This is a genomic window from Zoogloea sp., assembly GCF_028689785.1.
Lineage (GTDB): Bacteria > Pseudomonadota > Gammaproteobacteria > Burkholderiales > Rhodocyclaceae > Zoogloea.
In genome coordinates, this window is the sequence record NZ_JAQVCN010000016.1 from 1 (window position 1) to 57,671 (window position 57,671).

At 60.1% G+C, this 57,671-nt stretch carries 48 protein-coding genes and 7 tRNA genes (1 of these 55 running past the window's edge); 12 read left to right on the top strand and 43 right to left on the bottom strand.

Annotated elements, in window-relative coordinates:
* The first annotated feature begins 8 nt into the window (after positions 1-8).
* Positions 9-1,838, top strand: a complete 1,830-nt coding sequence (gene glmS / locus PHI64_RS09310; RefSeq protein ID WP_299882041.1) for a glutamine--fructose-6-phosphate transaminase (isomerizing) — start codon at positions 9-11, stop codon at positions 1,836-1,838.
* Between the two features lie 256 nt (positions 1,839-2,094).
* Complete coding sequence (gene glmM / locus PHI64_RS09315; protein ID WP_299881930.1) at positions 2,095-3,450, top strand: phosphoglucosamine mutase; 1,356 nt, start codon at positions 2,095-2,097, stop codon at positions 3,448-3,450.
* A 178-nt stretch (positions 3,451-3,628) separates the two neighbouring features.
* Here glmM and PHI64_RS09320 read toward each other — a convergent pair whose 3' ends face one another.
* From PHI64_RS09320 to PHI64_RS09505, 39 genes are all read right to left on the bottom strand, one after another.
* Positions 3,629-4,732 carry an NDP-sugar synthase gene (locus PHI64_RS09320; RefSeq protein WP_299881932.1) on the bottom strand — a complete coding sequence of 368 codons (1,104 nt, stop codon included), beginning with the start codon at positions 4,730-4,732 and terminating at the stop codon, positions 3,629-3,631.
* Between the two features lie 128 nt (positions 4,733-4,860).
* Entirely contained in the window at positions 4,861-6,141 is a 1,281-nt protein-coding gene (locus tag PHI64_RS09325; protein ID WP_299881934.1) for a nucleotide sugar dehydrogenase, read from the bottom strand.
* Positions 6,142-6,168: 27 nt separating this feature from the next.
* The gene (gene rfbC, locus PHI64_RS09330; RefSeq protein WP_299881936.1) at positions 6,169-6,714 is read right to left on the bottom strand and encodes a dTDP-4-dehydrorhamnose 3,5-epimerase; all 546 of its coding nucleotides are present in this window, start codon (positions 6,712-6,714) and stop codon (positions 6,169-6,171) included.
* Positions 6,714-7,598, bottom strand: a complete 885-nt coding sequence (gene rfbA / locus PHI64_RS09335; protein WP_299881938.1) for a glucose-1-phosphate thymidylyltransferase RfbA — start codon at positions 7,596-7,598, stop codon at positions 6,714-6,716. The genes rfbC and rfbA overlap by 1 nt, the downstream gene beginning before the upstream one ends.
* Before the next feature lie 53 nt (positions 7,599-7,651).
* Positions 7,652-8,545, bottom strand: coding sequence for a dTDP-4-dehydrorhamnose reductase (gene rfbD, locus PHI64_RS09340; protein WP_299881940.1), 894 nt, complete (start codon positions 8,543-8,545; stop codon positions 7,652-7,654).
* A 3-nt stretch (positions 8,546-8,548) separates the two neighbouring features.
* Complete coding sequence (gene rfbB / locus PHI64_RS09345) at positions 8,549-9,607, bottom strand: dTDP-glucose 4,6-dehydratase (protein WP_299881942.1); 1,059 nt, start codon at positions 9,605-9,607, stop codon at positions 8,549-8,551.
* A gap of 39 nt (positions 9,608-9,646) precedes the next feature.
* Positions 9,647-10,777, bottom strand: coding sequence for a glycosyltransferase family 4 protein (locus tag PHI64_RS09350; RefSeq protein WP_299881944.1), 1,131 nt, complete (start codon positions 10,775-10,777; stop codon positions 9,647-9,649).
* Positions 10,774-11,850 (bottom strand): EpsG family protein, encoded by a 1,077-nt coding sequence (locus PHI64_RS09355; RefSeq protein ID WP_366945166.1) that lies wholly within the window; start codon positions 11,848-11,850, stop codon positions 10,774-10,776. The genes PHI64_RS09350 and PHI64_RS09355 overlap by 4 nt, the downstream gene beginning before the upstream one ends.
* A gap of 1 nt (position 11,851) precedes the next feature.
* Entirely contained in the window at positions 11,852-13,789 is a 1,938-nt protein-coding gene (gene asnB, locus PHI64_RS09360; RefSeq protein ID WP_299881946.1) for an asparagine synthase (glutamine-hydrolyzing), read from the bottom strand.
* A gap of 24 nt (positions 13,790-13,813) precedes the next feature.
* Positions 13,814-14,890: a glycosyltransferase family 4 protein gene (locus PHI64_RS09365; RefSeq protein WP_299881948.1), complete on the bottom strand. Its 1,077-nt coding sequence runs from the start codon at positions 14,888-14,890 to the stop codon at positions 13,814-13,816.
* Positions 14,887-16,086 carry a glycosyltransferase gene (locus tag PHI64_RS09370; protein ID WP_299881950.1) on the bottom strand — a complete coding sequence of 400 codons (1,200 nt, stop codon included), beginning with the start codon at positions 16,084-16,086 and terminating at the stop codon, positions 14,887-14,889. The genes PHI64_RS09365 and PHI64_RS09370 overlap by 4 nt, the downstream gene beginning before the upstream one ends.
* A complete protein-coding gene (locus PHI64_RS09375; protein ID WP_299881952.1) occupies positions 16,083-17,174 on the bottom strand; it encodes a glycosyltransferase in 1,092 nt (363 codons plus the stop codon). Before PHI64_RS09375 ends, PHI64_RS09370 begins: the two co-directional genes overlap by 4 nt.
* A gap of 45 nt (positions 17,175-17,219) precedes the next feature.
* Complete coding sequence (locus PHI64_RS09380; RefSeq protein ID WP_299881954.1) at positions 17,220-18,293, bottom strand: glycosyltransferase family 4 protein; 1,074 nt, start codon at positions 18,291-18,293, stop codon at positions 17,220-17,222.
* Complete coding sequence (locus PHI64_RS09385) at positions 18,290-19,183, bottom strand: glycosyltransferase family A protein (RefSeq protein WP_299881956.1); 894 nt, start codon at positions 19,181-19,183, stop codon at positions 18,290-18,292. The genes PHI64_RS09380 and PHI64_RS09385 overlap by 4 nt, the downstream gene beginning before the upstream one ends.
* Before the next feature lie 2 nt (positions 19,184-19,185).
* On the bottom strand, positions 19,186-19,494 hold the full coding sequence (locus PHI64_RS23585; RefSeq protein ID WP_366945167.1) for a hypothetical protein: 309 nt from the start codon (positions 19,492-19,494) through the stop codon (positions 19,186-19,188).
* 290 nt (positions 19,495-19,784) lie between these two features.
* Positions 19,785-21,539: an ABC transporter ATP-binding protein gene (locus PHI64_RS09390; protein WP_299881958.1), complete on the bottom strand. Its 1,755-nt coding sequence runs from the start codon at positions 21,537-21,539 to the stop codon at positions 19,785-19,787.
* A 221-nt stretch (positions 21,540-21,760) separates the two neighbouring features.
* Positions 21,761-22,792, bottom strand: a complete 1,032-nt coding sequence (locus PHI64_RS09395) for an NAD-dependent epimerase/dehydratase family protein (RefSeq protein ID WP_299881959.1) — start codon at positions 22,790-22,792, stop codon at positions 21,761-21,763.
* A gap of 78 nt (positions 22,793-22,870) precedes the next feature.
* Positions 22,871-25,102, bottom strand: coding sequence for a polysaccharide biosynthesis tyrosine autokinase (locus PHI64_RS09400; RefSeq protein ID WP_299881960.1), 2,232 nt, complete (start codon positions 25,100-25,102; stop codon positions 22,871-22,873).
* 71 nt (positions 25,103-25,173) lie between these two features.
* The gene (locus PHI64_RS09405; RefSeq protein WP_366945169.1) at positions 25,174-26,448 is read right to left on the bottom strand and encodes a polysaccharide export protein; all 1,275 of its coding nucleotides are present in this window, start codon (positions 26,446-26,448) and stop codon (positions 25,174-25,176) included.
* A 302-nt stretch (positions 26,449-26,750) separates the two neighbouring features.
* Positions 26,751-27,188, bottom strand: coding sequence for a low molecular weight protein-tyrosine-phosphatase (locus PHI64_RS23590; RefSeq protein ID WP_366945170.1), 438 nt, complete (start codon positions 27,186-27,188; stop codon positions 26,751-26,753).
* Positions 27,189-27,203: 15 nt separating this feature from the next.
* Positions 27,204-28,709, bottom strand: coding sequence for an MraY family glycosyltransferase (locus PHI64_RS09410; protein WP_299881961.1), 1,506 nt, complete (start codon positions 28,707-28,709; stop codon positions 27,204-27,206).
* A 314-nt stretch (positions 28,710-29,023) separates the two neighbouring features.
* Positions 29,024-29,842 (bottom strand): NF038130 family PEP-CTERM protein, encoded by an 819-nt coding sequence (locus PHI64_RS09415; protein WP_299881963.1) that lies wholly within the window; start codon positions 29,840-29,842, stop codon positions 29,024-29,026.
* A gap of 333 nt (positions 29,843-30,175) precedes the next feature.
* A tRNA-Asp gene (locus PHI64_RS09420) sits at positions 30,176-30,252 on the bottom strand.
* Positions 30,253-30,322: 70 nt separating this feature from the next.
* Positions 30,323-30,398, bottom strand: a tRNA-Glu gene (locus tag PHI64_RS09425).
* Positions 30,399-30,415: 17 nt separating this feature from the next.
* Positions 30,416-30,491: transfer RNA gene (locus tag PHI64_RS09430), tRNA-Ala, on the bottom strand.
* 43 nt (positions 30,492-30,534) lie between these two features.
* Positions 30,535-30,610, bottom strand: a tRNA-Glu gene (locus PHI64_RS09435).
* 43 nt (positions 30,611-30,653) lie between these two features.
* Positions 30,654-30,730, bottom strand: a tRNA-Asp gene (locus PHI64_RS09440).
* A 71-nt stretch (positions 30,731-30,801) separates the two neighbouring features.
* Positions 30,802-30,877, bottom strand: a tRNA-Glu gene (locus PHI64_RS09445).
* A gap of 17 nt (positions 30,878-30,894) precedes the next feature.
* Positions 30,895-30,970: transfer RNA gene (locus tag PHI64_RS09450), tRNA-Ala, on the bottom strand.
* 264 nt (positions 30,971-31,234) lie between these two features.
* Positions 31,235-32,641 carry an FAD-binding oxidoreductase gene (locus PHI64_RS09455; protein WP_299881965.1) on the bottom strand — a complete coding sequence of 469 codons (1,407 nt, stop codon included), beginning with the start codon at positions 32,639-32,641 and terminating at the stop codon, positions 31,235-31,237.
* A 208-nt stretch (positions 32,642-32,849) separates the two neighbouring features.
* A complete protein-coding gene (gene rssA, locus PHI64_RS09460) occupies positions 32,850-33,767 on the bottom strand; it encodes a patatin-like phospholipase RssA (protein ID WP_299881967.1) in 918 nt (305 codons plus the stop codon).
* A gap of 59 nt (positions 33,768-33,826) precedes the next feature.
* Complete coding sequence (gene rimO, locus PHI64_RS09465) at positions 33,827-35,155, bottom strand: 30S ribosomal protein S12 methylthiotransferase RimO (RefSeq protein ID WP_299881969.1); 1,329 nt, start codon at positions 35,153-35,155, stop codon at positions 33,827-33,829.
* Positions 35,156-35,220: 65 nt separating this feature from the next.
* The gene (gene phaR / locus PHI64_RS09470) at positions 35,221-35,826 is read right to left on the bottom strand and encodes a polyhydroxyalkanoate synthesis repressor PhaR (protein WP_296573464.1); all 606 of its coding nucleotides are present in this window, start codon (positions 35,824-35,826) and stop codon (positions 35,221-35,223) included.
* Between the two features lie 282 nt (positions 35,827-36,108).
* Positions 36,109-36,849: an acetoacetyl-CoA reductase gene (gene phbB / locus PHI64_RS09475; RefSeq protein WP_299881971.1), complete on the bottom strand. Its 741-nt coding sequence runs from the start codon at positions 36,847-36,849 to the stop codon at positions 36,109-36,111.
* Positions 36,850-36,890: 41 nt separating this feature from the next.
* On the bottom strand, positions 36,891-37,631 hold the full coding sequence (phbB, locus tag PHI64_RS09480; protein ID WP_299881973.1) for an acetoacetyl-CoA reductase: 741 nt from the start codon (positions 37,629-37,631) through the stop codon (positions 36,891-36,893).
* A 140-nt stretch (positions 37,632-37,771) separates the two neighbouring features.
* A complete protein-coding gene (phaC, locus tag PHI64_RS09485) occupies positions 37,772-39,511 on the bottom strand; it encodes a class I poly(R)-hydroxyalkanoic acid synthase (protein WP_299881975.1) in 1,740 nt (579 codons plus the stop codon).
* A gap of 256 nt (positions 39,512-39,767) precedes the next feature.
* Positions 39,768-40,586 (bottom strand): ZIP family metal transporter, encoded by an 819-nt coding sequence (locus PHI64_RS09495; protein WP_299881979.1) that lies wholly within the window; start codon positions 40,584-40,586, stop codon positions 39,768-39,770.
* Between the two features lie 58 nt (positions 40,587-40,644).
* A complete protein-coding gene (pgeF, locus tag PHI64_RS09500; protein WP_299881981.1) occupies positions 40,645-41,376 on the bottom strand; it encodes a peptidoglycan editing factor PgeF in 732 nt (243 codons plus the stop codon).
* The gene (locus tag PHI64_RS09505; RefSeq protein ID WP_299881983.1) at positions 41,373-42,362 is read right to left on the bottom strand and encodes an RluA family pseudouridine synthase; all 990 of its coding nucleotides are present in this window, start codon (positions 42,360-42,362) and stop codon (positions 41,373-41,375) included. Before PHI64_RS09505 ends, pgeF begins: the two co-directional genes overlap by 4 nt.
* Between PHI64_RS09505 and PHI64_RS09510 the strand changes: the two genes are divergently transcribed.
* Positions 42,349-43,152 (top strand): outer membrane protein assembly factor BamD, encoded by an 804-nt coding sequence (locus PHI64_RS09510; RefSeq protein WP_299881985.1) that lies wholly within the window; start codon positions 42,349-42,351, stop codon positions 43,150-43,152. The two genes, PHI64_RS09505 and PHI64_RS09510, sit on opposite strands and share 14 nt — an antisense overlap.
* Before the next feature lie 15 nt (positions 43,153-43,167).
* The gene (locus PHI64_RS09515) at positions 43,168-43,689 is read left to right on the top strand and encodes a DUF2946 family protein (RefSeq protein WP_299881987.1); all 522 of its coding nucleotides are present in this window, start codon (positions 43,168-43,170) and stop codon (positions 43,687-43,689) included.
* A 114-nt stretch (positions 43,690-43,803) separates the two neighbouring features.
* Here PHI64_RS09515 and PHI64_RS09520 read toward each other — a convergent pair whose 3' ends face one another.
* Both PHI64_RS09520 and yihA read right to left on the bottom strand, forming a co-directional pair.
* Positions 43,804-45,243, bottom strand: a complete 1,440-nt coding sequence (locus PHI64_RS09520; RefSeq protein ID WP_299881989.1) for a mannose-1-phosphate guanylyltransferase/mannose-6-phosphate isomerase — start codon at positions 45,241-45,243, stop codon at positions 43,804-43,806.
* 100 nt (positions 45,244-45,343) lie between these two features.
* Positions 45,344-45,964, bottom strand: coding sequence for a ribosome biogenesis GTP-binding protein YihA/YsxC (gene yihA / locus PHI64_RS09525; RefSeq protein WP_299881991.1), 621 nt, complete (start codon positions 45,962-45,964; stop codon positions 45,344-45,346).
* Between the two features lie 109 nt (positions 45,965-46,073).
* Here yihA and PHI64_RS09530 point away from each other — a divergent pair, with 109 nt between their 5' ends.
* The 3 genes from PHI64_RS09530 to ccsB all read left to right on the top strand — a co-directional run bounded on the left by PHI64_RS09530 (position 46,074) and on the right by ccsB (position 50,022).
* Complete coding sequence (locus PHI64_RS09530) at positions 46,074-46,709, top strand: c-type cytochrome (RefSeq protein WP_299881992.1); 636 nt, start codon at positions 46,074-46,076, stop codon at positions 46,707-46,709.
* Positions 46,710-46,825: 116 nt separating this feature from the next.
* A complete protein-coding gene (locus PHI64_RS09535; RefSeq protein WP_299881994.1) occupies positions 46,826-48,868 on the top strand; it encodes a cytochrome c biogenesis protein ResB in 2,043 nt (680 codons plus the stop codon).
* Positions 48,869-48,882: 14 nt separating this feature from the next.
* Entirely contained in the window at positions 48,883-50,022 is a 1,140-nt protein-coding gene (gene ccsB, locus PHI64_RS09540; RefSeq protein WP_299881996.1) for a c-type cytochrome biogenesis protein CcsB, read from the top strand.
* Between the two features lie 10 nt (positions 50,023-50,032).
* Here ccsB and PHI64_RS09545 read toward each other — a convergent pair whose 3' ends face one another.
* Together PHI64_RS09545 and ffh are read right to left on the bottom strand one after the other, a co-directional pair.
* Positions 50,033-50,866: a ferritin-like domain-containing protein gene (locus tag PHI64_RS09545; protein WP_299881998.1), complete on the bottom strand. Its 834-nt coding sequence runs from the start codon at positions 50,864-50,866 to the stop codon at positions 50,033-50,035.
* A gap of 46 nt (positions 50,867-50,912) precedes the next feature.
* Complete coding sequence (ffh, locus tag PHI64_RS09550) at positions 50,913-52,274, bottom strand: signal recognition particle protein (RefSeq protein ID WP_299882000.1); 1,362 nt, start codon at positions 52,272-52,274, stop codon at positions 50,913-50,915.
* A gap of 38 nt (positions 52,275-52,312) precedes the next feature.
* Here ffh and ccsA point away from each other — a divergent pair, with 38 nt between their 5' ends.
* The 5 genes from ccsA to PHI64_RS09575 all read left to right on the top strand — a co-directional run.
* Positions 52,313-53,140, top strand: coding sequence for a cytochrome c biogenesis protein CcsA (ccsA, locus tag PHI64_RS09555; protein WP_299882002.1), 828 nt, complete (start codon positions 52,313-52,315; stop codon positions 53,138-53,140).
* 52 nt (positions 53,141-53,192) lie between these two features.
* Complete coding sequence (locus PHI64_RS09560; protein WP_299882004.1) at positions 53,193-54,464, top strand: HlyC/CorC family transporter; 1,272 nt, start codon at positions 53,193-53,195, stop codon at positions 54,462-54,464.
* 92 nt (positions 54,465-54,556) lie between these two features.
* Positions 54,557-56,275 carry a type IV-A pilus assembly ATPase PilB gene (pilB, locus tag PHI64_RS09565; RefSeq protein ID WP_299882006.1) on the top strand — a complete coding sequence of 573 codons (1,719 nt, stop codon included), beginning with the start codon at positions 54,557-54,559 and terminating at the stop codon, positions 56,273-56,275.
* A gap of 22 nt (positions 56,276-56,297) precedes the next feature.
* The gene (locus tag PHI64_RS09570; RefSeq protein ID WP_299882008.1) at positions 56,298-57,542 is read left to right on the top strand and encodes a type II secretion system F family protein; all 1,245 of its coding nucleotides are present in this window, start codon (positions 56,298-56,300) and stop codon (positions 57,540-57,542) included.
* A gap of 21 nt (positions 57,543-57,563) precedes the next feature.
* Positions 57,564-57,671, top strand: partial view of an A24 family peptidase gene (locus PHI64_RS09575; RefSeq protein WP_299882010.1) — the start only. The gene runs 744 nt beyond the window's last position; the window shows 108 of its 852 coding nt (coding positions 1-108); it begins with the start codon at positions 57,564-57,566; its stop codon lies off the right edge, out of view.

Consider the following 57,671-nt stretch of genomic DNA (forward strand, 5'->3'; position numbering starts at 1 on the left):
CCCCCACCATGTGTGGCATCGTTACCGCTATTGCCCGTCGCAACATCGTCCCCGTACTGCTCGAAGGCCTGCGCAAGCTGGAATACCGGGGCTATGACTCCGCCGGGCTGGCCGTGCTCAAGGACGGTCAGCTCCAGCGCCTGCGTGCCGTCGGCCGCGTCGCCGAGCTCACCGCCCAGGCCGACGCCACCCAGCTTGCCGCCGAGATCGGCATCGCCCACACCCGCTGGGCCACCCACGGCGTGCCCTGCGAGCGCAACGCCCACCCCCACATCTCCGACGGCCTCGCCGTGGTGCATAACGGCATCATCGAAAACTTCGAGGCCCTGCGCAGCGCCCTGCAGGCCAAGGGCTACGCCTTCACCTCCGACACCGACACCGAAGCCATCGCCCACCTGCTCCACGACACCCTCAAGACCACCCCCGACCTCTTCGAGGCCGTGCGCGTCACCATCGGTCAGCTGATCGGCGCCTACGCCATCGGCGTCGTGAGCGAAGCCGAACCCCACCGCGCCATCGTCGCCCGCAAGGGCTCGCCCCTGCTCCTGGGCATCGGCGAAGACGGCCACTACGCCGCTTCCGACACCGCCGCCCTGCTGCAGGTCACCCGCAAGGTGGTGTACCTGGAAGACGGCGACGTGGCCGAGCTGACCCTCGAAGGCTTCCGCGTCACCCTCTCCGACGGCACCCCCGTCGAGCGCCCGGTCAACATCTCCAGCCTGTCGGCTGACGCCGTCGAGCTGGGCAAGTACCGCCACTACATGCAGAAAGAGATCTTCGAGCAGCCCCAGGCCCTGGGCAACACCCTCGAAATGATCGCCGGCGGTGGCGGCATCTCCCCGCAGCTCTTCGGCTCCGACGCCGTAGGCATCTTCGGCGCCACCCGCCGCGTCCTCATCCTCGCCTGCGGCACCAGCTACCACGCCGGCCTCGTCGCCCGCTACTGGATCGAATCCGTCGCCAAGCTCCAGTGCACCGTCGAGATCGCCAGCGAATACCGCTACCGCGAATCCGTGCCCGACCCCGACACCCTGGTCGTCGTCATCTCCCAGTCCGGCGAAACCGCCGACACCCTGGCCGCCCTCAAGTTTGCCAAGGGCCTGGGCATGACCAAGACCCTGGCCATCTGCAACGTGCCCGAGTCCGCCATCGTCCGCGAAACCGCCCTGCGCTTCGTCACCCGCGCCGGCCCCGAGATCGGTGTCGCCTCCACCAAGGCCTTCACCACCCAGCTCGCCGCCCTGGCCCTGCTTACCCTGGCCCTGGCCAAGGTCAACGGCCACCTCAGCGAAACCGCCGAAGCCGAACACCTCACCCAGCTGCGCCACCTCCCCGTGGCCGTCGCCAAGGTCGTCGAGCTCGAACCCGAGATCGAACGCTGGGCCCAGCGTTTCGCCGACAAGCAACACGCCCTCTTCCTGGGCCGCGGCGAGCACTACCCCATCGCCCTCGAAGGCGCCCTCAAGCTCAAGGAAATCTCCTACATCCACGCCGAGGCCTACCCCGCCGGCGAGCTCAAGCACGGCCCCCTGGCCCTGGTGGACAAGGACATGCCCGTCATCTCCGTGGCCCCCAACGACAGCCTGCTCGAGAAGCTCAAGAGCAACCTGCAGGAAGTGAAAGCCCGCGGCGGCGAGCTCTATGTGTTTGCCGACGCCGGCAGCGAGATCCCCGAGAGCGAAGGCGTGCACATCCTGCACCTGCCCGAACACTACGGCATGCTCTCCCCCATCCTCCACGTCATCCCCCTGCAACTGCTCAGCTACCACGCCGCGCTGGTGAAGGGCACGGATGTGGACAAGCCGCGGAATTTGGCGAAGAGCGTGACGGTGGAGTGAACTTGCCTGTTTATATAAGAGTTTGTATGGTCGTAAATGACTAACGCTGTCGAGTTCCGGGGGGGCGCTCCCTTGCTTGGCCACGAAACGTTTCCACGACTTATTGGAGGAATTGGTTCGGTCTCGATGCGCTTGTGAACAGGGTGACCGCTGCCGGACTTCACATCGAGAAGCGGGTGCTCCAAACGGTCTGACGCTCTTGAGGCCCGCTGTTCTGCAACCGATTCAAGCTCGTTTTATTTTCTAAGAGGTAAGAATGTCCCGACGGTATTTTGGTACGGATGGCGTAAGAGGGTGCGTTGGTCAGGCGCCCATCAAGCCCGACTTCTGCATGCAGCTGGGTTACGCCGCGGGCAAGACGCTGGTGGCCCATGAGCATCTGCGCCCAGGTGAGCACCCGGCGGTGATCATTGGCAAGGACACGCGGATTTCCGGCTACATGCTGGAGTCCGTGCTGGAGGCCGGGTTTTCGGCGGCGGGGGTGGATGTGTATCTGGCCGGCCCGCTGCCCACGCCCGCCATTGCCTACCTGACCCGCGCCCTGCGCCTGCAGGTGGGCGTGGTGATTTCGGCCTCCCATAACCCGTTTGAAGACAACGGCATCAAGTTCTTCTCGGCGGCGGGCACCAAGCTCCCCGACGCGGTGGAGCTGGAGATCGAGTCCCGCCTCGACGAGCCCATGGGCTGCGAATCGTCCGCCAAACTCGGCAAGGCGCGGCGGATCGACGACGCCCGGGGGCGCTACGTGGAGTTCTGCAAGAGCACCTTCCCCAACGAGCTCGATCTGCGGAGCCTGAAGATTGCGCTCGACTGCGCCCACGGCGCCGCCTACATGGTGGCCCCCAAGGTCTTCCACGAGCTGGGGGCCGAACTCGTCGTGGTGGGCGCCGAACCCAACGGCATGAACATCAACGACAAGGTCGGGGCCACGTCACCCCAGAGCATCCGCGACGCCGTGCTGAAGAGCAGCGCCGACCTGGGCATTGCCCTCGACGGCGACGGAGACCGCATCGTTATGGTCGATGCCGACGGCGAGGTGTACGACGGCGACAAGATCCTCTACGTGATCGCCAAGGCCGCGCAACTCAGCGGACGCCCCGTACCGGGCGTAGTCGGAACGCTGATGAGCAATCTCGGCTTCGAGCATGCCCTGGCACGCCTCGGCATCCCCTTTGCACGGGCCAAGGTGGGCGACCGCTATGTGCTGGAAGTGCTGCACGAAAAGGGCTGGACACTGGGTGGCGAAAACTCCGGCCACATCATCTGCCTGGATCATCACACCACCGGGGACGGCATCATCGCCGGCCTGCAGGTGCTGGCGGCACTACAGAGCCACGGCCTGACCCTGAAGGAGATCTGCGCGGATCTGGTTTTCTACCCGCAGAAACTGGTCAATGTGCGGATCAAGCCCGGCTTCAACTGGGCCGCCAACGAAGCCATCAAGGCAGCCGTGGCCGCAGCAGAAGCCGAACTGGCCGACACCGGCCGCATCCTGCTCCGCCCCTCCGGCACCGAGCCTCTGCTGCGGGTGATGGTGGAAGGGCGCGATGGCGACCAGGTCTCCCGGCTTGCACACACCCTGGCGGAGATAGTCAAAGCCGCTGCGGCGTGAGCCAGCCCCACACCACGCCAAGCAGCGGCCACCACCCCTACGACCGCTGCCGCGCGTTGTAGGGGTGCGTTGTAGGGGCGACTTCAGTCGCCCGCGCACTTCGATCAACGGCCTACCTGTGATTGGCGCTCGGAGGGCGACTGAAGTCGCCCCTACGGGCTGACGACGGGCCGGTGCTTTACGCCCGGGCATCTCCCCAGCGCAGGGTGCAGGTGTCATCCCCCACATACACTGCGTCGCCGCTCCTATCCACGCAATACTGGGGCGACAGGATCTTCTCGGAAAAGCGCATCCCCTCGCCTATCCGTGTGTATTCAAACAGGATGCTCTTCTCTACCCGCGAGCCGGCGCGGAGGTGGCTGCCGTGGCCGATCCAGGTGGGGCCGATCACGGATGAACCAGGCTCGATGCGTACGTTTGAGCCGATATACACCGGCCCTACAATCTGCACGCTGTCCCAGGCCACCGAGGTATTGAGCCCCACCCACACCCCCGGCCGCACCTCGGTGCCCGGCATGTGCATCTGGGCCACCTCACCGCGCAGCACCCGCTGCAGCACGTCCCAATAGTCGGTCAGCCGGCCGATGTCGATCCAGTTGAACTCGTGCCGCTGGGCATAAAACGGCACGCCCAACTCGACCAACCTGGGAAACAACTGCCCACCAATATCAAACTCCACCCCCTCGGGAATGTAGTCGAGGATCTCGGGCTCGAAAATGTAGATCCCCGTACTCGCCAGCCGCGACTTCGCCTCCTCGGGCGCAGGCTTTTCCTGGAAGGACTGGATGCGTCCCTCCACATCGGCCACCACCACCCCGTAGTTCTTCACCTGCTCCAGGGGCACTTCCACGGTGACCACCGTGGCCAGAGCACCTTTGGCCTTGTGCTCGGCAATGGCTGCGGAAATGTCCAGATCGACAATGGCATCCCCGCACAGCACCAGCGTCGTCTCGTCGAAGAAACCACCAAAATCCTGGATCCGGCGCATCCCGCCCGCCGAGCCGAGGGGCTTGGGCACGATGTCGCCGTGGTCCCGCTTGCCCTCGTAGGAATAGCCCATCTCCACGCCCCAGCGCCGGCCGTCGCCGAAGAAATCCTCGATCTTGTAATGGTTGAACGCCACATTCACCATGATCTGCCGCACCTCATGCCGGGCCAGATGCTCGATCAGATACTCCATCAGCGGCTTGCCGAGAATGGGCACCATGGGCTTGGGCACGTTCTTAGTAAGCGGGCGCACCCGGGTTCCCTGGCCTGCGGCCAGGATCATTCCTTTTGCCATCACAAGATCCTTAAACGCCATGGGCGAGCAAGCCCTGGCACAAATTGAAACGGGCACGCGTTGCTACACCAGCGCTCCCGCGCATTACACAAAAGCGTGGGCCCTGCCACCGCCCACAGGTCAGCCCATCAAAGCCGCCACACTTTCGCGCCAGCCGCTTCAAGGGCCACCGGGTCGTAAAAGCTCTTCACATCGGTGAACACGCCTTTGGGCACCAGCTTCTCGCACAGCCGCGCCACACCCAGCTCCGCGTACACGGAATGGGCCACTGCAGCCACAATGGCAGCCGCACGGGGCAGATCGTCCCAGGCCGTCAGGCTCACACCGTACTCGTGTTCAGCCTCGGCGGACTCAGCCACCGGATCGTGCACCAGCACGTTGCAGCCGAAGCTCTGCAGCTCGCGGATCACGTCAATGACCTTGCTGTTGCGCAGGTCGGGACAGTTTTCCTTGAAGGTCAGGCCCAGCACGATGACGTTGGCGCCCTTGATGTTGTGCCCGGCGCTGATCATCTCCTTGACGGTCTGCTCGGCCACGTACTTGCCCATGCTGTCGTTGATGCGACGGCCGGCCAGGATGACCTGCGGGTGGTAGCCCAGCATGTCGGCCTTGTGGGTCAGATAGTAGGGATCGACGCCGATGCAGTGACCGCCCACCAGACCCGGACGGAAGGGCAGGAAGTTCCACTTGGTGCCGGCGGCCTTCAGGACTTCGATGGTGTCGATGCCGATCTTGTGGAAGATCACCGACAGCTCGTTCATCAGGGCGATGTTGAGGTCGCGCTGGGTGTTTTCGATCACCTTGGCGGCCTCGGCCACCTTGATGGAACTGGCCGGATACACGCCGGCGGTGATCACCGCACCGTACACTTCCTCGACCTTCTTGAGGGTCTCGGGCGTGTCGCCGGAGACCACCTTCATGATCTTGGTGACGGTGCGTTCCTTGTCGCCCGGGTTGATCCGCTCGGGGGAGTAGCCGACGTTGAAGTCCTGCTTCCACTTGAGGCCGGAGAACTTCTCGAGGATGGGGATGCACACTTCCTCGGTGGCGCCCGGATAGACGGTGGATTCGTACACCACGATGGCACCCTTCTTGAGGTGCTTGCCGACGCTCTCGGAGGACTTCACCAAGGGAGTGAAATCCGGCTGGTGGGCGTCGTCCACCGGGGTGGGCACGGCCACGATGATGAAGTCGGCTTCGCCGATGATCTTCGGGTCGGTGCTGCAGGTGAGCTGGGTGGCGGCCTTCAGGTCTTCGGTGCTCACCTCGCCGGTCGGGTCGATGAAGCGGCCGTAGGACTCCACCTTCTCCACGGACAGGTCAAAACCGACGGTCTTCATCTTCTTGCCGAATTCGACGGCGAGGGGCAGGCCGACGTAGCCGAGGCCGATTATTGCGATTGTGGTCATTTTTTTCCGAAAGAAATTAAAGAATATTCAGGCGAACGTTTCGCACTCGGCCAGCGCCTTGCCGGCCACATCCTTGGCTGACAATTGCGGCTCGCCGGTCAGCGGCCACACCACACCCACCGTCGGGTCGTTCCAGGCCAGGCTGCGCTCGAACTGCGGGGCGTAGTAATCGGTGGTCTTGTAAAGGAAGTCGGCCCACTCGCTGGTCACCAGGAAGCCGTGGGCGAAGCCCGGCGGAATCCACAACTGACGGCTGTTCTCCTCGCTGAGCTCGACCCCCTCCCACTTACCGAAGGTCGGCGAGGCCTTGCGCAGGTCGACGGCCACGTCGAGCACCGAGCCACGCACGACGCGCACCAGCTTTCCCTGGGCTTGCTCGATCTGGTAGTGCAGACCGCGCAGCACACCTTTGCCGGAGCGGGAATGGTTGTCCTGCACGAAGTTCACCTCGAGCCCGGTGGCCTCCTGGAAAGCCCTGGCGTTGAAGCTTTCCATGAAGAAGCCGCGACTATCCCCAAAGACCTTGGGCTCAAGGATCAGCAGGCCGGGGATGGCGGTCTGGACGACGTTCATCAGAAGACCTTTTCGTCGAGGATGCGCAGCAGGTACTGGCCGTAGCCGTTCTTGGCCAGCGGGGCGGCGAGCTTTTGCAGGTGTTCGGCATCGATCCAGCCGGCGCGCCAGGCAATTTCTTCGGGGCAGGCGATCTTGAGGCCCTGGCGCTTTTCGATGGTCTGAATGAACAGGCTGGCTTCGAGCAGGCTTTCGTGAGTGCCGGTGTCGAGCCAGGCGTGGCCGCGGCCCATTACCTGCACATCCAGCGCATCCCATTCGAGGTACTGACGGTTCACGTCGGTGATTTCCAGTTCGCCGCGCACGCCGGGCTTCAGGTTCTTGGCCACGTCGACGACACGGTTGTCGTAGAAGTAGAGGCCAGTGACGGCGTAGCGGCTCTTCGGCACGGCAGGCTTCTCTTCGAGGCTTATGGCGCGACCATCCTTGTCGAACTCGACGACGCCGTAACGCTCGGGATCGTGCACCGGGTAGGCGAAGACGGTGGCGCCCCCGGTTTGCTGGCTGGAGGTGCGCAGGCTGGTGCCGAAGTCATGGCCGTAGAAAAGGTTGTCGCCGAGGATCAGCGCGCTGGGGCCGTTATTGACGAAGTCCTCGCCAATGATGAAGGCTTGGGCGAGGCCGTCCGGGCTGGGCTGGACGGCATATTGCAGGTTGAGGCCCCACTGGCTGCCGTCCCCCAGCAATTGCTGGAAGCGCGGGGTGTCCTGCGGGGTGGAGATGATCAGGATGTCGCGGATCCCCGCCAGCATCAGGGTGCTGAGGGGGTAGTAGATCATCGGCTTGTCGTACACCGGGATGAGCTGCTTGGAGACGGCCAGCGTGGCCGGATGCAGCCGGGTGCCGGAGCCGCCGGCGAGGATGATGCCTTTGCGTTGGGTCATGGTGTTGTCCGTTTCAGATCGTGTCGTGGTGTGGTGGGCGGCTAAAGCCGCCCCTACAGGATTTCCTCGAGCATGCGGTCAATGCCCTGCTGCCAGGGCGGCGGGATGAGGCCGAAAGCGCGCTGCAGCTTGCCGGTATCGAGCCGGGAGTTGAGCGGGCGGGCGGCCGGGGTCGGGAAGGCACTGGTCGGCACGGGCCGAATGGCGTCCGCGGCAACCTGGACGGGCACACCCCGGGCACGGGCAAATTCGATGACATGGCGGGCATAACCGTGCCAGGTGGTTTCGCCGGCGGCGGCCAGGTGATAGGTGCCTGCCAGCGCCGGATTCGCGAGGGCCATGCGGGCGGCGTGAGCGCTGACGTCGGCAAGCAGCTCGGCCCCAGTGGGCGCGCCGTGCTGGTCGTCGATGATGGTCAGCTTGTCACGCTCGGCGGCGAGCTTGAGCATGGTCTTGGCGAAGTTGCCGCCGCGGGCCGCATACACCCAGCTAGTGCGGAAGATCAGGTGGCAGCAGCCGCTGGCGCGGATTCGTTCTTCGCCTTCGCACTTGGTGCGGCCATAGACGGACAGTGGCCCGGTGGTGGCGTCCTCGGTCCACGGGGTGCTGCCGCTGCCGTCGAAGACGTAGTCGGTGGAGTAATGGACCAGCAGCGCGCCGAGGGCGGCGACTTCGCGAGCCAGCACGCCGGGGGCCAGTGCGTTGAGGGCGCGGGCCAGCCCGGGTTCGCTCTCGGCCTTGTCCACTGCAGTGTGGGCAGCAGCATTGACGATGAGCCCGGGGGCGACGGCACGCACGGTGGCGGCAAGGCTTTCGGGATCGGCGAAGTCGCCCGACAGGCCGGGGGCGCCGTCGTGGTCGAGGGCGATGAGCTCACCGAGGGGCGCCAGACTGCGCTGCAACTCCCAGCCGACCTGGCCGTTCTTGCCGAGGAGGAGAATCTTCATGTTTCAGCGGCCCGCGTAGTTGGTGTCGACCCACTCGCGGTAAGCGCCGCTGAGGATGTGACCGACCCACGCCTGGTTGACCAGATACCACGCAACGGTCTTGCGGATGCCGGTCTCGAAGGTTTCGGCCGGGCGCCAGCCAAGCTCGCGCTCGATCTTGCGGGCGTCGATGGCGTAGCGGCGGTCGTGGCCGGGGCGGTCGGTGACGTAGGTGATCAGGCGGCTGTAGCTGCCAGCCGGGTCCGGCTTGAGCTCGTCGAGCAGCGCACACAGGGTGTGCACGATCTCGATGTTCGGCTTTTCGTTCCAGCCACCCACGTTGTACACCTCGCCGGGGGTGCCCTTGGCGAGCACCGCGCGGATGGCGCTGCAGTGGTCGGTCACGTACAGCCAGTCGCGGATTTGCTGGCCGTCGCCATAGACGGGCAGCGGTTTGCCGGCCAACGCATTGGCGATCATCAGCGGGATGAGCTTCTCGGGGAAATGATACGGGCCGTAGTTGTTGGAGCAGTTGCTGGTGGTCACCGGCAGGCCGTAGGTGTGGTGCCAGGCGCGCACCAGGTGGTCGGAGGCAGCCTTGCTGGCCGAATACGGGCTGTTGGGCTCGTAGGTCTTGGTCTCTGAAAAGGCCGGGGCATTGGGACCGAGGGAGCCGTACACCTCGTCGGTGCTCACGTGATGGAAGCGGAACGCGGCCTTGCCGGCTTCTTCAAGGCTCATCCAGTGGCCACGGGCGGCTTCGAGCAGGGTGAAGGTGCCATTCACGTTGGTACGCACGAAGTCGCCAGGGCCGTGGATGGAGCGATCGACGTGGCTTTCGGCGGCAAAGTGGACGATGGCACGGGGCTGGTGCTCGGCGAACAGGCGGTCGACCAGCTCACGGTCGCAGATGTCGCCCTGCACGAAGATGTGCCGCGGGTCGCCCTTCAGGGAGGCGAGGTTCTCGAGGTTGCCCGCGTAGGTCAGGGCGTCCAGGTTCACTACCGGTTCGTCGCTCACCGAGAGCCAGTCCAGTACGAAGTTTGCGCCGATGAAGCCGGCGCCGCCGGTTACGAGAATCATGGATTATTACCAATACAAGAAAATAGAAGAGATTTCGGATCAAGAACCAACAACAAACTCCCGATATACCGAAATCGTCCGTTCAATCACAATCTGCTCATCAAACTCATTTAGAGCCTTCTCACGTGCTGCAGCTCCCAACCTTGAACAGAGCAATGGGTCATCATGCAATCGGGCAATTGCACGAGCCAAAGCTTCACCGTTCTTCACAGGAACCAGCAGGCCATCTACCCCGTCTGTAACCACCTCACGGCAGCCAGGCACATCCGTCGTCACCAGCGGCAAACCAGAGGCCGCCGCTTCGATCAGGCCTTTGGGCAAACCCTCGCGGTAACTGGGCAACACAACTGCATCAACGGTTTCAAACAGCGCGGCCATGTCATCCACGTGGCCCAGCCACTGCAACAAGCCCTCGTCCACCCAAGCCCGCACAGAGCCTTCAGGCACAGCGGCCGGGTTTCCAGGGTCAGGATCGCCGGCAAGCAAAAACTCGATGTCGCGCCCGTCCAAACGGAGCTTTCGCGCAGCATCGACGTATTCGGCCAGCCCTTTGTCCCACAGCAAGCGGGCAGCAAGCAGCACGCGAAACCGCCCCCCCCGGGTTCTCCCAGCCTTGGGCACAAAACGGCGGCAATCCACCCCGGAACCAGGAATGAGCCGCACGAGACTGGCATCCACCAGGCCCGCCCGTTCGAACAAAGCCACATCGTCCGGGTTCTGCAAAATGAGCCGCGCGCCCTGCCCGTCGAGGGCCAGTCGCATCAGGCTACGCACAATGGGCCGGAGCAAGCGCGCCTTCAGGTCTTCACTGGTAAAAACGTAGCCCATTCCAGCTACAGCATTAACCCGTGCCGGAATTCCGGCAAGCCGCGCTGCCAGTGAGCCATAGACAGCGCACTTGATCGTAAAACCATGAACAAGATCCACCTGCTCCTGTGCAAACAAGCGCTTCAGCCAAAGCACCAGTGCAAGCTCCCGCAGCGGGTTCAGGCTACGCCGCTCCATTGGCGCCGGAATCCAGCGAAAGCCCAGTTGCCTGAGCTTCTCCCCGTAGGGGCCTGGAGGCGAAACAAGCAGGACTTCATAACCGGCGTCGCGTAAAGCCAGCGCCAAGGATCGGCGAAAGTTGTAGAGATACCACTCGGTATTAGCGAACAGGACAACCTTCACAGAAGCTCCAGCGGATAAAAGCGATAGGGCAGCCAGTATTGGGAGTGATTGGCAAAATTCAGCCACACAAACAAAACGGTGGCGTAATACAGCAATACACCAAATACAAATTCCTGATTTCGGCTACGCGGCTTACCAAATACTTCCGACAAATGAGAGGACACCACCATCTGCAGCGGGAGCATATACAGCGCAATCCGATCTACGGCAGTAGAGGACGGCGATATAAACAAAATCACAAGCAAGACCATCGAAATGATGGAACACCAGCGCCATAAGGAGGCCTCGCCAGCACCAAAGCGGAAACGCTTCCACCACAGCAGCAAAATCCCGGCCGGCACCGCATTCATCAACAGTCGAATCAATGCGCCTTCTGACTGGTACCCTGCGTCAATGTAACCTGAGTACAGGGTGTCGATGGAATCCTGCAACAAGAGGCCGTATGCAGCCACGGAAACCATGCCGACCCATGCCACGGTCAACAACCTGTTCCGCGAAGCCGCAAGTGCCGCAATAGGCAGCAAAAGCACTGCTGTCTTATGAAAGGTTGCACCTAGCACAACCCACACGACAAACCTCAAGGTCGAGCGGTGCATCAACGCCACAAGTCCAAGCATCGCCAAGCCCAACGCAACGCCCTGGCGGCTGTACCCCATGGCCACACCGATCACCAAGTAAGGTACAGATACGGCCATCGCCAACCATGGACGCGGTAGAGCCCGGCAAAACCTCACAAGCCCTCCCGCAAAAATTCCGCCGCATATCAGATTGACGCCAAAAATCCCCCCCCCCAATTCAAGACTCAACCAGTTAACAAAATGATAACCAGGGTCGGACATCGCCAATACCTCGGGCACCGAGAGACCCTTTACGTCATCAAGGAAATGAAAGTAGTTGAACCAGTCTCCACCGACCTCAACACGATAGCCGATCATCAAGCTGTATAGAAACCCAACGCACCACCACGTCGGATCGGCTCTGCTCCTGCCTGCAGGATGGGCCAAGACAAAACGTGCCCTCCCGCTAACGGCAGCAAGTGCAGGTACAAGAAACATCAACCAGTACGGCCACATATCAGGAGCTACTCTCCAACCATGCCTGAAACATCAGCACACACCACAAACGGGGCGTCCAGTCGTGACGGCCACTCAGATGCTGGGACCACGCCAGACGAATCGGCGCGGGATTCAGGTATCCCTCGCGGGACAGACGTTCCTCGTCCAGCAAGGCTTCTGCCCACTCACGCAGAGGGCCACGCAGCCACTCTCCAACCGGAATTCCGAAACCGGCTTTGGGACGCTCGATCAGTTCCTGCGGAACATATTTATAAAGCACCTGACGCAATGCCCACTTGCCCTGCCCATTGCGAATCTTCAAATTCAGGGGCAAACGCCAAGCGAATTCAACAACCCGGTGATCGAGGAAAGGCACACGAGTTTCAAGGGAAATGCCCATGGCAGCCCGATCAACCTTTGTCAAAATGTCATCGGGCAGGTACGTCAAGGTATCCCAGAGCATCATCCGATGCTCTGAATCATTAATCCCGGCAACCAGTGTTGCGTCATCGAGTCGGGTCGGCAAGGGTCCTGCTCCGATGACGAGCTTGGACGTCGACGGCCATTCAGTAACAAGGCTTCGATACAGATCATCCAGGCCCCGCACTGTCTTGAGGCCATGTGCAAGCTTATGGACCTTGTCACCCATCCGGACCACCCCCCGCGCTCCTGACAACAAGCCTCCAATCCTGTCCCAGGAGTCCGGAGAAAAGCCTGCCATCGCCGACCCGAGCTTTTGCCGCAGCGGAAGAGGAATCCAGCCCATCCGACTCCAAATCCGCCGGCCCCAGAAATAGCGGTTATAACCACCAAACAACTCGTCTCCAGCGTCCCCCGAAAGTGCCACTGTCAGCTTGGTACGCGCGGCCCGACACACGATATGGGTAGGAATCTGGGAACTGTCCGCAAAGGGCTCATCGTAAAGAGATGACAGAGTAGGAATCACAGCAAGCGCATCAGAAGCACGCACCCGCAACTCATTATGTTCAGTCCCCAAGTGCCCTGCAACCGCCATGGCATAGGGTGACTCGTCAAAGCCAGCCTCATCGAAACCAATTGTGAAAGTCTGCACCGGCCTCGAAGACTGGGACTGCATCAGCGCGACAATAGCGGATGAGTCCACCCCGCCGGAAAGAAATGCCCCCAATGGCACATCCGCCACCGATTGCGCCGCTATAGCCTGCTTGAGCACCGACTCCAGCGCCTCCAATGCCGTATGCTCATCATCTATCGGAGCAGCCATACCCTTCCGCACCACATCGACAAAAGACCAATAGGGCTCAATCGCCGGATTGCGGGCGACCATACACTCGGCCTGCAGGCTCAGAATGCAACCAGGTTCCAGCTTGAACACATCCTTGTAAATTGAATACGGCGCAGGTACCGCGCAGAACTGAAAATAGAGTGCGAGCACATCCCGATCGATAGGATTGTCAAAGCCCGGATAAGCGCGCAGCGCCTTCAACTCCGAACCAAACACGAAGGCGCCCTGAACCCAGCCGTAATAAAGCGGCTTCTCGCCGATACGGTCGCGGGCAAGCTGCAACGTACGCGTTTGGTGGTCCCATACTGCCATCGCAAACATGCCAACAGCCCGCTTCAGGGTTGCCGCCAGCCCCCAGGCAGCGATGCCTGCAAGCAACGTTTCAGTATCTGAATGCCCCCGCCAGGAGGGTGCGTCGCCTGCCGACTCAAGTTCGGTGCGCAAGTCCAGATGGTTATAGACCTCGCCATTGAATGCGATCACGAAACGTCCGCAAGCAGAATGCATCGGCTGATGCCCGGCGGGGGATAAATCCAGAATCGACAACCGCCGATGTCCTAAACCGATCTCGCCAGCTGCATTCAACCACACGCCACCGTCATCTGGCCCACGCAAAAACAGGGTATCGGTCATGCGTCGAATGGATTGCTCCACAAGGCCATCCAAGCTCAACGCACCTGTGATTCCACACATATATTTATTTAATCCTTTTGACTGTCAGGCGCAGGCTCTGGCCACGGCCTTCAGCAATCCGGCAAGCCGCGGGCCGGTTACCTGGATGCAATACTGCTTTTCAACCTTCTGCCGGCCGGCCTGCCCCATTTGTGTTCGCAGGGCTGGATCGGCAAGCAGTACGCGCATAGCATGTTCCCATTGCTCGGGTGTTTCAGCGAGGAATCCGTTCACACCATGCTCAACGATTTGACAGTTAACGCCCACTGGTGAGGCCACAACGGGCAGGCCGCAGGCCATATACTGGATCAGCTTGTAGCCGCACTTACCCCTCTCGAACGGTTCGTCCACCAGCGGCATGATCCCAATATCAAAGCTGGCGATTGACGCCACCTCTGTCTGCTCACTCCAGGCAATCGACTCCATCGGCAGGCCCAGCGCGCGAGTGTCGATACCGATAGCGGCAAAGTACCCCAGGCCCTCCTGCAAGAGACGTTCAAACAGCGGCTTGTAAGGCTCGAGAAACGAAGCTGTCGCACGCTGGCCGATCCAGCCCACACAAGGTCGGCTCTCGCGGGCAAGGATGTTCTCAGGGGGCGGGGACGGGTAACGTTCCAGATCGATTACCGTCGGCACGATCTCGACATGTTTGGCCCCGGAGTCCCGTGCAAAATCTGCGAGATATTGATTGCCTGCCACTACCGCCGCCGCGCCGCGCATCAATGCGGGATGTTTGCCCCCAAGAATGCGCCGGACCAAGGGGCTGCGATGCCAGTCGTAATAGTGAAAAACAGCATCATCATAATCCAGCGCATACGGAATATGACGGGACGCCATCATCTGCTCCAGCCAAGCGGGCAGCCACGGCAAGGTTTCCTTCTCGATCCATACCAGATCAAAGGAGCCGCTAGCCACCAAGGCCTGCACGCGCCGGAAATAGGCCGCCACTACCTCAACGATACTGCGCTTCTGGAGTTGAAGCCCCTGCACATAGGCATCGGAAAAAAGCGGCAATACCGTCACGTCAATGCCCGCCGCTTCCAGCCAGGGTAAATACTGGAGAAAGCGGACGCGACTGCTCGCTCCCAATCTGCCATAACGGGGCAGTACAAGAAGCTTCATTCCACCGCCGCCAGTTGTCGGTAAACATTTCCATACCGGACAACCCCCTCATCCAGCGAAAAATGCCGTCGTGCCGTGGATACGCAACGCGCACTCACATCAGGATCAGCTACCAGCTCAAGCAGTCGCTCAAGGCCATTGACCAACGAAGCCTGGTCGAATGCCTCCAGCGCCACGCCAACACGCTCACCCTCCAACACCTCAGCCATATCGCCTACTCCCGCATTACCAAGGCAAGGAATTCCGCATCCAAGAAACTCGGCGAGCTTGGTCGGGGCAGAGGCCTGTTTGGAAAAAACAGGCTTGATGAAGAAAATCCCCGCATCCATCCGCGCCATCTGAAGCGGCACCTCCGAGTGCGTTGCCGTAGTCAACTCGACGGACCCATTCGGTACCCCGACTGCAGCAAGACGATCACGGATATAGGCGTGTTCGCCACGATTTACGATTAAAAACCGTGCCTCGGGTCTACTACGCAGCAATTGAGCAAAGCAGGCCACAACCTCATCAAACAGATACCATGTTCCCGCCGAACCAACATAACCGAGCACGAAGCCGCCGCTCCCGCGTTGAGTCGAGGTGGGCTTGAATCGGCCCAGATCCGCACAAGTGGGAATAACCGTCATTGGCGGCATTCGTGTCGCCAGATAGGGAAAGCGTTTCATTTCATGAACAGCGGCGTGGGTCAGCGACACCACATGATCGGCAGCAAGCAAGAAACGCTTCTCGAATCCCTTTGCCACACGAAACATCCGCCCTTCCCGCGGCCACAAGCCACCATCGACCCGTTCATCCGCCCAAAAACCGCGCATGTCGAACACAAAGGCCGCACCGGTCATGCGCTTGATCGCAAGTGCCATTACGGACGCAACATAGCTCCGAGCGTGCACGATCCGCAGGCGATGACGAAGCACCAGCGACAATCCCGAGGCAATGCCGACAGCGATATCCCAGGAAGTGGCGAGCGCCGACGGCCGTTTGTGGTAACGCAGAGGATGCCAAATAATCCCGGCGTCGGCGATATCTCGGGCAACACGCTCCCGCGCAACGGAATCCGACCAATCCTCGAGCTTCTCAAAACTAATGAGATGAATACTCCGTCCTGCAGCCAAATGCTTCAAATAGGCAAGCACCTGCGACTGCCCCAGGGGTTCGAGCATGCCATCGTAGGAAATATAGAGGACGTCTGATTTCATGAGATGCTCTTGGTTGAGCGTGGGAAAAGCAGTTCCTCATACTGATCCACGGCCTTGTCGATCGAAAAATCCTGCGCACGCGTCTTGAGGGCAGCAGTGTCATGGGAACTGGTCAAAGATAAATACATCGCCTCGGCCAGAGCCGTCGCGTCACCCACCGGCACCAGACGACCGAATTGCCCATCACACAGAATTTCGCGCGGCCCGGATGGGCAATTAGTACTGACCACCGGCGTCCCTGCAGCCAAGGCCTCAATGATTACTGTCGGCAGGCCTTCTCCGGTCGACGACAAAACATGCAGGTCGGCCTGGCGGTAATAGGGCACGGGATCTGCTACAAAACCCGGCATGAACACGCTGGACTCAATACCTAATTCCCGGGCCTGCTTCTCCAATGTCGAACGGCACTCGCCCTCACCAAGAATCAACAGCCGAGTATCAATTCGACCACACAATTGCGCAAACGCGGCCAATAGGGTCTTGTAGTCCTTGATCGCCTTGAGCGTCCCTACAGCCAACAACTTGTGATGAGTTCCATCCCACCAGTCTTTCGGCGAATACATTGCACCGGACAATGGCGCCGACTCACCCACTACTGGGTTGTAGATAACACTGATGGAAGCGCGATCCAAACGTGCGAACGCCGACAAATCATCTGCAGCCCCCTGCGACACTGTGACTATGCCGTGAGCCCTCGGGAAGAAACGATGCATGCTCGTGCGAATCTGCCAGCCAAGCGACCGCTGAGAAAGGAGCTCTGAACGTGACCACGTCGTATGCTCCGCCACAACCACTCGAGTGGGCACACGTGCCAACCAACGGGCCCAGAGTGCAATCACCGTCAATGGCCACATGCAAGCCAGCATCGCTTCCGGCCTCACCTGACGCAAATAACGAATAAGCGGGAAAAGGAGCTGGCGGATACGCTTAACTTTCAGATCCACTACGCGAACTTCAGGTAAAAGATCTGCTAGAAACTCTCCATGTTCTGACAGCAAAACAACCTCTACCGCGTAGCCACGCTTTGCGAAAAAATTCGCCAAATTGACGACAACACGCTCTGCTCCACCACCGCGAAGATCGGGCATGAGAATCGCCAAATTAATCACGAGAAATCCCTTCTAAGATCCGAGTCACAATATCTCACGCCAATGCATTGCAACCTTTTCGACTTCATAATTTCTGGAAAACTCTATCGCGGATCTTGAGTACTTGTAACGCAACTTTTCTGATCCCAGCAGCCCATCTAGACCCAAACAAAACGCATCGATGTCACGATGTGGAATCAAAACACCGTGAAGCCCATTCTCAAGTAAATCTGCAGGCCCCGCTGGGCAATCAAAACTGATACATGCACAGCCCTTTGACATGGCTTCAAGCAGGACCATCGAGAACCCCTCATGGCGGGAGGTTAGACAGAACACCTCACTTTCAGCCATCTCCTGATCCAGAATCGAACTAAAGCCCGGCAATTCAACCTTTTTCTCTAGGCCTTTCTCCTGAACAAGCTTTATCAAGTGCATTCTGCCCTTATCCCCAGGGCCAACAATTCGGAGTTTCCAATCCGGATGGTTGCTTGACAGCCGGGAAAAAACATCAATTAGCGTATCAAACCCTTTGATATACCAACGATCAAGACTTCCTGCGGCTAAAATAATTTTTCTTCGAGCAGAATTTCCTCCCGTCACAGGGAAGCTCGCAGGATTCGGAATCAGCCGGACCTGATTGAGATAAGTTGCATAATGTCTTCTATCAAATTCGGTCAAGACTGTTAGAGCACTCGCAAACGGATATACCCAGCGTCTTTCGACCCAAGTCCAAAATCCTCGCTCAGCAAGATGATTCGTATGCTCCGCAGCCACGACACGAATACCGAGGATTCTGCAAATTATAATCAACCGCCAATTCATCCCTCGGAGAAATACAACCACTGTATCTGGCCGATTCCTCAGAACGGCCCTAACCAGCCTCGGCCAATAAACGATACGCCGCCAAATCTTGTTCCACAAAGACGACCGCAGCTCATCCTTTGAATAGAGCGCCTGCAATAAAACTCGGGAATCGAAGTCATAGCCACTGCCGTGAATGTGCGTCAAAACTGATACTTGAAAATCCTTCTCGTTAGAAAAATAATTCCCAAGCACGCTCAACACTCGTGCTGCGCCGCCCGATGAAAGAATAGAAACAACAAAAAGAACTCTCTTCACCTAAACGATCGCCCTAAAGTCAAATTAATCCTCAATCGCAAAGGCAGGTATTTTCTCAGGGAATTAACTATTGCAATCGCATCTAATCGCGCATGCCCTGTAGACTGGACAGCCAACTCATACGCCTTAAAGGCTATAAACCTTCGTAAATTAACCAGAACATCGCCCCCCTGAGGAGCCTCACTCTGCAAGACAAGTAGTTTTTCCAAGAAAGCCAGTCTTTTTCCATGCAGACCGCTCTGATCAATCGACCTACCTTCAGCATCTCGACGATAAACAGCGGAAGGTCGAGCACTATATAAAGCGTGGCCCAAAAAACAGACCCTGATCCACGCATGAATATCAGCACCGATCTTGAGACTCTCATCAAAAGCGCCGACGGCTTGCATAGCCCGTTTTTTTACGCAAACTGAACTAGAGGAAATCGCGAATTGACTTTCCGCCAAGCACCCTAAATAGTTCAGAACTCCATTATTCGCTAGATTCCTACCAATTCCATCTTGATAATATTGCCGCAAAGAGCCATCTTGCTCTTTTACAGAAAACGCAGTGGCGTACAAAACAGCATTGGGACTTCTTGAAACCAAAGAGTGAATTTCCTCAAGAAACCATGGCGCCCACTCATCATCCGCATCCAAAAAACAAATTAATTCATTTTTTGCGGCATCTATTCCGGCATTTCTTGCTGACCCCTCACCACCATTTGATTTTTTAACAAGGCGAATTCGAGAGTCTGAATACTGTTCTACTATATGAACAGAATCATCCGTTGAACCATCATCGACAACTACCAGTTCGAAATCAGAATGCGTTTGACAGAGAACACTATCAATCGTCCGACCAACGTATGCCGCCTTATTGAACAGGGGAATAACAACCGAAAAACTCACTCCTATCTCTCCCTCTCTAACGGGCTCACCCAGTGATTTCCAACACACCCAGGTTGCCTATTTGGACCTACCGCTCTTGCAGGAAAACCTACAACTGTGGAGTTTTCCATCACATCACCTTCAACGACGGCACCGGCGCCTACTATGCAATTAGTACCAATAGTTACATCTTCGACAATACACACGCCAGGCCCGATGTAAACGTTGTCATCAATCGACGCAGCTTTGCCATGATTGCTGCCCACCGTTAAAAACTGAGAAAAATTGCAATTATTCCCTATTTGTGCAGCAGGGCTAATAATTAGTGGCATTCCATGCCCAAGATGCAACCCATAGCCAACTTAACCTCTAGAGGAATATGAACCCCATAGGCATTGCTTTTCCAACGGTGCATCCACTTCCCAATCATTTTAGGACCAGGAACATTTGACTTCGCTGCGCAAAACCAAAATGAATAATTAAATTCTCTATTCAAGAAGTACGCACCAACAAAGGTTTTAAACCGAATACTTCCGTAATATCTATAAAGGTCACTTGAAAAAAATCAACCAACCCCGAAACTCTAAAACTGTCTTCTCCCAAAGCGTACATTTATCCACCATTACTGCTTCACACTTAAAAATGAAATATCTCTTCTCTGACACATACCATCAGCAACCTCATATATTGAATCACAAGGAGCCAGTGTCGAAAGTCGGTGAGCAATGACAACAACCGTTAATTTATCGTCCAGTTTAAATATGGCATCCATTACAAGACTCTCTGTCTTGGAATCCAGGGCGCTCGTAGCCTCATCCAAAACGAGCAGATCAGGTTTTCGGTAAAGAGCTCGCGCAATCCCAAGTCGTTGTCGTTGCCCTCCAGATAGTTTGACTCCACGCTCTCCGACCATCGTACTGAACCCCTCTGGCATTTGCTCTATCGCATCAAGGACCTGAGCCTTTTCTGCAGCCCAGCGGACTCTATCCATATTAATTTTTAATCGGGGGACTCCAAAAGCTATATTTTCCGCCAAAGAGGCATCCGAAAGAAATATCTGCTGAGGAACATGTGCAATTCTCTTCCGCCATTCAAGCCTGCCCCCTGCATCCAGCTTTACTCCGTCGATCATAAGTCCCCCTGACGTAGGGGCAAGCAAGCCCATCAGGATATCGATAAGCGTGCTCTTACCACTCCCTGTCTTCCCAACAAAACCAACACGCTCGCCTCTCTTAATATGGAGATCAATACTATCCAAAACAGCTCGACTAGCCCCTGGGTATCGGAATGCGGTTTTGTCAAAATCGATTGAGTGTTCAAAGCACAAATTATTACTGTGCCCATCTATCTGAAAATACTCAGAAGGGATTGTTCTATCCAAAAATGAAGCTACGTTTTCAAGTGAGCGGTAATTACTTCGCACACTTGTCCAACCGTAAAATATTTGCTGCAACTGCGGAAACAAGCGCATCGCCCCCAACCCCATCGCAGATAACATTGGAATGGCATTGTTAACGTTTCCCTCTGATGAGCTTGAAAAGACAGCTACGAGAGCAATAAGAATCAAAATTACGGATTCAATCATGAACCTAGGAGCCGCACTTAGAAAAGCACTAGAGATCTGAGCCTTCCTCAATTCAACATCCACCACTGAAAAACTTCCCACGAAAATTTTCTGGGCGTTCTCCAGGAGAACGTCCCGAATCCCTCCGAGCCCCTCTTGGATGGCTTTGATCCTTGATGTTTGAACCTCGGCAATAACCACACTATTTTGATGAAGGCGCACACGCGTCAGCAAAATAACAAATAAATAAGAAAATGCAATAGCACTGCCTGCCACAACCGCCACAAAATGATCAATCGCGATCAAAGAACCCACAATTGCAATTGAAATAACCAATGAAACTGCGCAATTAAGAACGGGCAATAAGACGTTAAAAATTGAGCTATTACACTTATCAATGCACGCTAGAAACTCACTACTATTGCTATTAACGTGATACACATATGGTTGATAAAGATGGTTCTCATAAGCTTTAACACTTATTTCGTGCCCAACACCAAAAGCAAACCGCAATACCAAATAACTCAACCCCGCCCTAAACCCCCCAGAAATAACGACAATTGCACAGAACAATACTGCCCATGCAAGAGTTGAGCGAGGAAGAAAGTCTAAAAATCCGAATTGCTCAAGAAATCCTCCGTCATGAACGACACTAGAATCAATTGAAGATCCGGAGTTCACAACAAGAGACATAAATGGAACAATGGAACCTAATGTGAGCATTTCCAGCACAGCTCCAATAACCATCAAAAAAAACAACACCACCAACTGTTTTTTTCGCCGATTCGGAATGTTTTTCCAGAAATCTATCATTATCTTTACCAAAAAAACCGTACCATTACATTACACAATAAAGAAAGGCAGAACCCGCAGTCGCGTTTAAAGCTCAAGTACTTGACATGCACTCACAATGACAGCAAAAAACTCCTCAGAGCGTTTTCCCCGTTAATCTCACATATGCGAAAAAACCCTCTTAATCTTTAGTTACCTCCCCCACCAAAAAATAGGAAATGGAGGATACGCCGCCAATAATGCTACTCAGAAATCAGCGATTGGACGTACCATGGCATAGCGACGTTTATACCCACCTGAATATCAAATTGCGGCTCATAACCTAGCAGCCCGGTAGCTTTGCCAATGTCAGCCTGCGAATGACGTACATCGCCATTACGAAAGTCTCGCTTAACAGCCAGCTTTCTATAATCAATACCGTTATCGACCAAAGCCTGCTGTAACGCACTGAAGAGCTGGTTCAAGGTGGTTCGATCCCCCACCGCAACGTTGTAAACCTGATTACGTGCAGCCGGATCAAGAGTCGTTGCCGCCAACAGATTGGCCTGGACGGTGTTCTCGATAAAGCAGAAATCGCGGCTGGTTTCACCATCCCCATTGATGAAGACATCGTCGCCCTGAATCATTGCGGCAGTCCATTTGGGGATCACGGCGGCGTAGGCTCCATTTGGATCCTGACGCTTTCCAAACACGTTGAAATAGCGCAGGCCAATGGTCGCGAAGCCGTAGCTGCGCGCAAACACGTCGGCGTAGAGTTCGTTCACGTATTTTGTGACCGCATAGGGCGACAGCGGCTTGCCGATCACCTCTTCTACTTTGGGTAGGCCGGGATGATCACCATAGGTGGAACTACTGGCCGCGTAGGTAAAGCTCTGTACACCCGCATCGCGCGCAGCAACAAGCATGTTGAGAAAGCCGTCGATGTTCGTCGCGTTGCTGGTGATCGGATCATCCAGCGAGCGCGGCACCGAACCAAGGGCCGCCTGATGCAAAACGTAATCCACGCCCTCGCAGGCCCTGCGGCAGTCGTCCAGCTTGCGGATGTCGCCTTCAATGAATTGAAAACGTGCCCACTGATCGGCCGAAACCAGCGAACGCACTTCATCAAGGTTGTATTGATGGCCCGTGGCAAAGTTGTCGAGACCGACGACTCGCTGGTCCAGCATGAGCAGGGTTTCGAGCAGGTTGCTGCCAATGAAACCCGCCACGCCAGTGACAAGCCAGGTTCTGGGATTTGTGCGAAGGGTCGATTGAAGCGTCTCGTAGGGGGTCATGCCTTGGTACCGTTGTTATTACCGTTGCAGCGTTACAAACGTATTTACTTGTGTTGAGGCGAACAAGCGCGGGAGGCGTTATTTGTATTTGTAGCTGTACACGTAGCCCTGATAGCCGTATCGATAGCGCTGGCGGCTCATATCCATATCGTTGAACACCACCCCCTTTACATGCACGCCAGACTGGGCGAGACGCTTGACAGCCTGCTCCATCTCACGCATTGGGTGCGTCTCGGATCGAACAACCATCAAGGTGGCGCCCACGTGACGGCCGATGATCGCCGCGTCGGAAACTGCCAGCACAGGCGGAGCATCGACAATCACTACGTCAAAGCTCTCTTCAAGCGCATGTAGCAAGAGTGCGAAACGCGGATGCATCAGCAACTCGGATGGATTGGGTGGGATGTGACCGGTGGTGACAATGGATAGACCACTCAGCACCGTCGTGCGAAGGACGTCGACAACGGCTATCGACCCTGCGACAAACTCGGAAACCCCCCCCTCTCTCGCCATTCCGAACTCCTTATGGATATGGCCCTTACGCAAATCTGCATCAACTACTACAACTCGCTTACCGGAATGGGCCAGTACCGCGCCAAGATTTCGGGAAAGAAAACTCTTGCCGACCCCCGGCGTTGGTCCGGTAATCAGGATTGATCGATGATTGGAATCAAGCAACGCAAAGTGCAAAGTAGTGCGTAGACCGCGTAAACTTTCAACCGCTTCGTCATCCGGATCAACGACTGCAAGCAGCTTACCGCCCCCATCCCCTGTTGAAGCGCTCTTGGCAAGGTTGAGCTCAACCTTGCTGCGCGGGACGGTAGCAAAAACAGGAAGACCAAGCTCCTTCTCTATCCTGTCAGGATCATCAACCGTTACACGTAGGCTGCGTGCAATCCAAACGGTAAGAAGACCCACCACAAGGCCAAGGACTCCGCTGACGAGCATGATCAACGCTTTGCGCGGTGCTACAGGCCCAGCGGCGGTGATAGCATTATCGATCACGCGCACATCACCCACCGTTCCTGCCCGAGCTACACGAAGCTGCTGCGCATTGTTCAGCAGATCTGTATAGAGAACAGTAGCGACTTCAACATCACGCTTCAGACGCAATGCCGTCTGCTGAGTGTCGGGCAGTTTGGATACATCCCCGTCTAATGATGAGCGCCGGCCGCGAAGCCGTGAAATCTGCGAGTCAATGGCCTGAACCTGCGGGTGCTCAGGAGTGAAAAGTTGGCGCAGCTCATCACGCCTGTTCTGGAGTTTGAGGAGTTCATCCTCAAGCGAGACAACGGAGTCGAGTACAGTCTTAGTCTCATGCTCCAGATCCACAGATCCGCGCCCCTGGCGATAGCGGTTATAGGCCGCCTCCGCGGAGTCCATTTGCGCCTTGAGCTTGGGGAGCTGGGAATCCAGAAAGGCGAGCGTTTTCTCTGCCTCTGCAGAACGATATTCAACGTTCTGCCCCACATAAGCATTCAAGATTTCACCAAGAACAGTAGATGCACGAACAGGATCGGAGTCACGGAGAGCCAACTCAACGACTCCCGACCCCCGCGCACGCTCCTTAACTTCAAGTTGGCCATTCAGTGCATTGATTGCCGCTTCCCGGGTGCTCGCGTAAAGCACGAACTCGGTACCGGGGCGGGCTTTGAGCTCATTAACAAACATGGTCATACTGCCCCCCTTCGAGAGCTCCCCAACTTGACCAGTCACCAGCACGTCGCCCGCCGCATTTGTAACTTTATAGGCACCGGACTGACCAGCAACCAGGGTAAGTTCACCGCCACTCCGTTCTTTGCCGAACTCGAGGCTGCCGACAACAATACGCTCACCACCCCAAGCAAATTGCCCAAGACCAAGTATCGGATCGGCGAGTTCCTGCGCGCTATGCCCCCGAGCCAACGCACGTCCGAGCATCGGCGCGTAGCGAGGCTCTGCTCTGACAGTGAGGTTGAGGCGATCAACCACTCTCCCAAGAATCATTCGCGAACGTAGAATCTCAAGCTCGGCAACGATGGATGAGATGTCTGGCATCACCGACTGAACCCCCTCCAACGCGGCAATGCCCTTCTTGTTCGTCTTGGCTTCGATCTGCAGCAGACCATCTGCACGATAAATTGGCGTTGAGACCTGAATGAGCACCACTCCGACCAATAGCGCCACCAGTGTTAGCGCCAGGACCAGCCACTTGAACTCAAGCAGGATTGCAACGAGTTCGCCTAGATTAATTCCACCCTCTTCCTTTTCGCCGGCGGCACTCGCGGCCGGGCCGTGTGGATTGAGGTAGTTAGACTGATTCTGAGTCATGGGATACCGTTGGAACTCTTTTTCGCAATTCAAATGGACTTTTGAAGCCGCGTGTACGAGGCGGGCTGCTCTTATTGGGCGGGCGTGCTAGGCACTGAGATCACCGACGTTCCGTTACGGCTGTTGCTAAGCAGCGGGAACTGGATGGCATTGATGCTGTTCAACAATGTCGTAGTCGGAAGGATGTTTGCGACCACGCGGTTCCACCGGGCCAGATCAGAAACATCCACATAGACGACATCACGTGGCAACAAGGGGAAGCGCTCTGCCAGCAGCAAGGCGTCAGGAGACCCTGCATTGAGATGGAAGAGCTCCGGCTTCCCCTCTCCACTTCTCATCACGTAAATCCAGTTGGCCGCCGATGTGTACGCGTTGAGAAATCCAGCGTCGCTCAACGCCTCCGCCAGCGTCGAACGACGCTTGTTCATAATGTATGAGCCCGGCTTTGTGACCTCTCCCAAGACGAATATCTTGTTGAGTTGTCGATCAGGTACATTGACGATGTCCCCAGGCTGAAGGAGAACGTTCTGAGATACGTCTCCGTCTTCATAAAGAGCTTGGACATCGACGCGATACGTTTTTCCGGAACGAGTCAACAACACATTTCCGTGGTCCGCTTCATCAGAGAAGCCACCAGCTCGGCTGACGGCCTCAAGGACAGTCATCGGAATATCGTTGATTGCTTGAAGCCCCGGGTTCTTAACTTCACCGACGATATACACACGCTTACTGCGAAAGACGACAACACGGACATCCAGTTGAACCCTTTCGATTACCTTGGAAAGCCGCTTTGCTAGTACATCACGCAACTCCCGCACACTCAACCCAGCGACCTTCATGGTTCCAACGTAGGGGTAAAAGATTGACCCGTCGTCCGAGATTAGTGTCCCCGATGATTCCGCTGAACGATACGACCCGGCAGGAATGGTGAGCTCTGGGTGATCCCAGACGGTGACATTGATGACATCGCCCGGCCCGAGCTTGTAGTCGGCGTTCTGAAGTCCAAAGTCTGGAGGGGCTGAGCGCACTGCCGCAGTTTGCCCGCCAAGCGCCCCCGTCCGAAATTGAACTTGCCCGGACTTCAACTGTTCGATAACGAGCTCTGCTGTAATCTGCTTGACTGCTACGTTCTCAGGTACAGCCTCCTGATTTCGTACAACCGGCAGTTTTACAGCCGACTCCTCTGTGACACGCATGCTCATCGCGGACGTGCCCGGAATGATCGAACACGCACTTAGCCCAACGACTGCAGATATCAGCATCGCTGTCTTGGTTGCACGGCGGCACCCACTCCGCGCCAACACCAATGCTTTGAAAACGGACGAGGTATTACTCACACTCTTCACCTGATCTTTCGTTCCACCATCAGATCCAAAAATCCGTCTGACCCGGGCATTCGCTAAACAATCGACTCAAAATCACACATCATGGCAGCTAAATACTGTCGCCATTCTCTGCGCAACTCATCACAGCAATTAACAATTAATTGCTTCTATAAATCCATAAAAATGGCATCAACAGGCAACTCAACACATCAGCACCTAGGCCGGGCTTTTGGATGATATACAACTTGCACTATGGCGCCCTGGACACATAACACGGAGAACCCTAAACGTCTTTGTACGCTGCGTGTATCGATCAGATTGGCTTATAGCCGCTTAACCCACTCGTCAACTCCACCATCTATTAGATCCACCACGGTACTCCAGACGGTCCGGCTTCGTTGAAAAGGGTCTGGAACCTCTTGCTTCTGCCAATACCCCAGCAGGAAAGTCTTACCTCTGACTGCGGGGTCAATTGCAGCAACTGCATCCCGATGATGCGTCTCCATGACCAGCACAAGGTCTGCCCAACGGCAGAGCTCTCGGGTCGCCTGTTGAGCCACATGAGGCGCGAGATCAAGCCCTCGCTGCGCCATCAGACTCACGGCCATACCATCTGCTGACTCACCAACGAGCGCCCCAACACCTGCAGAGCGCACGTCACAACGACGACCAGCCCTAGTGAGTGAATCCCGAAGGATGTACTCCGCTACAGGGCTGCGACATATGTTGCCCGTGCAGACAACCAGGATGCGCTCATACAATGTGCTTTCCCCTGATCAGACGCGGCTGGACTGCAGCAGGATGCTGGATTCACCGGCGGCGCTGAGCACGCGGTAAACCAGGCGGCCCTTGCCGGCACCGCGCCGGTCTTCGAGGCGGCGGTCGCCGTTGCGGGCCTTGATGCCGACGCGGCGGTCGTTGCTCTCGCTGCGCTCGACAAAAGGGCGGATCTTGAGATTATGGTCGCGCCGGTATTCGCGGCGTATGACGGCCATGACATCGCGGATCTCGCGGTGAGATACGTCTTGCTCGTCGCAGAGCAGTTCGATGACGGCATAGCAACGGGCAGCGTCACCGTCGGGCCGGAAGACGCTGAAGCGGAAGTCGTAGTGCGGGCCGATGCGGGTGTTGAGCGTTTCGGCAAAGGCAGCCATCTTGTCGGCGGCCAGCCCGGACACATGCACACCCACCGCGTGGGCGGAGGTAAAGCCGAACAGCCGGTGAATGCGCCGCAGCAGAGGCACAAACCGCCACGGCCGCAGCAGCACGTAAAAGCACACGCCAAAGGCACACACAAAGGCGATGAGCATGTCGAGCTCGGCCACCCCGGCATACATGCCAGCCAGGCCGATGGCGCCAAATATCAGCTGGGCCAGGGCCAGCACGGCCACGGTGTCTTGCACCCGGAAGCCGGCCCGCAGGAAGAGGTGGTGCAGGTGGTTGCGATCAGGCCGGAAGGGGGAACGCTTCATCCACACACGCCGCAGCATGACGCTGAGGGTGTCGATGAGCGGCACGGCAAATAGCCACAGGGTGGTAACGGGTGTGACGAAACGCTGGGCGGGAAGCTCTTGCGACAGATCGGCCAGCAGCCACGCAAAGATGAAGCCCAGCTGCATGCTGCCGTTGTCGCCCAGAAAGCAGCGCGCACGGCGCTGATTGAAATAGCGGAGGTTGAAGTACAGAAAACCCACCACACCACCCATGATGATGATGACCATGGTGAAGTAGGCAAAATCACGCGCCTGAAACAGCACGAAGGCAACAAGCAGCAGGCAAACGGTGGACAGCGAGCCGGACAGGCCATCGATGCCGTCGATCATGTTGAGTGAATTGATGGCACCGATGGTGGCAATGACCGTGAGCACCACACCAAAGGGCCCCAGCTGAACCAGCCCCATGCCGAGGTCGCCCAGATCGGCAATTTCAACCCCGCCCCAGAAAACCATAACCAGCCCAACTGAGGCCTGCACCATGAAACGGATCTTGTAGCCCAACTGGAGCACGTCATCGGCAAAGCCCGTGATGAACATCGCGAGCACGCCAAACAGAAAAGCGGGCACATGGACGCTGAACTCGGGGAAGAAATGCGCAACGATGCCAACGGCGCAAAGCGTGGCGGCAAGGACGCCCACACCACCGACAAAGGGGGTGACGGTGTCATGCGCCTTATGGCCGCCAGGCTGGTCAACAATGCCCAACTTGTGCGACGCAACTATGCCGTACCGTATTGCGACAACGGAGAGAATCACGCCCAGCAGGAAGAGTGCTGCAGACAGCATTTGATCTTGATCCTTTATCGACTTACATGAGCGCAGGCTGCACTACACCTGGCAAGATCTTGATTTCAAGCCGGAAAATTCAAAAACCTGGGATTAAGAGATGCGCCCGACATGCGCATTGTAGCCAGCGCACATGAAAATCATAAGCCCAAGATATTACAGAATATTGCAGTTACCCGGCAAGCATAGACACCCGGAGACCGCAGTGCACCATTCGCGGCGCAAAAAATATCCTGCCCACACCTGAGCAGGAAGCACACTCCCCCGGCAGGCTGCCGGGGGTATCAAACGGGGGCGAAACCGCCCCCGATCAATCAGGCCTTGCGACGACGGATAGCAGCCAGACCGGCCACACCCAGGCCGAAGAGTGCCAGGGTGCCGGGCAGGGGCACGGCGCTGGTGGTCACTTCGTAGTTACCGGTGTAAGAGCCAAATCGATCACCAGCAGTCACACCGGAGGGGGTGGCGTCGAAGGTGTAGAGGTAAGTGGTGACACCACCGTAGGTGAGCTTGACCACTTCGCTGGCCTGGGAACCGGCCGGGGCCAGGGGGCTCAGCAGACGCAGGAAGGCGGTAGCGTCGTACAGACCAGCCAGACCCACCTTGAGATCAGCACCATCCTGGAAGACGTAGGAGATGTTGGGGTCGGAAACGAACTGGAAGGGAGCCAGACCGCCCAGCACAGCGCTGGGGTTGTAGAAACCCTGGATGGCGGTTTGAAGATCGGCGGCAGAGATGGCGGCGCCAAAAGCGGCCTGGTAGGCGGCGCTGATGTACTGCTCGGTCAGGGAGGTGTAGGTGCCAAAGCTGTTGCCGGTGAACCAGTCGGCCTTGGTGAGGCTGGACAGGGTGATGGCGTGGCCGTTGATGGTGCCGGTGAGGGTGGAAACGGGGCCAGCATACTTGCTCAGCTCAATGTTGCCGCCGGGGGCTGCAGCGTTACCGGCCAACAGGCTGTCGATAGTGGCAGCGGGGTTGATGGACAGGGTGCCCACCGGGCCTTCAGCCCATTTGGTGATCAGGCCGCTGGCGACAGCGTTGTCGAGGGTGTAAACGGCGGCGTAGGCGGAGGAAGAAGCAGCTGCACCGAGGGCAAGGGCGATGATGGCGCCGGTCTTGAACTTGTTGATCACTTTACACGCTCCTGAAATCAAAAATTTAGTTGAAGGATGGGCTAATTTATTTCGCATTTTTACACACCATTGCAACCCAAATCGGGCAGGCATGACTGCAAAATGCGCTCGCGGAACAAAGCTAGCAAAAATCGAGCCATTATGATTTTTTGCATACGATTCAATAGCTTGAAAATGCACCCAAAACCCTGCAACCCAGATTGTAAAAATGACCGACACAAATAAATACCGAAGTCATTTTCATAAAATTATTGTAATTGCCAATTGACTAATTTGATGACAAGCGTGAACGCAAAAAAATAAAGGGAAGCCGAAGCTTCCCTTTATTTTTTTTGGCGGAGTGGACGGGACTCGAACCCGCGACCCCCGGCGTGACAGGCCGGTATTCTAACCAACTGAACTACCACTCCGCGCTAACCTGCTGCTGCGCCTTTTCGGGCTGCAACTGCCTGCACATTGCTGCACAGGACTCTTTGATCCTGGCGTCCCCACGGGGATTCGAACCCCGGTTATCGCCGTGAAAGGGCGGTGTCCTAGGCCTCTAGACGATGGGGACCTGGTACAACTTTAACCTGGTGGAGGTAAGCGGGATCGAACCGCTGACCTCTTGCATGCCATGCAAGCGCTCTCCCAGCTGAGCTATACCCCCACGAAACTGCTACGGGCTCCATCGCTACGAACCCGCCAAATCCTGGCGTCCCCACGGGGATTCGAACCCCGGTTATCGCCGTGAAAGGGCGGTGTCCTAGGCCTCTAGACGATGGGGACCTGAACATCTGGAACAAGACTGAGGCCTTGAACCGCAAAACGTTGGCGGAGTGGACGGGACTCGAACCCGCGACCCCCGGCGTGACAGGCCGGTATTCTAACCAACTGAACTACCACTCCGCGCTAACCTGCTGCCGCAACCGCTTCGGGCTGCAACTGCCTGCACATTGCTGCACAGGACTCTTTGATCCTGGCGTCCCCACGGGGATTCGAACCCCGGTTATCGCCGTGAAAGGGCGGTGTCCTAGGCCTCTAGACGATGGGGACCCGGTACTGCAAATTCTTGGTGGAGGTAAACGGGATCGAACCGATGACCTCTTGCATGCCATGCAAGCGCTCTCCCAGCTGAGCTATACCCCCGTGCAACGAGAAGCGCATTATAGAGAAGGCCTATGGAGATGTAAACCTCTTTTCCGCTTTTTTTGCGGGGAGGTGACGATCGAATGAATTCGGCCGTGGGTTTGGGGCCGCAGCACATCCGGAACGCCCTATGCACTCCTTTACTGTGGGGGCGACTTCAGTCGCCCGCCACGCGCCGGCCACAGGCACGCCGTTGATCTGTCCGCGGGCGACTGAAGTCGCCCCTACTCCCCGCTCAGGGGCATGCCGACGACCGCCCCAGCGCTAAAGCACCTTGCCGGGGTTCATGAGCTTATGCGGGTCGAGGGCGGCCTTGATGCGCTGCATCAGGTCCAGCTCCAGCGCTTGTTTGTAGTCTGGAAGGATGGCGCGCTTGAGCTGGCCAATGCCGTGCTCGGCGGAGATGGAGCCGCCAAGTTCGTGCACCAGGCCATGCACGACACGGCCAACCTCTTCGGTGCGGGCAATGAAGGCCGCGTTTTCGTCATGGCGGGGGCGGCTCTGGTTGTAGTGGAGATTGCCGTCGCCCACATGACCGAAGGCAACGATGCGCAGGCCGGGGTAACAGGCTTCAAGGGCCGCGCCAGCTCGTTCAAGGAACTCGGGGATGGCGCTCACCGGTACGGAGATGTCGTGCTTGATGCTGACACCCTCGCGTTTCTGGGCTTCGGAGATGTTCTCACGCAGGCTCCACAGGGCGACGGCCTGGGCCTGGCTGGCCGCCACAGTACCGTCGAGCACGGCGCCATCGGCGATGGCGGCTGCGAGTTCGGTTTCGAGAATGGCCGAGAGATCGATGCCGGCAAGGGTGTCGGTGAGTTCGACAAGGATGTACCAGGGGTGGGCCTGGGGCAGCGGATCGCGGGCACCGGGGATGTGCTGGAGGACGAGATCCAGGGAGGGCCGGCTGATCAGTTCGAAGGCGGTCACCCTGTCACCGGCCACGCCCCGCAGGCGGGCCAGCAGCGCGACGGCCACGGCGGGGCTGGCCACTGCGAGCCAGGCGGTGACGGCCTGGCTGGGTTTGGCAAAGAGTTTGAGGGTGGCTGCGGTGACGATGCCGAGGGTGCCCTCGGCGCCGATGAAGAGGTGCTTGAGGTCGTAGCCGGTGTTGTCTTTGCGCAAGGCGCGCAGGCCATTCCAGATCTGCCCGTCGGGGAGGACGACCTCCAGCCCGAGGACCAGCTCGCGGGTGTTGCCATAGCGCAGCACCTGCACCCCGCCAGCGTTGGTGGAGATCACCCCGCCAACTTCGCAGCTGCCCTCGCTGGCCAGGGACAGGGGAAACAGGCGCCCTGCCCCGTCGGCCGCGGCCTGGACTTCGGCCAGGGTGACGCCAGCGTCGACGGTGATGGCGTTGTTGGCGGGATCCAGACTGCGGATCTGGCGCAGGCGGGAGAGATTGACGACGACCGCCCTGCCGTCTGCCAGCGGCGTAGCGCCTCCGCATAGGCCGGTGTTGCCGCCCTGGGGCACGATGGGCGCACCAGCGGCGGCACACGTCTTAACCACAGCCGCCACTTGGGCGGTGTTGGCCGGCAGGACGACAGCCTGCGCAGCGCCCGTGTAGCGACCGCGCCAGTCGGTGAGATAAGGCGCGGTGGCAGCGGCATCAGTGAGGCAGTGGGCGGGGCCAACGAGGGTACGCAGGACATCAAGGAGCGGAGTCATGGCGGCAGGGTGATGAAGGGGAAAGGTCGAATGAATTCGACCCTACAGGAAAACATGCGTAGCGGCTGTGTTTGTGAAGCCGACGCATCGGGCCGATCTGCAGGGGCGACTTCAGTCGCCCATTCGCGCGTTGATCACGGGTATGCCCGTGACCGAAGGCTGTGGGCGACTGAAGTCGCCCCTAAACGTGCCGCCGCAGGGCCAGAGGCTAGCGGCCCAGGGCCCGGACGATGGCGGGCATGGCGGCCTCTACGGCAGCCTCACCTTCGGCGATGGCTTCGGGGCCGCGATGGAAGTCCATGAGGCCGAGCTGGGCCAGGCGGGGGGAGATGAGCACATCGGCGGGTTCGCCGGCCAGGCGGCTGCGGGCGATACGCACGGACATGATGGCGATGCTGCTCTGCATGACGTTGAGCATGGAGGGCAGGCTTTCGTCGGCGCCCTCCTCCTCCTCCGCCCCGGGCTTGCCGCCGCGCCCGAAGCGGGCGAGCAGGCGACGTGACCAGCCATTGGCGTTCTCGGCCTGGACTTCGACGGGGTGGCGGTTGCGCCATGTCCAGCCTACCGCGTCGGAGTTGAGCTCGACGGCGATAACCACGTCGGCGCCCATGGCCCGGGCCAGGGAGACGGGGACGGGATTGACGAGGCCGCCATCCACCAGCAGCCGGCCGTCCTGCCAGACCGGGGCCATCAGCCCGGGCAGGGCGATGGAGGCACGCACGGCATCGGCGATGCTGCCGTCCCGCAACCAGATTTCGTGGCCAGAGTGCAGGTCGGTGGCGACACAGCCGAACAGGTGAGGCAAGGCGGTAAAGTCACGGTCGACAAACTGGCGCTGAAAGAAGGCCATGAGCTTGTCTCCCTTGAGCAAGCCTCCGCGCAAGCCCATGTCCATCAGGCCGACCACGTCCTGCCAGCCCAGGGCTTCAACCCAGGCTCCGAGCTTTTCGATGTCGCCGGCCGCCGCCACGGCGCCGACAAAAGCACCGATGGAACAGCCGCTGATGATCTGCGGCTCGATGCCCTCCCGCGCCAGCGCCCGCAACACGCCGATATGCGCCCACCCGCGGGCCGAGCCACTGCCAAGGGCGATGCCGATGCGAGGGGGGCGTTTGCTGCGGGTCATGAGGGCTCGCTGGGTTCAGGGAGGGCATGGTCGAATTAACTCGACCCCACAGGTGTGCTTTACAGCGGTTCGGCGTAGAGGTCGTGCACGTCGCAGTCGGTGATGCGGACACGGGCGAACTCGCCGGGTTCGAGGTTTTCGCCGGCGGGGATGATGACCAGGCCGTCGATCTCGGGGGCGTCACCGGGGGAACGGGCCAGGGCGCCTTCTTCGTCGATCTCGTCCACCAGCACGGTCATCTCGCGGCCGATGAAGCGCTCAAGGCGCTCGGTGGAGATGTCTTCCTGGAACTCCATGAGCTGGATGCGGCGCTCTTCACGGATTTCCTCAGGCACGGCGCCGGGCAACTCGTTGGCGGTGGCCCCTTCGACGGGCGAGTAGGCAAAGGCCCCCACACGGTCGAGCTTGGCCTCTTCGAGGAACTGCAGCAGCTCTTCGAAATCGGCATCGGTCTCACCGGGGAAGCCGGTGATGAAGGTGGAGCGGATGGTGAGATCAGGGCAGATCTCACGCCAGCGACGCACGCGTTCGAGGTTGTTCTCGGCGCTGGCCGGACGCTTCATGGCCTTGAGGATGCGCGGGCTGGCGTGCTGGAAAGGCACATCCAGGTAGGGCAGGATCTTGCCGTCGGCCATCAGCGGGATGATGTCGTCCACGCTGGGATAGGGGTACACGTAGTGCAGGCGCACCCACACGCCGAGCTCGCTGAGACCCTTGCACAGGTCGTAGAGCTTGGTACGCATGGGCTTGCCGCCCCAGAAACCGGTGCGGTACTTGGTGTCGACGCCATAGGCGGAGGTGTCCTGGGACACGACCAGCAGCTCTTTTACGCCGGCCTTGACGAGGTTTTCGGCCTCGCGCATCACGTCGCCGATGGGCCGGCTGACCAGATCTCCGCGCAGGGACGGGATGATGCAGAAGGTGCAGCGGTGGTTACAGCCCTCGGAGATCTTGAGGTAGGCGTAGTGATCGGGGGTGAGCTTGATGCCCTGGGGCGGGATCAGGTCGATGAACGGGTCGTGGGGTTTGGGCAGGTGCTTGTGCACCTCCTGCATGACCTGCTCGGTGGCATGGGGGCCGGTGACGGCGAGCACCTGGGGGTGCGCAGCCATGACCACGTCGTCCTTGGCGCCCAGACAGCCGGTGACGATGACCTTGCCGTTCTCGGCCAGGGCTTCGCCGATGGCATCAAGGGACTCCTCCACCGCGGCATCGATGAAGCCGCAGGTGTTGATGACCACCAGGTCGGAGCCTTCGTAGGAGGGGGAGATCTCGTAGCCTTCGGAGCGCAGGCGGGTAAGGATGTGCTCGGAGTCCACCAACGCCTTCGGGCATCCGAGTGAAACAAACCCCACCTTGGGGGCCACGGCGAGCTTGGATTGGGTCATGCGTTCAAAACCTGTGGGGATAAAGTGCCAGGGCCGCGTCGTTTGCGCGGCCCCGTGAGTTTATTTTATTTCTTGGGAGTGACTGGCGGTTCCGAGTCGGGATCAGCCACAGAACTCTTTTCGCCACCCATGCCCGGCGGGAAGCCGGGGAAGGTGAAACCGGAGAAGAGGTTGCGGGTCTGGCTGTCGAGCTGTTCCTGCATCTGGGTGTACATCTTCTTGCTCTGCTCCATGTAGGCACCCATCATGCTTTGCATGGCCGGCCCCTGGAAGTTCAGGAACTGGGCCCACAGGTCTTGATTGACGGTGGCGTTTTCGCCATACACCGAGCGGACCTGGTCTTGGAGCTTGGCCTGCATGTCGGTGAAGGCCTTGATGTTGTTCTCCAGGTACTTGCCCATCATCCCCTGCATGGCATTGCCATAGAAGCGGATCATCTGGGACAGCAGGTCGCTGGTGAACATGGGGGCGCCGCCGGCTTCCTCTTCGAGGATGATCTGCAGCAGGATGTTGCGGGTAAGGTCTTCGCCACTTTTGGCGTCGACGACCTGGAAGATACCGTGTTCAAGGACGAGTTCCTTCACGTCTGCGAGCGTGATGTAGGAGCTGGTCTGGGTGTCGTAAAGGCGGCGGTTCGGGTACTTTTTTATCAGGCGAATTTGATCGGCCATTCGTGTCTTCTCCTCGGCGATGGAATTCGCCATCGGAGATTATACTGCGGTGCGCAAAAAAAAACCCTTCTCCGCTACGGGCTTAGCGTGACAGGTGTTGCGGGACGATGCAGGGGCTGCCCTTGTGGGGTCGAGAATTCAATCGACCTCCGTGCGTGGAGTCCGCTGCATGCCGGTGCTCGATGTCCGCGGTCGAGTGAATTCGGCCTCACCGATGGCGAACCCCCAAAAACAAAACCCCGCCGAGGCGGGGTTTTGCGTGTTGCATACTGCGACTGCGGATTACTGGTAGTACAGGCCGCCGTTCACGTTCAGGGTGGCGCCAGTGACGTAGCCAGCCAGATCGGAGGACAGGTAGACGACAGCAGCACCGATTTCTTCCGGCTTGCCAAGGCGCTTGACGGGCACGGTGTCGATGATGGCGTTGCGGACTTCTTCCTTGATGGCCATGACCATGTCGGTGCCGATGTAGCCCGGGGCGATGGCGTTACACGTAACACCCTTGGTGGCCAGCTCGGCAGCCAGGGCCTTGGTGAAGCCGATCACACCGGCCTTGGCGGCGGAGTAGTTGGTCTGACCAGCCTGACCCTTGACGCCGTTCACCGAGGAGATGTTGATGATGCGGCCAAAACCACGTTCCGCCATCTTCGGGGAAATGGTGTGGGTCACATTGAACAGGCTGGTGAGGTTGGTCGCGATGACCGCATCCCACTGGCCTTTTTCCATCTTCGGGAAGAACTTGTCGCGGGTGATGCCGGCGTTGTTCACCAGGATGTCGATCGGGCCGACTTCAGCGGTGATCTGCTCAACAGCAGCCTTGGCTTGTTCGTAGTCAGAGACGTCAAAGCCGTACAGCGGCACATCCAGGCCTTCGGCCTTGCGAGCCTCAACCCAGGCGTCCTTGGCGGGATCACCGGGGAAGAAGTTGCCGACCACACGGACACCAGCGGCAGCGAGGGATTTGACAATGGCGGTGCCAAGACCACCGACTGCGCCAGTAACAAGAGCGATGCGTTGAGTCATTTCACTTTCCTTTTGTTGCAGTGCCAGAGAGAGAGTGGCGATTAGAACATATGCTGACCGCCGTTGATAGAGATGTTGGCGCCGGTCACGAACGCGGCCTCGTCGGACGAAAGGTAGGCGATGAGGCCGGCGATTTCTTCGGGCTTGCCGAGACGGCTCATCGGGATCTGCGGAAGGATCTTGCTTTCAAGGACTTCCTGCGGAATGGCGAGGACCATCTTGGTGCCGATGTAGCCCGGGGAGATGGTGTTGACCGTTACGCCGGACTTCGCCACTTCAAGGGCCAGGGACTTGGTGAAACCGTGCATGCCGGCCTTGGCAGCCGCATAGTTGGTCTGACCGAAGGCGCCCTTGATGCCGTTGAGGGAGGACACGTTGATGATGCGGCCCCACTTGCGTTCGACCATGCCGTCCATGACCTGCTTGGTCATGTTGAAGACGCTGTCGAGGTTGGTGTGAATGACGGCGTCCCAATCGGCCTTGGTCATGCGCTTGAAGGTCATGTCGCGGGTGATGCCGGCGTTGTTGACCAGGACGTCTACGGGGCCGATCTCTGCGGTGACCTGCTCGACGCAGGCCTTGGCGGAGTCGAAATCACCCACGTCGCAGGGGTAGGCCTTGAAGCCGTAGCCCATGTTGTTCATGGCCTGCAGCCATTCGGCTGCCTTTTGATTGCCGGGCGAGTGGGTGGTGACCACCTTGTAGCCGAGCGCGGCCAGCTTGATGCAGATGGACTCGCCGAGACCGCCCATACCACCAGTTACCAGTGCTACACGTGCCATGTTTCTCCCTCCTTGTTCGTGATTTATACGGGGGTGACTTGAACGCTGGCAGCGCCCCCGTTGTTGTCTCGCTGTCAGCGCGTTTCTTCTTTTTAGGGTGTGTTCTCCGGCGCAGACCAGGCTGCACCGGAGGGTGATACTCAGGCCTTTTCCTTGACGTAACGGCCAGGGGCCGCTTCGATGACCTTGTATTTGGTGTTGCCAGCCTTGTTGCGGGCGGCCACCTGGGTGCCGCTGCGCGTCTTCAGCCATTCGATCCAGTGCAGCCACCAGCTGCCCTTCTGCTCGGTGGCGGTGTCGAGCCATTCCTCGGGCACGGACGCCTTGGACTCGCTGGTCCAGTAGCTGCGACGATTCTTGGAGGCCGGGTTGATGGCGCCGGCAATGTGGCCGCTGGCGCCCAGCACGAAGGTGGTTTCGCCACCGAGAATCTGACGCACCAGGTAGGCGCTGGTCCAGGGGACGATATGGTCTTCGCGGGTGGCGAGCAGGTAGGCGGGCAGGTCAACCTTGCCCATATCCACCTTGACGCCGAGCATCTCGAGCTTGCCGGGCACACGCAGGTTGTTCTCGAGGTACATGTTGCGCAGGTACCAGGCGAGGAAGGGACCGGAGAGGTTGGTGCTGTCGGAGTTCCAGTACAGCAGGTCGAAAGCCTCGGGCTGCTTGCCCTTGAGGTAGTTGCCAACCACGTATTGCCAGATGAGGTCGTTGGCCCGCAGGCTGGAGAAGACCTGAGCCAGCTCGCGGCCCATCAGCAGGCCGCCCTTGCCGATGGCGGCTTCGCGGGCGGCAACGGACGCCTCGTCCACCAGGCAGCCGATTTCGCCAGCGTCGGCAAAATCGAGCAGGGTGGTCATGAGGGTGAGACTTTCGGCCGGGTCTTCGCCCTTGCCGCGCAGCACGGCGAGGGCGGACGACAGGATGGTGCCGCCGACGCAGAAGCCGAGAACGTTGGGCTTGTCCACTTTGGTGACTTCACGCACCACCTGCAGGGCGGTGACGGGGCCTTTTTCGAGGTAGTCGTCCCAGCCGAAGTGGGCTTCCTCGGCCTTGGCGTTTTTCCAGGAGACAAGGAAGACGGTGAAGCCTTGTTCGACAATGAAGCGCACCAGCGAGTTGGCCGGCTGCAAGTCCATGATGTAGAACTTGTTGATACAGGGCGGCACGATCAGCAGCGGGGTCTTGTAGACCTTCTCGGTGAGCGGTGCGTACTGGATCAGCTGGATGAGCTCGTTTTCGAAGATGACGGAACCGGGCGTGGTGGCCAGGTTGCGGCCGATCTCGAAGGCCGAGTCGTCGGTCATGGAGATGCGGCCCTTCTCCATGTCGCCGATCAGGTTCTTGATGCCCTGGGTGATGCTCTCGCCCTTGGTGGCGAGGGCCGTCTGGATGAACTCGGGGTTGGTGGCCGCGAAGTTGGACGGGGCCAGGGCGTCGATGTACTGGCGGGTCAGGAACTGCATGCGGGCCTTGCTGCGACCATCGGCCACAGGCAGGGCATCGGAGACCTTGGAGAGGTAGTCGGCGTTGAGCAGGTAAGCCTGGCGGATGTAGTCGTAGACCGGGCTGGACGACCACTCGGGCGCGGCAAAGCGGCGGTCGCCGGGCTGAGGCTGAACCAGCGGATCGACGGTTTCACCGGGCCGGGCCTGAGCCATGGATGTCCATAGGCGAGCGTGGGCTTCGGCGAGTTCTTTCTGCAGCCGGGCGAGCTCCTGGGTTTCCGGCAGGGGGATCTGCGGCGCCGTTGCAGGGGCTACCTGCTGGATGGCGGCATTCTGCTTGCCGAGGAAATCAAAAAAACCTTCAGCCAGCGACTGGCCGAACTTGAACATGCCCTGTAGTGCCTCTGCTGACTGCTCCGGTGTTACAGACATCCACCTCTCCTTTTAGTGTGCCTCTTGCAACGATACGGTGCGGACGACTTGGACCGACACCTTTCCCCGGCCCGCCTTGCGGCCTTGTAGAATCGGGGGGATGTATATCGTTGCTATCGCTTGGATTTATGTCGCCCTGCTCGCCACGGTAACCGAAACTACGGTGATCGGCGGGATTCTGACTTTTTTGTTGTATGGCCTTGCGCCGCTCTCCCTGTTTTTATGGCTTTTCGGCACACCTGCCCGCCGTCGCCGTTCAGCCCAGCGCTCGCTCCGCGAGGGGGTGGGCCAGAACGATGGAAGCGATGCCAGCGGCGATCAATAATACCTGTTGGGCGGTGGCACGCAATTCAGTCCGTTTATGCAAACCCGGAATGAGATCGGCCACGGCCACGTAGATCATACTCGCGGCCGCGAGGGCGAGAAACACCGGCACCAGCGACTGCACATGGGACAGCGCGAAGTAGGCAAGGATGCCCCCGACCAGGGTGGCCAGGCTGGACAGCAGGTTGAAGACCAGTGCCTTGGTACGGCTGTAGCCGGAGTGCAGCAGAATCAGGAAATCGCCCGCTTCCTGGGGGATTTCATGGGCGATGATGGCCATTGCCGTAACAATGCCCAGGGGCGTGCTTTCGACAAATGCAGCAGCAATGAGCACGCCATCAACGAAGTTGTGGAAGGTATCCCCCACCAGGATGAGCAGGCCGCTGCGGCCATGGTCGTGCCCCTGGGCTTCGGCATGCCCGTGATGGCCCTGAGCATGCCCGTGGTGTTCGTGCCCATGCCCATGGCAGCCCTCGTCATGACAGTGCCGCCATAGAACGAGTTTTTCCAGCACGAAGAAAATCAGAATGCCGGCCAGGATGTTCATGGCGGCGCGCTCGGGGCTTTCTGCCGCCTCGATGGCATGTGGCAGGACTTCAAGGAAGGCGGCGCCCAGCAGGGCACCGATGGCATAACTGATGAGGGTTGGCACCCAGGCGGGACGGGCGGCCCAGGACAGCGCCGCGGCCACCAGCACGCTGAGCAGCCCCCCGGCAAAACTCATCACAACAATCCAGGCAAGGGGGGTCATGGGTATTCGATGATCAAAAGGGCCGCGCAGTATAACGCCGGAGGCTCGACAGGACCGGTCAGTCCAGCCAGATGAGGGATGCCATGCGGCCCGTTACGCCATCGCGGCGATAGGAGAAAAAGCGCGCCGCGTCGGTCACCGTGCAAGCGTCGCCACCGTAGATGCGGGTTACGCCTGCACGGGCCAGGCGCTGGCGGGCCAGGAGGTAAATGTCGGCCAGCCACTTGTAGCGATTGGACGAGGGCCGGAAAGCCGCCTCGGAGGCCGGATCGGCGCCCATGAAGGCGGCGCGGACCTCCCCCCCCACCTCGAAGGCGTCGGGGCCGATGGCCGGCCCGAGCCAGGCCAGCAGTTGCCCCGGCGAGACGTTCATGGCGGCCACGGTGGCTTCGATCACCCCGCCGTGCAGGCCACGCCAGCCGGCGTGGGCTGCTGCGACGACGCTGCCGGCCCGATCACACAGCAGCACCGGCAGGCAGTCGGCGGTCATCACGGCACAGACGCGGCCGGACTGACGGCTCACGGAAGCATCGGCGTCTGGCACGCCCTCCCCCACCCCGGCCTCCACGACGTTCACGCCATGCACCTGGTTGAGCCAGCAGGGCTCGGCCGGCAGGGCCTGACGCAGTATGGCCCGGTTGGCGGCGACCCGGGCCGGGTCGTCACCCACATGAGTGCCGAGGTTGAGGGTGTTGTAGGGCGCAGTGCCGAGCCCGCCGGCGCGGGTGGTGGACAGGGCACGGACACGGGCCGGGGCCGGCCAGTCGGGATGGATCCAGGAATCGTTCATGGTGCGGAGCCACTGCGCAAAAGCGCCAGCAGGCCTTCGAAATCATCGGGCAGGGAGGTTTCCCAGCGGCAGGGCTCACCCGTACGGGGATGAATGAGACCCAGCTGCCAGGCATGCAGGGCCTGGCGGGGAAAGGCATCGAGGCGCGGATCGGCGCTGCGCGCCTTGCCATAGGTGCCGTCGCCCACCAGGGGATGGCCGATATGCGCCATGTGCACCCGGATCTGGTGGGTGCGGCCGGTGGCGAGTTCGCATTCGACCAGGGTGGCGCGGGCAAAGCGCTCGATGACCCGATAGCGGGTCAGGGCCTCACGCCCACCAGGCACGACGGCCATCTTGGTTCGCTGGACTGGATGTCGGCCGATGGGTGCGTTCACCTCGCCACTTTCACCCGGCTGGCCATGCACGAGGGCCAGGTAGTGGCGCTTGACGGTTCGGGCCTGGAGCTGACGAACAAGGTCGGTCTGGGCTTCGAGGGTCCGGGCCACCACCAGCAACCCGCTGGTGTCCTTGTCGAGACGATGGACAATGCCCGCTCTGGGCAGCTCACGGGCATTGGCGTAGCGGTGGAGCAGCGCGTTGAGCAGCGTGCCGGACCAGTTGCCGCTACCCGGGTGCACCACCAGGCCCACCGGTTTGTCGATGACGACGACCGTATCGTCTTCATGGATCACCTGCAGCGGGATGTCCTCGGCCTGCTCGGCCAGCATGGCGTCGGAGGGCTCGGGGCTGACCAATACGGTCTCGCCGCCCCACACTTTGGCCTTTGAATCCGGCGAAGCCCCATTGATGAGGATTCGCCCCGACTTCAGCCAAGCCTGCAGGCGACTGCGGGAATGTTCGGGAAACAGGCGAGCGAGCGCCTGGTCGGCCCGAAGGCCGGCACAGTCGTCAGGAATAGACTCGCGCTGCGGAGAAGGGGAAGGGACGGCTGGGCTATAATCGCTCCAGTCTTCTTCCAAAGAGTTTTCAATGGCGCATTTCACCCTGCGTAGTTTAACGCTTGCCGGCTTCCTTCTGCTCGCTGGCTGTAGCGGCATGCCCGACCAGATCGACGAAACGAACGGCTGGAGCGCCCAGAAGCTCTACTCGGAAGCCAAGGAGTCCATGTCGGATGGCGCCTGGGACCGGGCCATCAAGATGTTCGAGAAGCTGGAGGCGCGCTACCCCTACGGTCGCTACGCCCAGCAGTCCCAACTCGAAGTGGCTTACGCTTACTACAAGTCCAATGAGCCAGCCTCGGCCATCGCGGCCTGCGAGCGCTTCATCAAACTGCACCCGAACCATCCGAATGTGGACTACGCCTTCTACCTGAAGGGCCTGGCCAACTTCAATGAAGACCTCGGCCTGCTCGGCGCCCTGGCCAACCAGGATCTCTCGGAGCGGGACACCAAGGCGGCACGGGCCTCGTTCGACACCTTCAAGGAACTCGTACAACGCTTCCCTGAGAGCAAGTACGCAGCCGATGCGACCCTGCGCATGCGCTACCTGGTGAATGCGCTCGCTTCCCACGAAGTGCATGTGGCACGTTACTACCAGCGGCGCGGCGCCTATCTTGCTGCCGCCAACCGGGCCCAGACGGTGATCCGCGACTTTCCCCAATCGCCGGCCACCGAGGAAGCCCTGTTCCTGATGGTCAAGAGCTACGATGCCCTGAAGCTCACCGAACTGCGGGATGACGCCGAACGGGTGCTCCGCACCAACTTTCCGAAGAGCGCCTACCTGACGGCCGACGGCCCCACCGAGCGCAAGGCCGCGTGGTGGAAGCTCTGGTAAGCGAACCCCCAGGCCATGGATGAGGCCGTTCGCCAGGCCCTGGCCAAGTGGCCAAACGTGCCCGCATGCACCGGCTGGCTGCGCCTCAGCCGCCGGGGCGAGTGGCGGGTGCCGGAAGGGCCGATCCGCCACGCCGGGCTGAATGCCTTCATCGGGCGCAACTATCAGCCGACAGCCGACGGCCGCTGGTTTTTCCAGAACGGCCCGCAACAGGTTTTTGTCAGCCTCGACTACACACCCCTGATCCTGCGCCTGGCCAGCACCGAGCAGCTTGAAACCCATACCGGGCTGCCGGCAAATGCTGTGACTGAAGCCTGGCTGGATGAGGACGGCAGCCTGCTGCTGGGCTGCGAGCATGGCGTGGCGCTGCTCGACGACAGGGATCTCGCCACCTTCTGCACGCTGCTGGAAGGGGATCTGGAAACGCCGGGCGCCCCCGTGACATTGAACTGGGCTGGCAGCACGGTTTCAGTAAGTCGGATTACGCAAGCCGAGGTGGCGGCCCGCTTCGGTTTCATCCCGGAGCCCAGCCTCTGAAGACGCCTCTCCCGTGGGGTCGAGTGAATTCGACCCCACACCCCCTCCAGCCGCCCCCACGCGCGCCACAAACCCGTTCAGCTTCACCTACCGGATGATCTTGCAGGGGCCAGCTCAACCCCGCCCGTACTTGTCCTCGAAGCGGACAATGTCATCCTCGCCCAGATAGCCGCCCGACTGCACCTCGATGATCTCAAGGGGAAGCTTGCCAGGATTGGCCAGGCGATGGACGTGACCCAGCGGGATGTAGGTGGATTCGTTTTCGCCCAAGAGGAAGGTCTTCTCCCCGTTGGTGACTTCCGCGGTGCCCTTCACGACGATCCAGTGCTCGGCCCGGTGGTGGTGCATCTGCAGGCTGAGCCGCGCCCCCGGATTGACGACGATACGCTTGACCTGGAAGCGTGCCCCGCTGTCGATGGAGTCATACCAGCCCCAAGGGCGATGGATCTTGCGGTGGGCGGACGCCTGACTGCGACTGCCCGCCTTGAGGGCGGCAACGATCTGCTTGACGTTCTGGGTCTTGTCCTTGCGGGCCACCAGCACGGCATCAGGAGTCTCGACAATCACTGCGTCATCCAGGCCGACACAAGCCACCATGCGGTCTTGGGCATAGACGAGGGTATTGCGGCTGTCCTCGAAGAGCACGTCACCCCGGGCCACGTTGCCGCTGGCGTCCTTGTCGGCGATCTGCCACAGGGCGTCCCACGCGCCGACGTCTGACCAGCCGGCAGCCATCGGCACGACGCAGCCGGCAATGCCGAGCCCTTCGGCGGCCGACAGCTTTTCCATTACCGCGTAGTCGATGGAATCGGACGGGCAAGACTGAAAGAGCGCCTTGTCTACCCGAACGAAGTCGGCATCCCGCGCGCCACCCTCCCAGGCTGCCAAGCACGCCTGAGACATGGCCGGCTGGAACTGCGCGATGGCCTTCAGCCAGACACTCGCCCGAACCATGAACAGGCCGCTGTTCCAGAGGTACTCGCCGCTATCGAGGTAGCGCTGGGCGGTGGCCGCATCGGGCTTTTCGACAAAGGCGGCGATGGCCTTGCTGCCATCGGCACGCTCGGCGCCGCAGCGAATGTAGCCATAGCCGGTCTCCGCGTGGGTCGGCACGATACCAAATGTGACGATGCCGCCCTCCAGGGCAGCCGGAATGCCCGCATCGATGGCCTTTTGGAAACCTGCCAGATCCGGAATCACGTGATCGGCAGGCATCACCAGCAGCACCGGATCGGCTTCTCGTACGGCCAAAGCAGCCAGGGTCAGGGCCGGGGCGGTGTTGCGACCGACAGGTTCGAGGACGATGTCACGGCTGGCACGCCCGACGGCACGAAGCTGCTCGGCGGTGACAAAACGGTATTCCTCGTTGCACACGACGATGGGCGCCTGGGCCACCGACAGGCGCCCGCCAAAACCGGCGAGACGGCCGGCCGTAGCCTGCAACATGGTCTCCTCCCCGACCAGAGCAAGGAGCTGCTTGGGGTACTGTTCGCGGGATAGGGGCCACAGGCGCGTGCCGGAGCCGCCGGAAAGGATGACGGGCTGGAGTTCCATGATGGGTCGAATCGAAAGAGTCAAAAGAAGTTTGGTGCGTGCGGTGCACAATGACCTCTTTTTACCACAAACCCCAGCAATTCAAACCGTCGTCATGGAGTCAGGATGTGACCGTTTCAGCACCCTCCGGCGGGGAGAGCCAGGCACCGACCACCCGCTCGGTCTCCTCCATGCCGGTTTTCTTGAGGCTGGAGAACAACTGCACCGTAACCTGCTCCCCAAGGGGCGCGAGCTCCTTGCGCACGGCAGCCAGGGTTGCGGCCTGCTCAGAGCGGGTTAGCTTGTCGCTCTTGGTGAGCAGCACATGGATGGGCCGGCCGCTCGGAGCAAACCAGCCGATCATGACCCGGTCACGGTCCTTCAGGGGGTGACGGGAATCCATGATAAGGACCAGCCCGACGAGATTGGGACGACGGGTGAGGTAGTCCTCCAGCAGGCGCTGCCACTGGAGACGGATGGCTTCGGGCACCTCGGCGTAGCCATAGCCGGGCAGATCCACCAGCACCGCACCATTGCGCAGGCGGAAGAAATTGATCAGCTGGGTGCGCCCCGGCGTCTTCGACACGAAGGCCAGCCGGACGTGGTCGCACAAGGTATTGATGGCGCTGGATTTGCCGGCATTGGAGCGACCGGCGAAGGCGACTTCAGGGCCGCCAGGGGGCGGCAGGCCATTGGGCTTGGCAACGGAAATCTCGAACTGGGCGTTACGGAACAGGGACATGGGGGAGGCTTCGGCTTGCGCGACGCACGCTATCGCATCGCGCAAATGACTGGAATTGCTATAGAATAGCAGGTTTGAGACATCCACATTCTTGGCTTCCGAGGACATCATGATCAAGCGTTCCCTGCTGCTTTCGCTGCTTCTGGCCACCGGCGCGGTTCAGGCTCAAGACAAGGCCGCCGCCCAGCCCGACCTGGCCAAGGCAAAACAGACTGCAGAACAGGTTTGCGGCGCCTGCCACGGCACCGACGGCAACAGTCAGATTCCCGCCAACCCGAAACTCGCGGGCCAGCATGCGGAATACCTCTACAAGCAGCTGAAGAACTTCAAGAGCGAAGGTGGCGTTCCGGCCGAACGTGCCAACCCGGTCATGGGCGGCATGGCTGCAGGCCTCTCCGACGCCGACATGAAGGGCCTCGCCAGCTACTTCGCGGGTCAGACCCTGAAGCCCGAGTCCGCCAAGAACAAGGCCTCCATCGAGCTTGGCCAGAAACTCTGGCGTGCCGGTGACCTGAAGCGCGGCATCCCCGCCTGTGCAGCCTGCCACGGCCCTGCCGGCGCTGGCCTGCCCGCCCAGTACCCGCGCTTGTCCGGCCAGTTTGCCGACTACACCGAAGCCCAGCTGCGGGCCTTCCGTGCGGGTGAGCGCGCCAATGATCCGGCCAAGATGATGCGCACCATCGCCCTGAAGATGACCGACCCGGAAATCAAGGCTGTTGCCGACTACGCGGCCGGCTTGCGCTGAGTCAAGGCGCCCCCGGGCGCCCTTCAGTTAGAAAGAAGGGGTGGTCTCGGGACCACCCTTTTTCATTTCCCGCCCCTGCTCCACCAGACTCAACCGCTCCCGCCGCGAAGCCCGCCATGCGACACCGCAGCACCTCCCGCGCCCTGTACGAGCTGCTCAGCTCGATGCGTTTTGCGATCAGCCTGCTGACCCTGCTCGGCGTCGCGTCCATCATCGGTACGGTGGTCAAGCAGAACGAGCCCTACAACAACTACCTTAACCAGTTCGGCCCCTTCTGGTTTCCCATCTTCGAGAAACTAGGCCTCTACTCGGTTTACAACTCGTTCTGGTTCCTTACCATCCTGGGTTTCCTGGTGCTGTCCACCAGCGCCTGTATCGTGCGCCAGGCACGACCGATGCTGAAGGACATGAAGAGTTTCCGGGAGCACGCCCGGGAAAGCTCCCTGGCCAGTTTTGCCCACCAGACGCGCCTGCCGGTCAGCCTGCCGAGCGCCCAGGCCCGGGCAACCACCCTGGCCTACCTGACGGCCAGCGGATTTACCGCCCGCGAGAATCCGAGGGATGACGGCGTCTTGCTGGCCGCCAAGCAGGGCAGCTGGACACGCATCGGCTACTTTCTGGCCCACGGCGCCATTGTGCTGATCTGCGCCGGCGGGCTGCTCGACGGCAACCTGCCTCTCAAGATCCAGATGGCCCTGGGCGGCAAACAGCTCACCACCGGCAACCAGCTGATCGCACAGATTCCTGCGGAAAGTCGGCTGGGTGTGGACAACTGGAGCTTCCGCGGCAACGTCTTCATCCCCGAAGGCAAGAGCGCCAATACGGCCGTACTCAATGTGCAGGATGGCATCCTCCTGCAGGACCTGCCATTCACGGTGTCCCTGCACAAGTTCCACCTGGAGCACTACGAGAGCGGGATGCCCAAGCGCTTCGCCAGCGACATCCTGATCACCGACAACACCACCGGCAAGTCAGTGGAGAAGACCATCGAGGTGAACAAGCCCTTCGAGTTCGCCGGGGTGATGATGTATCAGGCCAGCTTTGAGGACGGCGGTTCGCGCCTGCACCTGCTCGGCCATGATCTGCGCACCGGCAGTACCCGCCCGCCCTTCCCCGCCGAGGCGGTGGTCGGCGAGTCCGTGGCGCTGAAGGAGACCGGGCTTGACTACACCCTGGAGCTTGGCAGCTTCCGGGCCTTCAACATCGAGAACATGGCTGTCGACACGCCGGACGCCGAGCCTGGCGGCCTCGCCCGCCTCGACAAGCACCTGGGTAGTGGTGCCCGCTCGCCGACGAGCAAGGACATGCAGAACGTCGGCCCAAGCATTCAGTACAAGCTGCGCGACTCCGCCGGCCAGGCACGGGAGTACCAGAACTTCATGCAGCCCATCCTCCAGGATGGCGCCTGGTACCTGCTGTCGGGCATGCGCGACAACCCATCCGCGCCCTTCCGCTTCATGCGCATTCCGATGGACGACGATGGCCGCCCTGACAGCTGGTTCGCCATCCGCCGCGTGCTGCTCGACAGCGCCCGCCACCCGGAGATCGCGCGGCGCTTCACCGCCACCGCCATCGGGCTGGATGCCGGCCCCGAAGTACGCAGCCGCATGCAGGAAACCACGGCACGCACCCTTGAACTGTTCGCCCGGGGCGGCTTCGAGAGCCTGGGCAAATTCATCGAAAGCACCATCCCCGAGGCCGAACGCGACAAGGCCGCCGATGTCTTCATCAAGATTCTCGAAGGCTCGGCCTGGGAGGCCTGGAAGATGGCCCGCGCCGACGCAGGCCTGCCAGCCATCATGCCGGCGGCGCAGCACGCACGCCTGCTGCGCGACACCCTCAACGCCACCAATGACAGCCTGCACTACGGCGCCCCGGTGTATTTTCAGCCCACCGGATTCGACGAGGTCCGCGCCACGGTCCTGCAGGTCACGCGCTCCCCCGGCAAACCGATCGTCTACCTGGGATCCCTGCTCCTGGTGCTGGGCGTGTTTGCCATGCTGTACATCCGCGAACGTCGCCTCTTTGTGCTGATCAAAGATTCCGGAGAAGCCCTGATGGCCCTCAGCTCGAATCGCAAATCGATGGATGTGGACGAGAGCTTCCAGCGTCACCGGGATGCTCTCGCCACCCTGCTCAATCCCGGCCCCCGCCCCTGACCCGAGGTCTCGCCATGGAAATCGCCCACAAGGACAGCGCCTCCCTTCTGCGCCGCCTCAACCCCGGTGACTGGCTCTACGCCCTGGCCCTTGCCGGTGGCGCCCTGTTTGCCCTGCGCCAGTACGGGGGCTTCATGGACATCTACGACAAGGCCATCCTGCTGTTCACGGTACCGGGGCTGGCTGTAATGGGCTTTGCCTGGAAGCCCTTCCGGGTCTTCCTGGCCGCGGCCACGGCGCTGGCACTGGTCAGCATTAGCTTGTACCAGGGCGACCTGGCCCGGGCCGAGCAAGTGTTCTTCCTGAAATACCTGATCTCCAGCCAGACGGCGATCATGTGGATGAGCGCCCTCTTCTTCATCGCCACCGGCGCCTTCCTGCTGGGCCTCGTGGCGCGCTCCGACTTTGCCGACGCCACCGGCTCGGTGCTCACTTGGTGCGCCGTGACCATGGGCACCACGGGCCTGATGGTGCGCTGGTACGAGAGCTACCTGATCGGCAGCGACGTGGGCCACATCCCCCTGAGCAATCTGTACGAAGTCTTCGTGCTTTTCGCGCTGATGACGGGCCTGCTCTACCTTTACTACGAAGGCCGCTACGCCACCCGCCGGATGGGGGCCTTCGTGCTGCTGGTGATCTCGGCAGCGGTGGCCTTCCTGCTGTGGTACACCTTCAGCCGCGAGGCGCACGAGATCCAGCCCCTGATCCCCGCACTGCAGAGCTACTGGATGAAGGTGCATGTGCCGGCCAATTTCATCGGCTACGGCGCCTTTGCCCTGGCGGCCATGGTCGGCGTGGCCGATCTGCTGGTACGCAAGGGTATTCTGGCCAGCCGCCTGCCGCCCGCCGAGGTGCTGGACGACGTGATGTACAAGGCCATCGCCATCGGCTTTGCCTTCTTCACCATCGCCACCATTCTGGGCGCCCTGTGGGCCGCCGAAGCCTGGGGCACCTACTGGCAGTGGGACCCGAAAGAAACCTGGGCCTTCATCGTGTGGCTCAACTACGCCACCTGGCTGCACATCCGCCTGACCAAGGGTCTGCGCGGCCCGATGCTGGCCTGGTGGGCGATTGTCGGGCTGGTGGTCACGGCCTTTGCCTTTGTGGGGGTAAATATGTTCCTGTCAGGCTTGCACTCCTACGGCTCCCTGTGAGCCTGGCAGGCTAGGTCGCCCTGAAAGCGGCCTTGCCGGCCTCCAGGCGGGCAATCTCGGCCTCACTGAAGCCCGCCTTCCGGCGGGCTTCCACATTGAGGGGACGCGGCGGCCAGGGGGCGTCGAAGCGCGCCATCAGGGACAGATAGGTGGCCTCCGGCTCAAGCCCGCGCCCCGCACAGAAATGACGGAACCAGCGGTCACCCAGGGCCACGTGCCCGATCTCGTCCCGCAGGATGATGTCCAGCACACCGATCGTCGCGTCGTCACCGATGCGACGCAGGGCGGCCACGATGGGCGGGGTTGCATCCAGCCCCCGGGCCTCGAGCACCCTGGGCACGAGCGCCATGCGGGCCAGGGGATCATCGGCCGTCTTGATGGCCATCTCCCACAAGCCGTTGTGGGCCTGAAAATCACCGTAGGCGTAGCCCAGATCACGCAGACGGGCCTGGACGAGGGAGAAGTGGTAGGCCTCCTCGGCAGCCACTTCGAGCCAGCCGGTGTAGTAGTCCCCTGGCAGGCCGGCAAAACGGTAGACGCAGTCGAGGGCCAGGTTGATGGCATTGAACTCGATATGGGCGATGGCATGCAGCAGCGCCGCATGCCCCTCCGGGGAGACGGGTTTGCGCCGTGGCAGCGTGGTGTGGGGAACGAGTTCAGGGCGGGGCGGGCGCCCCGGAGCGACAAGCGCTGGCAGCACCTCCCCGGCAACGGGTAGGGCAAGTGCCCCGGCCCGCCAGTCCGCCAGCAGGGCACCGACTTGCGCCGCCTTGATGGCGGGATCGCAGGCCATCAGCGCCTCAAGGGCACGGGTTTGAAGATCCGGTGGCTGCGTGATCGCCATGGGAACAGCGGCGATCACGCCCTGCGCCCCACCCCCAGGAGCAGGCTCAACGCAGGCCACCACCGGGCATCAGGCCTTTCATGGCGCGCATCATCTTCTGCATGCCCCCCTTGGAGAACTGCTTCATCATCTTCTGGGTCTGCTCGAACTGGCTAAGAAGGCGGTTAACCTCCTGCACCGTCACCCCGGCGCCAGCGGCGATGCGGCGCTTGCGGGAGGCCTTGAGGAGCTCCGGCTTGGCCCGCTCGGCAGGGGTCATCGAGTTGATGATGCCCTCGATGCGCTTGACGGCCTTCTCCTCGACCCCACCCTGGAGCTGGCCCGCCGCCTGGGCAAACTGGGCTGGCAGCTTGTCCATCAGGCTCGACAGGCCACCCATCTTCTTCATCTGCCCCAGCTGATCCTTGAAGTCATTCAGATCGAAGCCCTTGCCGCTCTTGAGCTTCTGGGCAAACTCCTTGGCCTTTTCCTCATCCACGCCACGCCGGGCGTCCTCGACCAGGGACAGGATGTCGCCCATGCCGAGAATACGGCTGGCCATGCGCTCAGGGTGAAACTCTTCGAGGCCGCCGAGCTTTTCGCCGACACCGGCGAACTTGAGGGGCTTGCCGGTGACATGACGTACCGACAGGGCCGCACCACCGCGGGCATCACCGTCCAGCTTGGTCAGGACCACACCGGTCAGAGGCAGGGCCTCGTTGAAGGCGCGCGCGGTGTTGACCGCATCCTGGCCGAGCATCGCATCAACCACAAACAGGGTTTCGATGGGATTGACTGCCGCATGCAGGGCCTGGATCTCCTCCATCATGGCCTGGTCAATGGCCAGCCGGCCGGCAGTATCCACCAGCAGCACATCCATGTAATGACGGCGGGCGTAGTCGACCGCGGCGCGGGCGATATCCACCGGCCTCTGGTCGGGCGTGGACGGGAAGAACTCAATGCCGGCCTGCTGGGAGACGGTCTGCAACTGGGCGATGGCCGCAGGGCGATAAACGTCGGTGGAGACGGCCAGCACCTTCTTCTTCATGCGCTCGACCAGCATCTTGCCGAGCTTGCCAGTGGTGGTGGTCTTGCCGGCGCCCTGCAGGCCCGCCATGAGGATGATGGCCGGAGGCTGGGTGGCCAGGTTGAGGCCGCTGTGGGCACCGCCCATCAGGTCGGTCAGCTCCTGGTGCACCACCCCCACCAGAGCCTGACCCGGGGTCAGGGAGCTCAGCACCTCGGTGCCGACAGCCTTTTCCTTGACGCGGGCGATGAGGTCTTTGACCACCGGCAGGGCCACGTCGGCCTCAAGGAGGGCCATGCGGACTTCGCGCAGGGCGTCCTGAATGTTTTCTTCGGTAAGGCGCGCCTGACCCCGAAGGGTTTTGACGACTTTCGCCAGGCGGGTTGTGAGGTTATCCAGCATGATGGTTCGGGACCGAGGCCTTGGAGTAAACTTGAGGAATGGTCGCGATTCTACTTCATCTCCTCCCCGCCTCCCTGTATGCCATCCTCGGCGTGCATTTCTGGCATAGCCGCTGGCTGGCGCCTACCCGGGCTCCCCGCCAGGGGTTGCTGCCCTGGGAGCGGGTCGTGATGCTGGCCGCCCTGGTGGCCCACGGCTTCGCCCTGCATGGGGTGTTCTTCTCCTCCGACGGCATCCATTTTGGGTTCAGCCTGGCCTTATCCCTGATGCTCTGGCTGGCCATGCTGTTCTACTGGATCGAAAGCCTGTATGCCCGACTCGAAGGCCTGCAGACCCTGGCGATGCCCGCCGCTACCGTGTGTGCATTGCTGCCCGCTTTCTTTCCGGACCAGCACCTGCTGACCAATGCCAACTCCCCCCTGTTCCGCGCCCACTTCGTGGTGGCCATGCTGGCCTACAGCCTGTTCACCCTGGCGGCGCTCCATGCCACCCTGATGGCAGTGGCTGAACGGCGCCTGCACGGCGCAAGGCTGACTCGCGCTTTCGCCTCCCTGCCACCGCTGCTGACCATGGAGACCCTGCTGTTCCGGCTGATCGGGATCGCCTTCGTGCTGCTCACGCTCACCGTGGGCTCCGGCATCCTGTTTTCCGAGGCCCTGTTCGGAAAGGCTTTCCGGCTGGACCACAAAACGGTTTTCGCGCTGATTTCGTGGTTCATCTTCGCCAGCCTGCTGGTGGGCCGCCACGCTTGGGGCTGGCGGGGAAAGAAGGCCTTGTACTGGACGCTGTCGGGCTTCGTCGCCCTGATGCTTGCCTATGTGGGCAGCCGTTTCGTGGCGGAAGTCCTGCTCTCCCGACCGGCTTGACAAGCCCGGACCTGGCCTGAATACTGGTTCGATCCCACCCGCGCCCCATCACTTGAACAGCATTCCTCTTTCTGCCCAGCTGACAATTCTCGTCACGCTGCTGGCCTTGTCCGGCTTCTTTTCCATGGCCGAGACATCCATGATGGCTGCAAACCGCTACCGCCTGCGTTCTGCTGCCAACCTGGGGTCACGGGGCGCACGTCTGGCCCTGGAGCTTCTCGGCAAAACGGACAAGCTGCTTGGCATCATCCTGCTTTGCAACAACCTGGTGAATGCGGCGGCCGCGACCTTGGTAAGCGTCATCACCATCCAGCTCTTCGGTAGCGAAGAGTGGGTGCTCGGCGTGAGCACCCTGGTCGTCACCTTTCTCATCCTGGTGTTTTCAGAGATCACCCCGAAGGTCGTCGGCGCCAACCACGCCAACCGGCTCGCCTGTATCGTCAGCTACCCCCTTTCGGCGCTGCTCAAGGGGCTGTATTTCATCGTCTGGTTCGTCAATCTCTTCGTTGCCGGCCTGCTCCGGCTGCTGCGCCTGCGCAACAACAATCAGGATACGCACAGCCTGTCCACCGAAGAGTTGCGCACCATGGTGCTGGAGTCCGGCGCCTTCATTCCACCCAAACACCGCAGCATCCTGCTCAATCTGTTCGAACTCGAAGACATCACCGTCGAAGACGTGATGACGCCGCGCAACCAGATCGAAGCCGTCGACATTTCTGAGCCGATCAGCGTGATCCAGGGCCACCTGGCGACCTGCTACCACACCCGCCTGCCGGTCTTCGACGGCGAGATGAACGCGGTCATCGGCCTCCTGCACGTGCGCCGGATTCTCGGCCAGACCCTGGACCGGAGCCTGGAAAGTACCGACATACGGGACATGCTGACCAAGCCCTACTTCATTCCGGCCAGCACCCCCATCTATTCCCAATTGCATTTTTTCCAGGAAAATCGCGAACGCCTCGGGCTGGTGGTGGACGAATACGGCGAACTCCTGGGCCTGGTCACACTGGAAGACATCATCGAGGAGCTGATCGGCAAGTTCACCACCAGCGCACCGGACGCATCCGAGAAGCTTGGCTGGGACAAGAACGGCAGCGTGATCGTCGATGGGAGCCAGCACCTGCGGGCAGTCAACCGCAAGCTCGACCTCGATCTGCCCGTCGACGGCCCCAAGACCCTCAACGGGCTGGTGCTGGAGCACCTCCAGGACATCCCCGAATCCGGGGTGTCAGTAAAGATCGCCGGCGTGCCGATCGAAGTGGTCCAGGCCGAAGACAGGCGCATCAAGACGGTACGCATTTTCCGCCCCGCAGGCCCCCGATAAGGCCACAGAGTGTTTCGTGGCTTTACAAGCCTTGCGGCTGACGGCATGATCCAGACGCATTTCAGGCCGATCCCTTCTACCCACGCTCCGGCATGTCCTCTCCCTCCCAAGCCGCCCTGAGCGGTCTCGCCCGCGCTTTCGTCCAGCATGGCAGGCTCCTTGAGGCTGAGGCGCTCGCCTGCTCGTCGCCCTCGGCCAACCCCAACGACTTTCTCGTCGAAGTCATCAATCGGGGGTTGATGAGCGCCTCGGACATCGCCATCTTTGCCGCCGAGACATTCGGCTCCCCAACCCTCGACCTGTCAGCCTTCGACACGGCCAATCTGCCCACTGACGCCATCGACCGAAAGTTGATGATCAAGCATCAAGTGGTCGCCCTGGGGCGGCGCGGCAACCGGCTCAGCCTGGCCCTGTCCGATCCGTCCAACCTGCGAATCCTAGACGAGATCCGCTTTCAGACAGGCTTGGCCGTCGATCCTGTCGTGGTCGAGGTGCCGAAGCTGATGGCCCTGGTCGAGCATCTGTCCGAATCCGCGACGACCGCGCTGAAGGATCTGACCGGCGAAGAGTTCGACATGGATCTCCTCGGCCAGGAAGGCGGAGGAGAGCAGGCGGCCACCCCGGACGAAGGCGCATCGGAAGTAGACGACGCACCGGTGGTGCGCTTCATCCAGAAGCTCCTGATCGACGCCATCAACGAAGGCGCATCGGACATTCACTTCGAGCCCTACGAAAAGTATTACCGGATCCGCTTCCGCACCGACGGCATCCTGCGCGAGATCGCTCAGCCCCCGCTGGTACTGAGGGAGAAGATCGCAGCCCGCATCAAGGTCATCTCGCGCCTCGACATCTCCGAGAAGCGGATCCCTCAGGACGGGCGGATGAAGCTGGTGCTTTCAAAGAACAAGGCCATCGACTTCCGCGTATCCACGCTGCCCACTCTCTACGGCGAGAAGATCGTGATGCGGATTCTCGACCCCTCGTCAGCCATGCTCGGCGTCGACGCCCTGGGCTACGAGCCCGACCAGAGGGCTGCACTGATGGACGCCGTGCAGCGCCCCTATGGCATGATTCTCGTGACAGGCCCCACCGGGAGCGGCAAGACGGTGTCCCTGTACACCTGCCTCAACATCCTCAACAAGCCCGGCGTCAATATCAGCACCGCGGAAGACCCGGCGGAAATCAATCTCCCGGGTATCAACCAGGTCAACGTCAATGAAAAAGCCGGCCTGACCTTCGCCTTTGCCCTGCGAGCCTTCCTCCGCCAGGATCCGGATGTCATCATGGTGGGCGAAATCCGCGATCTTGAAACCGCCGAGATCTCCGTCAAGGCGGCCCAGACCGGCCACCTCGTACTCTCCACGCTGCACACCAACGACGCCCCGTCCACCCTCGAACGCCTCAAGAACATGGGCGTGGCGCCGTTTAACATCGCATCGTCGGTCATCATGATCACTGCGCAGCGGCTCGCCCGGCGCCTGTGCTCTTGCAAAAAGCCCATCGACATTCCGATCGAGGCCCTGATGTCCGCAGGATTCACCGAAAGCGACCTGGACGGCACCTGGCAGCCTTACGGCCCGGTTGGCTGTGAACGCTGCAAGGGCAGTGGCTACAAGGGACGGCTCGGCATTTACCAGGTGATGCCGATTTCCGAAGAGATCGCACGTATAATCATGACAAATGGCAACTCGATGGACATCGCCGCCCAGGCCCAGCTCGAAGGCGTCCGAGACCTTCGCCAGTCCGGTCTGCTCAAGGTGAAGCAGGGGGTCACATCCCTGACCGAAGTCCTCGCCTGCACCAACGAGTGATTGCTTCACGCGGAAACAACTGATGGCCACAGCATCCAACAAAAAAGCACCCACCCGCAACGCAAATGCCGCGCGCGAATACATGTTCGTCTGGGAGGGAAAGGACAAGACCGGCAAGATCATCCGCGGCGAAATGCGTGCAGCAACAACAACCGTCGTGCAGACGGTACTACGCCGCCAGGGCATCCTGACCCACAAGATCCGCAAGCAGACTTTCTCCCGCGGACGCAAAATCACCGACAAGGACATCGCGCTATTCACCCGCCAGTTGTCCACGATGATGCGCGCCGGTGTTCCCCTGCTGCAATCCTTCGACATCGCCATCAAGGGCTGTGGCAACCCATCACTGGCTCGCCTCCTCAACGACGTGCGCGCCAATGTGGAAACCGGCAGCAGCCTGTCCCAGGCGTTCCGGCGCCACCCAGTCCATTTCGACGCCCTCTTCTGCAACCTCGTGGCGGCAGGCGAACAAGCCGGTATCCTCGACTCCCTTCTTGACCGCCTGGCGACTTACAAAGAAAAAATCCTCGCCATCAAGGGCAAGATCAAGTCAGCCATGTTCTACCCCATCGCCGTGGTGGTCGTGGCGGCCCTGGTGGTATCGGTGATGATGCTGTTCGTGGTGCCGGAGTTCAAAAAGGTGTTTTCGAGCTTTGGAGCCGACCTGCCGGCCCCTACGATGTTCGTCATCGCCATATCCGATTTCTTTGTCAGCTACTGGTACCTGGCCTTTGGCATCATCGCCGGAGCGGTGATCGGAATCAGCTATTCCTACAAACGCTCTGTTGCCATGCAGGCTGCCGTTGACCGCATGATCCTGCAGTTTCCCGTAGTCGGAGAAGTCATCCGTAAAGCCACCATCGCCCGCTGGACACGAACGCTGTCCACCATGTTTGCAGCAGGGGTGCCTCTGGTCGAGGCCCTTGACTCGGTGGGGGGCGCTGCTGGCAACGTGGTTTATAAAAACGCCACGAGGCAGATTCAATCCGACGTCAGCACCGGAACCAGTCTGACGGTGGCGATGCAGAATTCTCAGGTATTTCCAACTATGGTCGTTCAAATGGTGTCCATCGGCGAAGAGTCAGGCCAACTCGACTCCATGCTTGGCAAGGTTGCCGACTTCTTCGAGCAAGAAGTCGATGACGCCGTTGCCGGCCTGAGCCAGTTGCTGGAGCCCATCATCATGGTTTTCTTGGGGGTGGTGATCGGCGGCCTGGTGGTTGCCATGTACCTCCCCATCTTCAAGCTCGGCGCCGTAGTCAGCTAACCTATATCGTTCGCCTGCCCGATGGAAGTATTTCAAGACACGCTCGTCTTTACGACCGGCTGTACGCTGCTCGGCCTGTTCGTCGGGAGCTTTCTGAACGTGGTGATCCACCGCCTGCCGCTGATGATG

Bases quoted from the DNA above. Each gene is read 5' to 3' on its own strand.
- glmS (WP_299882041.1), top strand. From the start codon at position 9: ATGTGTGGCATCGTTACCGCTATTGCCCGTCGCAACATCGTCCCCGTA.
- glmM (WP_299881930.1), top strand. From the start codon at position 2,095: ATGTCCCGACGGTATTTTGGTACGGATGGCGTAAGAGGGTGCGTTGGT.
- PHI64_RS09320 (WP_299881932.1), bottom strand. From the start codon at position 4,732: ATGGCAAAAGGAATGATCCTGGCCGCAGGCCAGGGAACCCGGGTGCGC.
- PHI64_RS09325 (WP_299881934.1), bottom strand. From the start codon at position 6,141: ATGACCACAATCGCAATAATCGGCCTCGGCTACGTCGGCCTGCCCCTC.
- rfbC (WP_299881936.1), bottom strand. From the start codon at position 6,714: ATGAACGTCGTCCAGACCGCCATCCCCGGCCTGCTGATCCTTGAGCCC.
- rfbA (WP_299881938.1), bottom strand. From the start codon at position 7,598: ATGACCCAACGCAAAGGCATCATCCTCGCCGGCGGCTCCGGCACCCGG.
- rfbD (WP_299881940.1), bottom strand. From the start codon at position 8,545: ATGAAGATTCTCCTCCTCGGCAAGAACGGCCAGGTCGGCTGGGAGTTG.
- rfbB (WP_299881942.1), bottom strand. From the start codon at position 9,607: ATGATTCTCGTAACCGGCGGCGCCGGCTTCATCGGCGCAAACTTCGTA.
- PHI64_RS09355 (WP_366945166.1), bottom strand. From the start codon at position 11,850: ATGTGGCCGTACTGGTTGATGTTTCTTGTACCTGCACTTGCTGCCGTT.
- asnB (WP_299881946.1), bottom strand. From the start codon at position 13,789: ATGTGTGGAATCACAGGTGCGTTGAGCTTGGATGGCCTTGTGGAGCAA.
- PHI64_RS09365 (WP_299881948.1), bottom strand. From the start codon at position 14,890: ATGAAGCTTCTTGTACTGCCCCGTTATGGCAGATTGGGAGCGAGCAGT.
- PHI64_RS09370 (WP_299881950.1), bottom strand. From the start codon at position 16,086: ATGAAATCAGACGTCCTCTATATTTCCTACGATGGCATGCTCGAACCC.
- PHI64_RS09375 (WP_299881952.1), bottom strand. From the start codon at position 17,174: ATGCCCGATCTTCGCGGTGGTGGAGCAGAGCGTGTTGTCGTCAATTTG.
- PHI64_RS23585 (WP_366945167.1), bottom strand. From the start codon at position 19,494: ATGCCACTAATTATTAGCCCTGCTGCACAAATAGGGAATAATTGCAAT.
- PHI64_RS09390 (WP_299881958.1), bottom strand. From the start codon at position 21,539: ATGATAGATTTCTGGAAAAACATTCCGAATCGGCGAAAAAAACAGTTG.
- PHI64_RS09395 (WP_299881959.1), bottom strand. From the start codon at position 22,792: ATGACCCCCTACGAGACGCTTCAATCGACCCTTCGCACAAATCCCAGA.
- PHI64_RS09400 (WP_299881960.1), bottom strand. From the start codon at position 25,102: ATGACTCAGAATCAGTCTAACTACCTCAATCCACACGGCCCGGCCGCG.
- PHI64_RS09410 (WP_299881961.1), bottom strand. From the start codon at position 28,709: ATGCTGTCTGCAGCACTCTTCCTGCTGGGCGTGATTCTCTCCGTTGTC.
- PHI64_RS09455 (WP_299881965.1), bottom strand. From the start codon at position 32,641: ATGACTCCGCTCCTTGATGTCCTGCGTACCCTCGTTGGCCCCGCCCAC.
- rssA (WP_299881967.1), bottom strand. From the start codon at position 33,767: ATGACCCGCAGCAAACGCCCCCCTCGCATCGGCATCGCCCTTGGCAGT.
- rimO (WP_299881969.1), bottom strand. From the start codon at position 35,155: ATGACCCAATCCAAGCTCGCCGTGGCCCCCAAGGTGGGGTTTGTTTCA.
- phaR (WP_296573464.1), bottom strand. From the start codon at position 35,826: ATGGCCGATCAAATTCGCCTGATAAAAAAGTACCCGAACCGCCGCCTT.
- phbB (WP_299881971.1), bottom strand. From the start codon at position 36,849: ATGACTCAACGCATCGCTCTTGTTACTGGCGCAGTCGGTGGTCTTGGC.
- phbB (WP_299881973.1), bottom strand. From the start codon at position 37,631: ATGGCACGTGTAGCACTGGTAACTGGTGGTATGGGCGGTCTCGGCGAG.
- phaC (WP_299881975.1), bottom strand. From the start codon at position 39,511: ATGTCTGTAACACCGGAGCAGTCAGCAGAGGCACTACAGGGCATGTTC.
- PHI64_RS09495 (WP_299881979.1), bottom strand. From the start codon at position 40,586: ATGACCCCCCTTGCCTGGATTGTTGTGATGAGTTTTGCCGGGGGGCTG.
- pgeF (WP_299881981.1), bottom strand. From the start codon at position 41,376: ATGAACGATTCCTGGATCCATCCCGACTGGCCGGCCCCGGCCCGTGTC.
- PHI64_RS09510 (WP_299881985.1), top strand. From the start codon at position 42,349: ATGGCGCATTTCACCCTGCGTAGTTTAACGCTTGCCGGCTTCCTTCTG.
- PHI64_RS09515 (WP_299881987.1), top strand. From the start codon at position 43,168: ATGGATGAGGCCGTTCGCCAGGCCCTGGCCAAGTGGCCAAACGTGCCC.
- PHI64_RS09520 (WP_299881989.1), bottom strand. From the start codon at position 45,243: ATGGAACTCCAGCCCGTCATCCTTTCCGGCGGCTCCGGCACGCGCCTG.
- yihA (WP_299881991.1), bottom strand. From the start codon at position 45,964: ATGTCCCTGTTCCGTAACGCCCAGTTCGAGATTTCCGTTGCCAAGCCC.
- PHI64_RS09530 (WP_299881992.1), top strand. From the start codon at position 46,074: ATGATCAAGCGTTCCCTGCTGCTTTCGCTGCTTCTGGCCACCGGCGCG.
- PHI64_RS09535 (WP_299881994.1), top strand. From the start codon at position 46,826: ATGCGACACCGCAGCACCTCCCGCGCCCTGTACGAGCTGCTCAGCTCG.
- ccsB (WP_299881996.1), top strand. From the start codon at position 48,883: ATGGAAATCGCCCACAAGGACAGCGCCTCCCTTCTGCGCCGCCTCAAC.
- PHI64_RS09545 (WP_299881998.1), bottom strand. From the start codon at position 50,866: ATGGCGATCACGCAGCCACCGGATCTTCAAACCCGTGCCCTTGAGGCG.
- ffh (WP_299882000.1), bottom strand. From the start codon at position 52,274: ATGCTGGATAACCTCACAACCCGCCTGGCGAAAGTCGTCAAAACCCTT.
- ccsA (WP_299882002.1), top strand. From the start codon at position 52,313: ATGGTCGCGATTCTACTTCATCTCCTCCCCGCCTCCCTGTATGCCATC.
- pilB (WP_299882006.1), top strand. From the start codon at position 54,557: ATGTCCTCTCCCTCCCAAGCCGCCCTGAGCGGTCTCGCCCGCGCTTTC.
- PHI64_RS09570 (WP_299882008.1), top strand. From the start codon at position 56,298: ATGGCCACAGCATCCAACAAAAAAGCACCCACCCGCAACGCAAATGCC.